Here is a 57,671-nt window from a genome sequence, read left to right on the forward strand (position 1 = left end):
CGGCCGCACCGAGGCCGAGCGCGCCCATCTGACGTACTACCGCGAACTCGCCCGCCGCACCGACCCGTTGCTGCGCGGCCGCGGCCAGGCCGCCGCCGTCGCCCGGCTCGAGTCGGAGTACGAGAACCTGCGCACCGCCCTGCGCCACGCCGTCGCGCTCGGGGACGAGCAGGAGGCGCTGTGCCTGGTGCTGTCCCTGTCCTGGTACTGGCAGCTGCGCGATCTGCGCATCGAGGCGCGGAACCTGTGCCGCGAGGTGATGGCGCTCGGCCCCGACCCGTTCGCCGAGCCGGTCCGCCCGGCCGCGCCGGTGTGGGAGCGCTGCACGGACCTCGCGCCGCCGCTCACCGGCGAACTGCTCGCGGAGGCCCGCCGCGGTCTGCACCTGGCCCATCTCGCCTGCATGGAGACCGAGATGGACACCTGGCAGACCCCCGAGGCGCAGGCCAAGCTGCGCGCGATCACCCAGGTGTACGAGCCGGGCATGCCGCAGACCTGCCGTCCCCCCGGCATGCTCTGGTTCTTCGCCGTGCTGCTGACCGAGGGCATGGACCGGATGCGCGCCATCATCGACGCCTGCGTGGAGACCTCACGCGGCACCCCGGGCTTCGAGTGGGAGCTGGCCGTCACCCTGCAGATGCGCGCCAACATCCTCGCCAACCGCAGCGAGTCGGCGGGCGACGCCACCCGCGACGCCCAGGAGGCGCTGGAGATCTTCCAGCGGCTCGGGGACGACTGGGGCGCCGCCGAGGCGCTCTCCGCACGCGGCGAGTCCCGTGAGCGCAGGGGCGAGTACGCGGCGGCCGCCGCCGACTTCCGGTCGGCCATCGAGCACGCCGAGCGGCTCGGCGCCCGCAACCAGGCCTCCGTGCTCGGCGTCCGCCTGGGCGCGGTGCTGATGGAGACGGACGGCCCGGAGCGCGGCGAGCGGATGCTGCGGGAGATCCTCGCCCGCGAGGACGGCAGCACCAGCGAGGCGATGCCGATGGCCCGTATGTTCCTGTCCGTGTGGCTCTCCCTGACCGGCCGCATACCCGAGGCCCGCGAGCATCTCCGGCTGCTCCGTGCCGACGCCCAGCTCTCCCACTTCGTCGTCTTCGACGCCTTCCTCCTCGGCCAGGAGGCCTGGGTGGAGGCCGTCGACGGCAGTCCCGAGGAGGCCCTGGACAAGATCCGCGGGGCGCTTGGGCAGGCCGCCGCGCCGCTGTCCCAGATCGTCGCCCCGCATCTGGGCCCGCTGTACCTGACCGTCGCGGCGGCGGCGCTGGCCGCGGCCCGGGGCGGCGCGCGGGCCGAGGACGCCGCCCGCTGCCTGGGCGCCGCCGACGCCCAGATGCCCGCCGGCCACCTCCCGGGCATCGCCGAGCGCACGGTGCGCGAGCGTGCCGAGGCGGCGGTGCGGGCCCTGCTCGACGACACCGCCTACGAGACGGCGTACGCGCAGGGCGGCGGCCTCTCCCCCGAGGAGGCCACCGCCCTGATCTGACGCCCGCCGGCACCCGCCGCCCGACGCCCGCGTTCATTCGCCGCGGTGCCGCTGTGGTGCGGCCGCGGTGCGTGCCGTGCGGTCAGCTCTTGGTGCGGAACTTGTGGATCGCGACCGGCGCCATGACCGCGGTGATCGCCACCGACCAGGCGACGGTCACCCACAGGTCGTGCGCGACCGGCCCGCCCGTCATCAGCCCGCGGGCGGCGTCGGCGAGCGTGGACAGCGGGTTGTAGTCGGTGAAGTGCCGCAGCCAGCCGGGCATCGACTCGGTCGGCGCGAAGATCGACGAGCCGAACTGCAGCGGGAACAGCACCAGGAACCCCATCGCCTGCACCGACTGCGCGCTCTTCAGCACCACGCCCAGGGTGAGGAACACCCACATGATGGAGGAGGCGAACAGCGCGGACAGGCCCACGGTCGCGAAGAGCCCGCCCCAGTGGGTGATGTGGAAGCCGACGAGGACCGCGACGACCATCAGCACGGCGGTCGCGAACAGCATCCGCGCCAGCTCCACCGCGACCTTCGCGAACAGCACCGAGCCGCGCCCGATGGGCAGGGACCGGAAGCGGTCCATGACGCCGCTGTTGAAGTCCTGGCTGAAGCCGGTGCCCACCCCCTGCGACAGCGTCATGCTCATCATCGCCAGCATGCCGGGGATGACGTACTGCACATAGCGTTCCTGGCCGCCGCCGAGCGCCTGCCCGATGGAGCCGCCGAAGACGAACACGAAGAGCAGGGTGAAGACGATCGGCATCAGCAGCGCGTCGAACATCGACTCCGGGTCCTGCCGGATCCACAGCAGGTTGCGGCGGATCAGCGCACCGGTGTGCCGCAGGTGGCCGCGCAGGGTGATCCGGGCGTCGGTCTTGACGTCGGAGGCGGGCAGGGTGGCGGCGCTCATACGGCGACCTCCTTGAGGGAGTCGGCGAGGTCGGCGTCCTGCGGGGTACTGGCGCGGTGGCCGGTGAGGGACAGGAACACCTCGTCCAGGCTGGGCAGTTCGGTGGTGATGGCGGTGATCGTGATGCCGCGCGCGGTGACCGCGCCGACCACGGCGGTCAGCTGCTCGTCGCTGAGGACCGGCACCAGCAGGGAGCCGGTCTCGGTGTCCACGGTCGTCGGGGCCAGTCCGGTGATGCCGAGGTCGTCGAGCATCGCCGCCAGCGGGCGCAGCTCCGCCGGATCGGCCGGCCGGACCCGCAGGGTGCGCCCGCCGACCCGCGCCTTGAGCTCCTCGGTGCCGCCCCGCGCGATGACCTTGCCGCGGTCGATGACGGTCAGCTCGGAGGCGAGCTGCTCGGCCTCCTCCATGTACTGGGTGGTCAGCAGCACGGTGACCCCGTCCCCGACCATCGCCTTGACCTCGTCCCACACCTCGTTGCGGGTGCGCGGGTCGAGTCCGGTGGTGGGCTCGTCCAGGTAGAGCACGGCGGGCCGGCCGATCATGGAGGCGGCCAGGTCGAGCCGGCGCCGCATGCCGCCGGAGTAGGTGCTCGCCGGGCGGCGGGCGGCTTCGGTGAGGGAGAAGCGCTCCAGCAGTTCGTCGGCGCGGGCGCGGGCCTCCTTGCGGGGCAGGTCGAGCAGCCGGCCGATCATGTACAGGTTCTCCCAGCCGGGCAGCTTCTCGTCGACGGAGGCGTACTGGCCGGTGAGCCCGATGACCCGGCGCAGCTGCCGGGGCTGGCGTACGACGTCGTGGCCCGCGACCGTCGCGTGGCCGGCGTCGGGGGTGATCAGGGTGGACAGGATGCGTACGAGGGTGGTCTTGCCGGCGCCGTTCGGCCCGAGGACGCCCATCACGGTGCCCTCGCGCACGTCCAGGTCCACGCCGTCCAGCGCCTTGGTCTCGCCGTAGTGCTTGACCAGTCCCCGCACGGTCACGGCGTCGCGTCCGCCGCTGCGGTGGTTGTCGGTTCGCGTCATGGCAGTGACTGTGTCAGCCCCCACTGACAAAGCACCGACAGCCCGCCTGCGGACGCCCGTGAGCACCGACAGGGCACCGACAAGGCGCCGACAAAGGCGCCGACAAAGGCACGACAGAGCGCCGACAGTCCGTCTGCGGACGCCCGCCTGTGCCGGACGGGTCCGCGAAGGGGACCGCCCCGCCGATGGGGGAAGTCGGCGGGGCGGTCCAGGTGGTGCCGCTGTGGTCGGTGTGGTCGTACGGTCCGTGTGGTCGTACGGTCCGTGTCGTCGTACGGTCCGTGTGGTCGTGCGGTCGGTGTGCCGCCGCCGTCAGTGGACGGAGTGCTCCTCGGCCGGGAAGGTCCCGCCCACCACGTCCTCGGCGAACGCCTTGGCCGCGTCGCCCATGACGGTGCGCAGGTCGGCGTACTGCTTGACGAACTTCGGCACCCGCCCGCCGGTCAGCCCGAGCATGTCGGTCCACACCAGGACCTGCGCGTCGGTCTCGGGACCGGCGCCGATGCCGACGGTCGGGATGTGCAGCACGCGGGTGACCTCGGCGGCCAGTTCCGCCGGGACCAGCTCCAGCACCACCGCGAACGCGCCCGCGTCCTGCACGGCCTTGGCGTCGCGCAGCAGCTGGGCCGCCGCCTCCTCGCCGCGGCCCTGGACGCGGTAGCCCATGGCGTGGACGGACTGGGGGGTCAGGCCGATGTGGGCCATGACCGGGATGCCGGACTCCACCAGCAGCCGGATCTGCTCGTGGGAGCGCTCGCCGCCCTCCAGCTTCACCGCGCCGGCGCCCGCCTCCTTCACCAGCCGGGTCGCCGAGCGCAGCGCCTGCACCGGGCCCTCCTGGTAGGAACCGAAGGGGAGGTCGGCGACGATCAGGGCGCGGCTGGTGCCGCGCACCACGGCGGCCGACAGCATCGTCATCTGGTCGAGGGTGACGGGCACGGTCGTGTCGTACCCGAGGTGGCAGTTGCCGGCGGAGTCGCCGACGAGCATCACCGGGATGCCGGCCTCGTCGAAGACGGAGGCGGTCATCGCGTCGTAGGCGGTGAGCATGGGCCACTTCTCGCCGCGTTCCTTGGCGAGGGCGATGTCGCGGACCGTGATGCGGCGAGTGCCCTTGCCCCCGTACAGCGCCTTGCTGCCGTCGGAGGGCTTTGCGTGGGCAGCCGAAAGCTGCGTCATGGCAACGGCTCCTTCAGTCATCTCGAGGCGCCCTGACGGCGTCCCCGGATCGACTCCATGGTGGCACCTCGTGCCAGTCAGGGCCAGAGGGGTCCCCGTATGCGCGTCGTCTCGTATGCGCGTCGTCTCGTTCCCGGACGTAAGATTCGGGTAAAGGATTCCGATACGAGACGGTCTCGTATCGGAATTGGCCCTAGGCTCGGGGCCATGACTACTCCTGCCGCAGCCGCCCGCCGCATTCCGGAGGCGGTGCACCGCCGCCGCTGGGCGATCCTCGGCGTTCTGATGCTGAGCCTGCTGATCGTCGTTCTGGACAACTCGATCCTGAACGTCGCCATCAAGACCATCTCGACCCCCGCCCCCACCGGACTGGGCGCGACGCAGAGCGAGCTGGAGTGGGCGATCAACGCCTACACCCTCGTCTTCGCCGGCCTGCTGTTCACCGCCGGCCTCATCGGCGACCGGATCGGCCGGAAGAAGGTGCTGCTCGCCGGGCTCGTCGTGTTCGGCGCCGGCTCCGCGCTGGCCGCCGAGTCCGGCTCGCCCGCCCAGCTCATCGCCTTCCGGGCGCTGATGGCCCTCGGCGCCGCCTTCGTCATGCCGGCCACCCTGGCCGTCCTCATGAACGTCTTCGAGCGCGAGGAGCAGCCCAAGGCCATCGGCATCTGGGCCGGCGGCGTCGGCCTGGCCATCGCCATCGGACCGATCACCGGCGGTGTGCTGCTGGACCACTTCTGGTGGGGGTCGGTCTTCCTGATCAACGTGCCGATCGTGATCCTCGCCGTGGTGCTGATGGTCTGGCTGGTGCCCGACTCCCGCGACCCGAACCCCGGCCGGGTGGACCCCATCGGCGTGGTGCTGTCCGTCGTCGGCCTGATCCTGCTCGTCTACGGCATCATCAAGGGCGGCGAACTCGCCGACTTCACCGACACCACCGTGCTCGGGACCATCGTCGCCGGTCTGGTCGTCCTCGCCGCCTTCGTCGTCTTCGAGAAGCGCAGCGACCACCCGTCCCTGGACGTCAGCTACTTCAGGAACAAGGTCTTCTCGGCCGCCATGAGCGCCATCGCGCTGGTCTTCTTCGCGCTGATGGGCGTCACCTTCTTCTCGGTCTTCTACACCCAGAGCGTGCGCGGCTACTCGCCGCTGGAGTCCGGTCTGCTGATGCTGCCGCTGGCCGCCGCCCAGATGATCTTCGCGCCGCGGGCCCGGCTGGTCGTCGACCGCTTCGGCAACAAGGCCACCACCACGGCCGGCCTGGTCGTCATCGCCGCCACCCTGGCCTCCTTCGCCACCTTCGAGGCGGACACCCCGATCTGGCTGCTGGAGGTCATCTTCTTCCTGATGGGCGCCGGCATGGCCCACATCATGACGCCGACCAGCGTGGTCATCATGCAGGCCCTGCCCCGCGAGAAGGCCGGCTCCGCCTCGGCGCTGAGCAACACCTTCCGCCAGGTCGGCGGCGCCCTCGGCATCGCCGTCCTCGGCTCGGTGCTCTCCACCGCCTACCGCGACGGCATCGAGGGCAAGCTGGGCGCGGTCCCGGCCGGGCTGCGCGACACGGCCGGGGAGTCCATCGAGGCCACGCTCGGCGTCGCCGGCCGGCTCGGCCCGCGCGGCGAGGCGCTGATCGGCCCGGCCAACGACGCCTTCCTGCACGCCATGCACGTCACCGCGCTGTGCGGGACCGCGGTCGCGGTGCTGGGCGCCGTCGTGGTCGCCGTGTTCCTGCCCGGCAAGCCCCCGGCGGCCGGGGCGGGTGAGGAGGAACAGGAACTGGTGGCCGCGGTGGAGTAGTCACATCCGGACACCCACGGGGTGTGGCCGACGGGGGCGGGCCGACAGGGGGGAGAATCCTCCCGTACGACGAAAGGACGTCCCCAGTGAGCCTTGCCGACAGCCAAGCCGCTCCCGAGATCCCCGCGGCCCCCGGGACCCCCGCCCGGGGACGCCCGCGCAGCGAGGCGGTGGAGCGCGCCATCGTCGAGGGCGTGATGAAACTCCTGGAGGACGGCGTACCGCTCGCCGAGCTCTCCGTGGAGCGCATCGCGCGCACCGCGGGCGTCGGCAAGGCCACCATCTACCGCCGCTGGAGCGGCAAGGAGGAGCTCTTCGTCGACGTCGTGCGCGCCGCCGAGCCCGCCGACCCCGAACTGCCCGGCACCTCCATGCGCGACGACCTCGTGGCGATCCTGGAGCAGCTGCGCCGGCGGGGCCTGGTCAGCCGCTCCTCGGCCATCCTGCACAACGTCTACGCCCAGATGAAGAGCAGCCCGAAGATCTGGTGCGCCTACCACGCCACCGTGATCGAACCCCGGCGCAGGCTCCAGATCGAGATCCTGCGCCGGGGGCAGCGCAACGGCGAACTGCGCGACGACATCGACATCGAGGTGCTCAACGACCTCATCGTCGGGCCCATGCTGGTGCGCAGCGTCATGCGCCCCGAGGCCGACCTGCCCGAGGGGCTGGCGGAGCAGATCGTGGACGCGGTGCTCGACGGGCTACGGCCCGTCAGTTCCCGTGCCTAATGTGCGCGTTTCGTCACAGACCATGATCCAGGCGCGGTAACCGGAACTCACCGCCCCGACTCGCTCGTCCTCGTGCCCGTACGGCCGTCACGGGACGGCGGAACGGAGCCGGTCATCCCCTAGGGTCGTAGGACACGGGGGGCGAACGGTGTGCACGGCAGGCGGTGAGGCGACGGTATGGCGCAGCAGGCGTACAGGACGGAGACGGACGGCGGCGACCCGGGGCCCGAGCGCCCGGGAGCCCGGCCGCGGCGCCTGCTGAACCGCTTCTTCGGCGGCTGGCGCGGCGACCCGCGGATCTGGCGCCGGGGCACCGTCCTGGCCGCGCTCGCGGTCGTCCTCGCCCTGGTGATGCTGCTGCACTCGCACATCCCCAACCGCGTCGGCAACCTAGGCAGCCTCACGGAGACCTTCCTGCCGTGGTTCGGCCTGCTGATCCCGCTCCTGCTGGCCGCCGCCCTGGTGCGCAGGTCGGCGACCGCGCTGATCGCGGTGGTGCTGCCGGCCGTCGTGTGGCTGAACCTCTTCGGCGGGCTGGTCACCGACAAGACGGGCGGCGGCGGGGACCTGACGGTGGCCACGCACAACGTCAACGCCGACAACCCCGACCCGTCCGGCACCGCCCGGGACGTGGCGGCCGCCGGCGCCGACGTGCTGGCCCTGGAGGAGCTGAAGGCGTCCGCGGTGCCGGTCTACGAGAGCGCGCTGGCGCCGGCGTACAAGTACCACTCGGTGCAGGGCACGGTCGGGCTGTGGAGCAAGTACCCGCTGACCGACGTGCGTTCGGTCGGCATCCGGCTGGGCTGGACGCGCGCCCTGCGCGCCACCGTGGCGACCCCCGAGGGCCCCGTCGCGGTGTACGTCGCCCACATGCCCTCGGTACGGGTGAAGATGAACGCCGGGTTCACCGCGGCCCAGCGCGACCAGAGCGCCGACGCGCTCGGCGAGGCCATCGCCGGGGAACGGCTGCCGAGGGTCGTCCTGCTCGGCGATCTGAACGGCACCATGAACGACCGCTCGCTCAACGCCGTCACCTCCCAGATGCGCTCCACCCAGGGCGCGGCCGGCACCGGCTTCGGGTTCAGCTGGCCGGCGTCGTTCCCGATGGCGCGGATCGACCAGATCATGGTCAAGGGCGTCGAGCCGGTCAGCTCCTGGACCCTGCCGCGCACCGGCAGCGACCACCTCCCGGTGGCGGCCCGTGTGAAGATCGACACGTCCTCGTAACCCGCTGGAATACCGGGCCGGGGAGACTTTGTTCCGCAGTTGAACATAAACTGCCGGTACACGCCCCCTCCCCTCGAAAGGCTCAGACCCGCCATGCCTCTGGCCCTGCTCGCCCTAGCCGTCGGCGCCTTCGGCATCGGCACGACCGAGTTCGTGATGATGGGGCTGCTCCCCGACGTCGCGGACGACCTGGACGTCTCCATACCGACCGCCGGGCACCTGGTCTCCGCCTACGCCCTCGGCGTCGTGATCGGCGCACCGCTGCTGGCCGCGCTCACCGCACGGCTGTCCCGGCGGCACGTCCTGATCGGCCTGATGGGCCTGTTCGTCGCCGGCAACGCCCTGTCCGCCCTCGCCCCCGGCCACGAGTGGCTGCTGGCCGCCCGGTTCCTCAGCGGGCTGCCGCACGGCGCGTTCTTCGGGGTGGGCGCCGTCGTCGCGACCACCCTGGTGACGCCCGAGCGCAAGGCCCGCTCGGTGTCCCTGATGTTCCTCGGCCTCACCGTGGCCAACATCGCCGGCGTGCCCGCCGCCACCCTCATGGGCCAGCACCTCGGCTGGCGGGCCACCTTCCTCGGCGTGAGCGCGATCGGCCTGGTGGCCATCGCCTCCCTCGCCCTGCTGATCCCGCACGACCGCGCCCACGCCCCGGCGGGCGGCCTGCGCGGCGAACTCGCCGCCCTGCGCCCGCTGCCCGTGTGGCTGGCCCTGCTGACGACGGTCGCCGGCTTCGGCGCGCTGTTCGCCGCGTACAGCTACGTCACCCCGATGCTCACCGGCGCCGCCGGCTACGCCCCCGGCAGCGTGACCCTGCTGCTCGCCCTGTTCGGCGTGGGCGCCACCGCGGGCAACCTGCTGGGGGGCCGGCTCGCCGACCACTCGATGCGGGGCACGCTGTTCGGCGGCCTCGGGGCGCTGGCCCTGGTGCTGGCGGCCTTCCCCCTGCTGATGCGCGCCGAGTGGAGCGCGGCCCTCGCGGTCGCCCTGCTGGGCACGGCAGCGTTCGTCACGGGCTCCCCGCTCCAGCTGATGGTCATGGAAAAGGCGTCGGCGGCCCCCTCCCTGGCCTCGTCGGCCAACCAGGCCGCCTTCAACCTGGCCAACGCGGGTGGCGCCTGGATCGGCGGACTGGCGCTCGCCGCGGGGTACGGGGCGACGTCCCCGGCGGTCGCGGGCGCGGCGCTGGCGGTGGTGGGACTCGCGGTGGCGGCCCTGGCCGCGGCGGTGGACCGCCGCCGTTCCGCCCCGGCCCCGGCCCCGGCTCCGGCCCCGGGCCGCGAACGCGTCGTCGCCGCGCACGTGCCGGAGCACTCCTCGGCCCTGCACGGCTGAGGACGGCCGCCCGCACGGGGCGGTTCCGGAGGGCGGTTCCGGAGGGCGGTTCCGAAGGGCGGTCCCGGAGCGGACGGCGGTTGCCGCCGGCCGGGGTGTCCCGCTGGACCAGGGGTCCCGGCTGTGTTCGCGGACGCGTCCCTCGCCGCCTGGCCGGTTCCCGAGGGGATGTGCCCAAATGCCTGCATGGGTGCGGTTCCGGCCATCCTTGGCCGGATGACAACCACGTCGGCGCGTCTTTTGAGTCTTTGGGTCTGATGTCCCGTACCAGTCGCGGTGGGCGGCATCGTGTCGTCCGTCCCGCCGTCGGGGAACCGGGGCGCGGGCACGCGCACTGTGCGGGGGTCGCACGGTGTGCGGCGCCGTGCGCGTGCCGAGGCCGCGGCGTGCGGCGAACGCGGTGCCTGGGGGAAAGGGTCGAACGATGTCAGTGGATGCGAGTCGTCCGGTCAGCGGTTCTCATGACCTGGCCGCTCCGGTGGGTCAGGAAGCGACGGCGGGCGGTGCACCGGACCGGCGGCAGCTGGAGGGCCTGGACGGTCTGCGCGGCCTGGCGGCCCTGTACGTGGTCCTGTTCCACTGCTGGCTGTACACCTTCCCGGGATACCCCGACAGCTCGGCACCCCGGTGGCTGGAGGGCCTCATGTTCGGGCGCCTGGCCGTCGTCTTCTTCCTGGTGCTGTCCGGCTTCTCCCTGGCGGTCTCTCCGGCCCGTCACGGCTGGCGGTCGGGTGGCGCCGGCCGGTTTCTGCGCCGTCGCGCCTGGCGCATCCTGCCTCCGTACTGGGCAGCGCTCGCCATGAGCCTGGTCATTTCCCGGCTGGTCGTGCCGGCTTCGCACTCGGGGCCGCCCACCGGCACGTCGGTCCTGGTGTACGGCCTGGTCGCCCAGGACATGTTCACCGCCCCCACACCGAACGGCGCGTTCTGGTCGATCGGAGTGGAAGCGGAACTGTATCTCCTCTTCCCCCTTCTCCTCTTCGTCCGCCGACGCCTGGGCGCGGCGCTCCTCGTCGCGTGCGTGACGATTCCGGTGATCGGGCGCGGCCTGGCGGCGGCGAACGCTTCTCCCGTGGAAGGCGACAACTGGCTCGCTCCGCACCTGGCTCCCGTGTTCGTCGCGGGCCTGGCGGGCGCCGGGATCGTCACCGCCTCCGAGCGAGTCCGGCGCCTGCCGTGGGGGTGGTTCGCCGCCCTGGCCGCCCTGCCGGTCCTGGCGCTCGGCGCCGTACAAGGATCCGTCTGGACGGTGAAGCACTACTTCTGGATCGACCTCGCCGTCGCTCCTGCCATGGCCATGCTGCTCGCCGCGGTCGCCACCGGCCGGCCCGCCCTCCTCGTACGGCTCCTGACCGCGCGCCCCCTTCGCGGTCTCGGCGGCTTCTCGTACAGCCTCTACCTGATCCATCTCCCCGTCGTCATGACGGTGGTGCGCCGCGTGGCACCCCTCTTCGTCCCGCCGGGCCTGCCCGTGTTCTGGTGCGCGCTCGCCGTGGCCGTCCCGGTCTCGGTGCTCGGGGCCTGGCTCTTTTCCCGGGTCTTCGAGACGCCCTTCAAGCGGAACAGGTCATGGAGGTCCCTGATCGCGTCCCTGCCGCCCGGCCGCCGGCGCACCGGGTCCGGACTCCCCGGCTGACGACGGCGGTCGGGGGCGCGGCGCCGGCGGTGGCGGGACTCGCGGTGGCGGCCCCGGCCGCGGCGGTGGACCGCCGCGGAGAGGCCGCCCGTGCGGGCCGGGTCGTCGCCACCCACGTACCCGAGCAGTCCGGCGCCCCGCACCCCTGACCGAAGGGCTGTCCGCACGCCGGCGGGGGTGAACGTCCGCCGATCCGGCCGCCAGGCCGCGCGGCCGTCCTGCACTGCCGGCGTGACCGCTGCCCACGACTACGAGGACATGCACCACCTGGTGGACCGGCTCACCCCGACCCAGGTGCGACGGCTGCGCCTGCTCGTCAACCAGGACGAGGGAACTGTCCCAGGTCGCCCAGTCGCTGCCGGCGGTCGACGCGAACGAGGACGAAGATGCGGTCCCCGCCGGGCTGCTGGCCCTGATCGGCAGTGTGAACGGCCCGGAGGATCTGGCTGAACGGCACGACGACTACATGCGCGAGCGGATGCGCGAGCGTTTCGGCGACTCGGCGTGAGCGCCACGGTCCTCCGGTACGCCGACTTCCCGCTCGGCGGGGTCGACGCCTCGGTCATCGCGGTGGCCGAGCGCTTCGGCGTGGACCGGGTGGCCACCCTCGACCGGCGGCACTTCAGCGTCGTCAAGCCGGCCCATGTCCCCGCGCCGACCCTTGTGCCGTAGGCCGACCAGTGGCCCGACTCCGCGGCCGGCGCTGACGATCGGCGAGTTGCGACCCCGGGCGCCGCCCCCGTCCTCCCGCCGCCCGGGCCCGTCGCCGTCTCACTCAAGGGCTGAACCGAGGCCCCGCCCCCGGGGGGCGAGCCGGGCACGCTCCCGTCAGGACTCCGGGGTGTCGAAGCGGGCCAGGTCCCGCAGCCAGGCGCGGGCGTTGCCGTCGGAGGGCGCCCGCCAGTCGCCGCGGGGGGACAGCGAACCCCCCGCCGAGACCTTCGGGCCGTTCGGCATGGCCGAGCGCTTGAACTGCGCGAACGCGAAGAAGCGCTGGCAGAAGACCTCCAGCCAGTGCCGGATCTCCGGCAGGTCGTACGCCACCCGCTTGGCCTCGGGGAAGTTGGGCGGCCAGGCGCCGGCGTCCGCGTCGTGCCAGGCGTGCCAGGCCAGGAAGGCGATCTTGGAGGGGCGGAAGCCGTACCGCAGCACGTGGAACAGCGTGAAGTCGTGCAGCGCGTACGGACCGATCTTCGACTCCGTGGACTGCATCTCCTCGCCCGGCACCAGCTCCGGGCTGATCTCGGTGTCCAGGATCGCGGCGAGCGTCGCGCCGGTCTCCTCGTCGAACTGCCCGCTGGTGATGACCCAGCGGATCAGGTGCTGGATCAGGGTCTTGGGCACCCCGCTGTTGACGTTGTAGTGGCTCATCTGGTCGCCCACGCCGTACGTGGACCAGCCCAGCGCCAGCTCGGAGAGGTCGCCGGTGCCCAGCACGATGCCGCCGCGCTGGTTGGCCAGCCGGAACAGGTAGTCCGTGCGCAGCCCCGCCTGCACGTTCTCGAAGGTCACGTCGTACACCGGCTCGCCGGACGCGAACGGGTGGCCCAGCTCCCGCAGCATCAGCCGCGCGGTGGGCGTGATGTCCAGCTCGGCCGCGGTGACGCCGAGCGAGTTCATCAGCTTGTGGGCGTTGTCCTTGGTGTGGTCGCTGGTGGCGAAGCCGGGCAGGGTGAAGGCCAGGATGTCGCTGCGCGGCCGGCCCGCCCGGTCCATCGCGCGGGCGGCGACGATCAGCGCGTGCGTGGAGTCCAGGCCGCCGGACACCCCGATGACCACCTTGGGGCCGCCGATCGCCGCGAGCCGCTGCTGAAGGCCCGCGACCTGGATGTTGTACGCCTCGTAGCAGTCCTGGGCGAGCCGGTCGGCGTCGGCGGGCACGAACGGGAAGCGCTCCAGGCGGCGGCGCAGCCCCAGGTCGGTGTGCGGCGGGTCCAGCTCGAAGGAGACCGTGCGGAAGTCGCCGGTCCGCTCGCGGTGGGTGCGGCGGTTCTCGTCGAACGTGCCCATGCGCAGCCGCTCCTGCCGCAGCAGGTCGAGGTCCACGTCGGCCACGGCCCGTGTCTCGCCGAGCGGGAACCGCTCGGTCTCCGCCAGCAGCACGCCGTTCTCGTACACCATGGCCTGGCCGTCCCAGGACAGGTCCGTGGTCGACTCGCCGAGGCCGGCCGCCGCGTAGACGTAGGCGGCCAGACAGCGGGAGGACGCCGAACGGCACAGCAGCTTGCGGTCCTCGGCCCGCCCGACCGTGATCGGGCTGCCCGAGAGGTTGGCGAGGAGCGTCGCACCGGCGAGCGCCGCCTCCGCGCTGGGCGGCACCGGCACCCACATGTCCTCGCAGATCTCCGTGTGCAGCACCAGTCCGGGGACGTCGTCCGCCGCGAACAGCAGGTCCACGCCGAACGGCACGGACGCGCCGCCGACGCGGATCGTCCCGCCGCGCTCGTCGGCGCCGTCGCCGATCTGCCGGCGCTCGTAGAACTCGCGGTAGTTCGGCGGGTACGACTTGGGCACGACACCGAGGATCCGGCCGCGGTGCACGACCACCGCGCAGTTGTAGACGCGGTTGCGGTGCCGCAGCGGGGCGCCGACGACCAGGACGGGCAGCAGGTCCGCCGATCCGGCGACCACCTGGTCCAGCGCCGCCTCCACCTCGTCGAGCAGCGCGTCCTGCAGCAGCAGGTCCTCGATCGAGTAGCCGCACAGCCCCAGCTCCGGGAAGACCGCGACGGCCACCCCCTCCCCGGCGCACCCGCGCGCCTGGCGCAGGACCGCTTCGGCGTTGGCCGCCGGGTCCGCGATGACGGTGTGACCCGTGCAGGCGGCGACGCGGACGAAGCCGTGCTGATACATGGACCAGAAGTTCGACTGAGGCACGCGCCCAGTTTAATCGTCAGAGCGACGCGATGCGGGGGCGCGGGGTGTGCTCCGCCCCACGTGCGCGGCGGCACGGCCGCCGTGTGCGCGCGGCCGGGGGCCCGCCCCCCGCACGGCGAGCGGACCGGCGGCCCGCCCGTGCCGCCGTCCACCCCGCGCCCCGCCCGCCCCGCGCTTTGTGCACCCCGCGCCCCGCGCACGCACGGCGAAGGGGCGTGGGGTGAACCACCCCACGCCCCTCCTGGTGCCGTTGCCGGCGGTGCCTCAGTGGCGGCGGTACGACTGGACGTAGCCGTTCGCGGGCGAGCCCACGCCGGTGACGTCGTCGTAGCCCTTGACCGCCTTCAGCGAGCTGTCCTTGCCGAGGCTGCGGACGGAGACACTCAGGCCGTCGGCGGCGTCGAAGCCGTTGACGAAGTCCACGCGGGCCACCGCGAGGTCCTTGCCGGTCGGCCTGTCCACCACGTCGTGGTAGATCTTCGTGCCGTACTTGCCGTAGATGGCCGGGTTGGCGAAGCCGATCGCCTTGCCGCCCGCGGCCTGCTGGGCGAGGGCCTGGACGGCCGCGATGACCGGCGCGGCCAGCGAGGTGCCGCCGATGCGGTACTCGCTGTAGCGCTGGGTGCCGTCCGGGAAGGTCTGCGTCTGGCCGACCTTGAAACCGGTGTTGGGGTCGGCGATCGCCGCGATGTCGGGCACCACGCGGTTGCCGGCGGCGTTGTTGGCCGTGGCCAGCGCCTTGGGCACCACGTTCCGCTGGTAGAACGGCTGCGGCACGGTCCTGCTGGTGCCGCCGCCCGCGCCCGAGGTGAACGCGCCCGGGAAGCCGGTCCAGCTCTTGCCGTCCGCGGACAGCGTGGCCTTCTCGGTGCCCCAGCCGGTCTCCCACAGGTACGTGTCGCCCTTGCCGACCGCCAGCGAGGTGCCGCCGACGGCGGTCACCCACGCCGAGTTGGCCGGGGTGTCGACCTGCTTCGTGCCGGTGTTGGCGACCTCGTCGCCGTTGTCGCCGGAGGAGAAGTAGAAGCCGATGCCCTCGACCGCGCCGAACTGGAACACCTGGTCGTAGGCGGCCGCGAGGTCCGGCGTCTGGTTGGCCTCGATGTCGCCCCAGGAGTTGGAGACGATGTCGGCGAGGTGGTTGTCGACGATCTTGCTCAGCGAGTCGAGCAGGTCGTCGTCGTAGCAGGAGGCGCCGCCCACGTACGTGACGCTCGCGTCCGGCGCGACCGCGTGCACGGCCTCGACGTCGAGGGTCTCCTCGCCGTACCAGCCGGCGGCCCCGCACTCCTCGGTCCGCGTGTAGTTCTTCGGCAGCACCTGCCGCAGCTGACCGGTCTTCCAGGCCTGGTCGCCGTGCTTCTTGGCGTAGGTCTGCGCGTCGAAGGCGATGGTCGGCGAGGCGTACGCGTCCGTGATGGCGATGCGCACGCCCTTGCCGGTGTAGCCGCCCGCGCCGTAGGCGGCACGCAGCTGCTTGCCGGTGTAGCCCTGGACGGCGTACGGCACCTTGTGGCCGTAGGCGGACGGCAGCGTGCTCGCGATGTTCGAGCCGTGGTACGAGGAGAACGGCCCGGAGTTCCTGAACACCGCGTCCGGCGGCGGCAGTTGATCCTTGTGGCTCGCCTTGTGCGGGGCGTTGTCCAGGCCGGTGACGGTCAGGACGGCGCCCTTGAGGGCCGCCGGCACGGTGGCCGCCTTCGCCGGCGCGCGGTAGGTCCTGGCGCCCTTGGTGAAGTTGTGCAGCTGGGTGCCGAACGCCTTCTCGGCGGCGGCGACGTCACCGCTGACCGCGATGTAGTGCGGGGTGACGGAGGTGACCTTCAGACCGGCCGACTTCAGCCAGGACTTGACGGCGGCCACCTGGGCCTTGGTCGCGCCGAAGCGCCGCTGCGCCTGCTGGGCGCCGAGGAACTTGCCGTACGAGGCCGAGGACGGGTCGGAGACCGCCCTGGCGTACGCGGCGAGGCCGGCGGCGTCGCGGCCGGCCAGGTAGACCCGCGCGTCGACCTTGGCGCTGTCGGAGGTGGCCCCCTTGTCCGCCTTGGCCGTCGCCCACACGGGCTTGGTGCCCGCGAGCGCGTTGCGCCCCGGGGTGTCCGCGGCGTGCGCCGCGGGTATGCCGAGCGCCAGCGCACCGGCGAGCATCGGAAGCGTCGCCGCCATGCTCACTCCGGCGCGCGCGATGGCGCGGTTGGATCTCATAGAACCCCCTGCGATGCGGTTCCGTTCGGAACGCAATGAGTGGTTGGGCCTCGTGTGATCCGCGTAGAGCCGCGGCGGTTCGGCCCGGGAATGGATCACGCGATCGGGGGCCACTCTTCCCGATGAACCGTTCATGCCAGGGGAATGGGCAGGCCAAGAGAAACCCAAGGAACCGTCAGTGACGGTGGGCGGAAGGCGAATTGCCGCTTTCGCGCGCTCGCGGGGGGTGCGTCCGGGTCATGAACGGGGCGCCCGGGTCATGAACGGGGCGCCCGGACCACGCACGGGGCCGCCCGGCTCCCGCACGGGGCACTCGGATCACCCACGGACCGTCCGTATCACGCACGCGGCGCGGCGCCGCGCTCCCGGAGCATGTCGGCCATCAGCCGGATCTCCGACTGCTGGGCGTCCACCATGCCCTGCGCGAGCCGCTTCTCCACGCCCACCGTGCACCTGGCGGCGCAGGCCTCGGCCATGTGGATGCCGCCCTTGTGATGGGCCGTCATCAACCGGAGGTAGAACACCTCCGCCTGCCTGCCGTTGAGTTCGCCGAGCCGCTTGATCTCCGCGTCGGTCGCCATGCCGGGCATCAGGGCCCCGTCCTTGCCGGCCGGCGTCCCGCCCATGCCCATCCAGGCCATCGGCCCGCGCGCCGACACCTTCGGCAGCCCCCACAGATCGAGCCAGCCCAGCAGCATGCCGCGCTGGTTGGCCTGCGTCTGCGCGATGTCGTAGGCCAGACGGCGCACTTCGGCGTCGGTGGTGCGGTCGCGCACGATGTACGACAGCTCGACGGCCTGCTGGTGGTGGACCGCCATGTCCCGCGCGAACCCGGCGTCGGCGGACTCCGCGGCGGGTGTGCGGCCCGCCGGGCCGGTGGAGCCGTCGCGGCCGCCGTGCGCGCCGGCGCCGTCCTCCGCGACCGCGTACGTGATCGCCCCGGTCGCCAGCAGTGCGGTGGCCGCGGCCCCCGCGATCAGCCCGGCGAGCCTCACCGGCCCAGCCCGCCGCTGCAGGTGGCCCCCGGCTCCGGCGTCTGCGCGCCCTGCACGAACCGCGCGAGGAACCTGTCGACGTCCGGGTCGCCGGCGCCCTTCACCGTGCGCTGGTGCCCCCAGGCGCTGAGCATGATCGGGTCCTTCTGGTCCTGGTCCGGACTCATCAGCGTGTACGGCGTGGCGCGCACCTTCGCCGCGAGCGCGGCCACGTCGGCCTTGGGCGCCCTGTCGTTGTACGTCACCCAGACCGCGCCGTGCTCCAGCGCGTGCACGGCGTTCTCGTTGCGGACCGGCTCGGTGTAGACCTTGCCGTCGCAGTTCTGCCAGACCGGGTTGTGGTCGCCGCCGACCGGGGGCTCCATCGGATACGTCACCGGCTTGGCGGTGTGGGTCCGGCCCAGCTCGCCCTTCCAGGTCCGCACGCCGTCCGCGCCGGTGACGAAGTGCCCGGAGCCGCCCTTGGCGCCGCCGCCCGCCCCGCCGCGGGTCCGGCTCCTGCCGTCGCCGCCGGAGCCGTCCATGCCCTTCGCCGAAGGCGGCTTGTCGTCACCGGACCGCGCCTGGACCAGCACCACCCCGCCGACGGCCAGGCCCGCCGCCACCGCCACGCCCGCCGCGATCGCCAGCAGCCGGGTGCGCCGCCGGCGGGCCTGCTGCGAACGGCGCATCTCCTCTATGTGCGCCCTGCGCTGGTCGGTGCCGGTCTGGTGGGCGGAACCCATGGCGGAGTCCTTCGGTGAGCGGGGGACGGACGGGCCCGCTGATCGTAGTGGGACCGGCGGGACGGACGGGAGGGCGCGAGGAAGCGCGCCGATAACTTGAATGCGCGATGCGCATTATTTACCCTGCACGCATGCGGCTCCTGCGCTCCACCGACCTGGCACTGCGCGTCCTGATGAGACTCGCCGTCGCCGGCGGGACGAGCCCCACGACCCGGCAGGTCGCCGAGGACATGGACGTGCCGTACACGCACGCGGCGAAGGTGGTCGCCGAACTCACCCATATGGGCCTGGTCACCGCCCGGCGCGGCCGGGGCGGGGGGCTCACCCTCACCGAGCCCGGGCGCACGGCCTCCGTGGGCGCCGTGGTGCGCGCCTTCGAGGGCGGGGGCGAGGCCGACGTCGTCGACTGCGAGGGCAGCGGCCAGGGCGGCACGCCGTGCCCGCTGCGCTCGGGCTGCCGGCTGCGGGGCACGCTGCGCCGGGCCCGGGAGGCGTTCTTCGCGACGCTGGACCCGGTGACGATCGGCGACCTCGTCGCGGAGCCGACGGGCCCGCTGCTGCTGGAGATCGGCAGGGCGCCGTAGAACCGGGCGGTGCCGGGCCTCTGCCGAGGGCCGCCGCGGTCCGGGCGGTGCCGGGCAGCGGCAGGCTCCCGTGGACCGGGCGGGCCCCGGGCGGGCGGCGCGGCGAGGAACACGACGGACGCAGACGACGGACGACAGGCGACAGACCACAGACGACAGGGCGCCGGACCACAGACGACAGGGCGCCGGACCACAGACGACAGGGCGCCCCCGGGAGAAGACCGCAGCGGTCTTCTCCCGGGGGCGCCCTGTCCCACAACAACACCGCACCGCATCAGGTGCGCCGCCCCGCCCCATGGCCGGCGCGGGGCGGCGGCGGCCTCAGTTGTCCTTGGCCAGCCAGAGGTCCGGGCCGAACACCTCGTAGTGGATGTCGGCCGGGGCGACGCCCTTGCCGATCAGCTGGCTGCGCACGGCCCGCATGAAGGGCAGCGGACCGCACAGGTACGCGTGCGTGCCGGCCGGCACCTCGACGTCCGCGAGGTCGACGAGGCCGGGCCGCCCGGCGTCCTCCTCGCCCTCGCCGAGCTGCTCGTAGAAGAAGACCGTCCGCCCCTCGGGCAGCTTGGCCGCGTAGGCCTGGTGGTCCGTGCGCAGCGCGTGCGCGGCGGGGGAGCGGTCGGCGTGCACCACGGTCACCGGGGCCCGGTGCCCGGTGAGGGCCAGCTGCTCCAGCATGGCGACCATGGGGGTCACGCCGATGCCGGCGGAGGCGAGCAGCAGCGGTGCGCCGGTGTCCTCCAGGACGAGGTCGCCGTAGGGGGCCGACAGCTGCAGGACGTCGCCCACCCGCACCCGCGCGTGCAGGTGGTTGGAGACCTCGCCGTCGGGCGTCGTGGCGTCGCCGCTCACCCGCTTCACGGCGAACTGCCGCACCGGCGAGCCGGGGGCCGCGGTCAGGCTGTACTGGCGGATCTGGCGGGCGCCGTCGGGGAGCGTGACGCCGACCGAGACGTACTGGCCGGCGCGGTAGCCGGGCACCGGGCCGTCGTCGACGGGGCGCAGCCGGAAGGTGGCCACGTCGGCGGTCTCCTCGATCCGCTCGACGACCTTCCACTCGCGCCAGCCGCGCTGCTCGCTCTGCTCGTACAGCCGCTTCTCGATGGCGATGAGGGCGTTGGCCATCAGCCAGTAGACGTCGGTCCAGGCGGCGGCGACCTCGGGGGTGACCGCGTCGCCGAGGATCTCGGCTATGGCGGCGAACAGGTGCTCGTGGACGATCGGGTACTGCTCGGGGGTGACGCCCAGCGAGGCGTGCTTGTGCGCGATGCGGGAGAGCATCAGGTCCGGCCGCTGGTCGGGGTGGTCCACCAGGTGGGTGGCGAAGGCGGCGATGGAACCGGCCAGGGCCTGCTTCTGGGTCCCCGCGGCCTGGTTGCCGCGGTTGAACAGGTCGCGCAGCAGCTCGGGGCGGGCGTCGAACATGCGGGCGTAGAAGCGCTCGGTGATCTCGCCGATGGCCGCACCGACGGCGGGCAGGGTGGCGCGGACGGTGGCTGCTGACTGCTCGGACAGCATCGGGACTCCTCGAGGGTTCGGTCGCTCGGCTGATCAGAACCGTAGGAAAATTGGTATCTCAGATGCAAATTAAGAGGGCGTGGTCTCGGTCACGCCGGGAAGACTCCGGCAGGACTCCGGCCATTACGGATGACGGTGCGAGCAGGCAAGATGGGCGGCAGAGCAGTGCGGCACAGCACCGCGCCCGCCGTACGCCCGGCGTTCCGGCTCCGTACGGCCGGGCGATCGGGGCGCGCAACGCGCGTGAAACGGTGGTGTGGTGTGATGCTCAGGTGCCCGACCGTCTCCCCGTGATACGGGGGCACAGGCGGCCTGACCAGCAAGGATGGGGAAGCGGAAGATGGACAAGCAGCAGGAGTTCGTGCTCCGGACGTTGGAGGAGCGCGACATCCGGTTCGTACGCCTGTGGTTCACGGACGTGCTGGGCTTCCTGAAGTCCGTGGCCGTGGCCCCCGCCGAGCTGGAGCAGGCCTTCGACGAGGGCATCGGCTTCGACGGCTCCGCCATCGAGGGCTTCGCCCGGGTCTACGAGTCCGACATGATCGCCAAACCGGACCCGTCCACCTTCCAGATCCTGCCCTGGCGCGCCGAGGCCCCCGGCACCGCCCGCATGTTCTGCGACATCCTCATGCCGGACGGCTCCCCCTCCTTCGCCGATCCGCGCTACGTCCTCAAGCGCGCCCTCGCCCGCACCTCCGACCTGGGCTTCACCTTCTACACCCACCCGGAGATCGAGTTCTTCCTGCTGAAGAACCGCCCCCTCGACGGCTCGCGCCCGACCCCCGCCGACAACTCCGGCTACTTCGACCACACCCCGCAGGCCATCGGCATGGACTTCCGCCGCCAGGCGATCACCATGCTGGAGTCGATGGGCATCTCGGTGGAGTTCTCCCACCACGAGGGCGCCCCGGGCCAGCAGGAGATCGACCTGCGCTACGCCGACGCGCTCTCCACCGCCGACAACATCATGACCTTCCGGCTGGTCATGAAGCAGGTGGCGCTGGAGCAGGGCCTCCAGGCGACCTTCATGCCCAAGCCCTTCTCGGAGTTCCCCGGCTCGGGCATGCACTCGCACCTGTCCCTCTTCGAGGGCGACCGCAACGCCTTCTACGAGTCCGGCGCGGAGTACCAGCTCTCCAAGGTGGGCCGCTCCTTCATCGCCGGCCTGCTGCGCCACGCCGCCGAGATCTCCGCGGTCACCAACCAGTGGGTCAACTCCTACAAGCGCATCTGGGGCGGCTCCGAGCGCACCGCCGGCGCGGGCGGCGAGGCCCCGAGCTACATCTGCTGGGGCCACAACAACCGCAGCGCCCTGGTCCGCGTCCCGATGTACAAGCCCGGCAAGACCGGCTCCGCCCGCGTGGAGGTCCGCTCCATCGACTCCGGCGCGAACCCCTACCTCGCCTACGCCGTCCTGCTGGCCGCCGGCCTCAAGGGCATCGAGGAGGGCTACGAGCTCCCGCCGGGCGCCGAGGACGACGTCTGGGCCCTGTCCAACGCCGAACGCCGCGCCATGGGCATCGAGCCCCTCCCGCAGAACCTCGGCGAGGCCCTCACCCTCATGGAGGGCAGCGACCTGGTCGCCGAAACCCTCGGCGAACACGTCTTCGACTTCTTCCTCCGCAACAAGAAGCAGGAGTGGGAGGAGTACCGCTCCGAGGTCACGGCGTACGAGCTGCGGAAGCATCTGCCGGTGCTGTAGGGGTGAGGGGCGGCGGCCGGCGGGCCGCTCCGGCGCGCGGGGCGCACGGCCACGGATCGTCGGCCACCGATCGTCGGCCCCGGGTCGTCGGCCACCGATCGTCGGCCCCGGGTCGTCGGCCACCGATCATCGGCCCCGGGTCGTCAGCCCGGCCTGGCCCCGGGTACGGAGACCGGTGCGGGTCGCTTGCTGCGCGCGGATGGGCGGGGACGGCTGTCGCTGGCTAGAGTCGTCCCGTCACACCTGGTTGTGGGGACAGCCAGAGCGTCGTGGGGAGGGGCCTGCACCACATGAGTCGTCGCTCCAGCAGCGTGGCCGGCGTCTGGGCCGAGTTGCAGAGGCAGCAGCAGCGACAGGCCGAGGCGGAGAACCGGCGGCGGAGACAGGAGGCGCAGCAGGCACGTGCCCGTCAGCGTCTCGCCGACCGCAGTCACCGCGAGTACCGCCAGGCGGAGGCGCTGCGCCGTACCGAGGAACTGGACGCACAGGTCGCGTCGCTGCAGGGCCTTCTCGCCTCGGGGTGCCGGGCGCCGGCTTTCGGCGCCGCCTCCCTGATGCGGCCCGAAGAGGTCGCGCCGTTCGCACCCGGGCCACTGGCCCAGCCGGTACCGATGCCGGACTTCGCCCACTACCAGGCGCAGGGCGGGTGGACGGCCGGCCGTCGGGCACAGGCCCAGGCCGAGGCGCGGGCACGCTTCGAGCGGGACTGGTACGCCGCTCAGGCGGCGGAGGCGCAGCGGCAGCAACAGCTGGCGTCGTACCAGCGGGAGTACCAGCGGTGGGCCGACGCCCAGCTCGCGGACGTGCGGCGGCACAACGCCGGAGTCGCCGAGCTGACCGAAGGGGTCAGGCGCCGCGACCCGGACGCCGTGGTCGAGTACTTCTCCGCCGCCCTCTACGCGTCGACCGCCTGGCCGGAGGGCTTTCCGCGGCAGGTGGCGGCGGCCTACGACGCGGCGGCCGGACAGCTGGTGCTGGACTGGGAACTGCCCGCCTACGACGTCGTACCCGGGACCAAGTCCGTCCGGTACATGCCCAGCGTGGACCAGGACAAGGAGACCGCCCGGCCGGTGAGCCAGCGCCGGGCCCTGTACCGGGAGGTTCTCGCCCAGTGCATGCTGCTCGTCCTGCACGAACTCTTCGCCGCGGACGAGCCCGGCGCGCTCGACTCGGTGGCCCTGAACGGGTTCGTGGAGGGGCACGATCCCACGACGGGGCGGCCGGGCCGCATCTGTCTGGCGACCGTCATGGTGCCGCGCTCGACGTTCCGCGAGCTGCACCTGGCACAGGTCGCCCCCCTCAGCTGCCTGGCCGACGCGCTGAAGGGGCAGCTCTCGGCCCGTCCCGACCAGCTCGCGCAGGTGCGGCCGGGCCGCCGGCCCCCGGACGTCGGCAACCGTGTCGTCACGCACGGCAGCGACGAGGAACCCGACCTGTACACCATGGACCCGATCGCCTTCGAGAACCTCGTCGCCGAACTCTTCCGGGCCATGGGGATGCAGGCGGTCACCACCCAGCGCTCGAACGACGGCGGGGTGGACGTCGACGCGCTGGACCCGACCCCGATCCGGGGCGGGAAGATCGTCGTGCAGGTGAAGCGCTACCGCAACACCGTGCCGCCCACAGCCGTGCGCGACCTGTACGGGACGGTGCAGGACGCCGGCGCCAACAAGGGCGTGCTGGTGACGACCTCGGGTTTTGGCCCCGGCTCGCACACGTTCGCCAACGGCAAGCCGCTGGAGCTGATCCCGGGAGCCGAACTCGTCGACCTGCTGCACCGTCACGGCCTCCGCGGACGCCTCGGCGACGGCGGCCGCCGCGACGGCCGCACCGGAGCACCCTCCGCGCCGTCGGTCCCGGAACCCCGGATGCCCGACGACCACAACGTCCTGGGCATGTCGTGGACCGGAGGCGTAGCCCTGGACGTGTGCGCTCTCGTCTGCCGCGGCAGCCGGGTCGTCACCGAGGACCACTTCGTCTTCTACAACAACCGGCGGACACCGGACGGCGCCGTGCGCACCGTCCCCGCCGCCGCGCCCGACAAGGCCGCGATCCAGGTGTCCTTCGACGCGCTGCCGGGTGAGGCCGACCGGTTCGTGCTGGTGGCCGCCGTCGACCCGGAGGCCGACCCGGACGCCGACCTCTCCGGTTTCACAAACGCGTGCATCCGGCTCCTCGATCCCGGCCTGGCCGAACTCGCGCGACTCGACGTCTCCGACGGCCGGCCCGGCGAGACCGCCCTGGTCCTCGGCTCCTTCCGCCGCAGGCCCAACGGCGACTGGCAGTTCGTCCTCGGCGGCAAGGGCTACACCGGCGGTCTGGAGGAGCTCGTCAAGGACTACGGGATCGAGGTGGAGTAGACCCGGAGTGGAGGCGCGGGCCGCCAAGAGGGACGCTTGGGGAATGGAGTCGCTGATGCGGCCGGCTCCGCCGGTGGGAGCAGGTGGCCACCCCGGCCGGGTCCTCTTCACGCTGATGCAGTGCCTGCCCTTCCTGCTCGGGCTGGCCGTGCTGGTCATCGAGCTGACCCCCGCGCACTTCCTCTACACCGGGCCCATGCTCACCGCCATCCCCGCGCTGGCGGCGGTCGCCCTGGGGCCCAGGGGCACCATGGGCGCGGCCGCCTTCGCGGTGGCGATCAGCGCGACCACCGCGACGTACAACGCGGCCTGGGGCAGCCTCCAGGTGTACACCAACTTCCTGGCGCTCGCCCTGGTCGCCGTGGCCGGGTTCATCAGCAGCACCGCCGTGCAGGCACGCCGGCAGAAGATGATCGACGAGCTCGACCAGGTGCGCCGGATCGCCGTGGCGGCGCAGGACGTGGTCCTGCATCCGGTGCCGGCGCGGATGGGGCCGGTCTCGGCGGGCAGCCTGTGCCTGGTGGCCGGGACGGGCGCCCAGGTGGGCGGGGATCTGTACGAGGCGGTGCAGACCCGCTACGGCGTCCGGCTGATCGTGGGGGACGTCCGCGGCAAGGGACTGTCCGCGGTGCGGGCCGTCGCGGCGGCGCTGGGCGCGTTCCGGGAGGCCGTGCACTACGAGGACGACCTGGTCGAGGTCATGAACCGCTGCACCGCCGCGCTGCGGCGCGAAGCCCTGATGCCGGGGGCGTACGAAGCGGAGATCCTGCTGGAGGGGTTCACCACGGCACTGATCGCCCAGGTGCCGGACGAACCCGTGGTGCACCTGGTCAACCGGGGTCATCCACCGCCGATGCTGCTGCACCGGGGGAAGGCCACCCCCCTGATGCCGTCCACGCCCCTGCCGCCGCTCGGCCTGGAGGACCTCGTCACCGGCCTCCCCGGCAAGCCCGAGACCTACCCGTTCCTCCCCGGCGACCGTCTGCTGCTGTACACCGACGGCGTGATCGAGGCCCGCGACCGCGAGGGGGAGTTCTTCGGCCTGCCGGAGACCATGGAGGCGATCGCCGCCGGCACGACCCCGTCCCAGTTCCTCGAGCGACTGCATCACTCCCTGATCCGCCACACCGGCGGCGACCTGGCCGACGACGTGGCGGTGATCCTCGCCGACCGGCACGAGATCTGAGCCCTGCTGGTGCGGAACCTTCCGGCGCCGGGGGGTCCGGCACACGCGTCCGCGCGGTGCCGGACCGCACGGTACGACCGCGGGTGACACAGCAGCCGTACATCCTTGTACAACCTTTTCGTTCCGAGCCCTGTCCTGGTGTGCAGCACAAGGTCGTGTACGGAGGGAAACCGTGAGAGTGCGCGAGGGACGGTGGGCGGCCGGGGTCGCCGGTGGGGTGCTGGCACTGGCCGGCCTGGGGGTCGGTGGGGCGGCCGGGACGGCCGCGGCGGACGGGGCCGGGCTGGAGGTCCGCTCCGACTTCACGCACTACACGCTGGAGGCGACGCCCTACACCGACGTGGGCAGCTCCGGGGACGGCCTCACGCTGCTGAACACCGGCACGAAGACGGTGAAGTCGTACACGATCACGGTCGACTACACCTCCCTCAAGGGGATCGCCGAGGTCACCCTGCCCGGGTGCGGGCAGAAGTCCGAGGGCGTGCTGAGCTGCTCGCCCGCCTATCCGCCCGGCCCGGGCAAGGGGGCGTCGCTGGGCACGCTCAGCGCGCGGACCCTGAAGGGCGCGAAGGCCGGCGCCACCGGCGAGATACGGATCGGCGGTCAGGCGGACGGCGTGGCCATGGCCGAGAAGGTCTGGAAGGTCACCGTCAAGGACGTCGGGCTGGTCGCGGACCGCACGATCGGGACCGTCGCCGGCAAGGTGCAGCCGGGATCCCTGGTGCGGCCGGGCATCGGGTACACCCACTACGGCGCCGCGGCGCTCGACGGCGCGTACTTCCTCATGTACGCCTCGGGCGCCTCGTTCCAGCAGGAGTTCGGCAACTGCACGTACGGCACGATGCCCGTCCGGATGGACGGCGACCCCGACGGTGAACTCACCGACCTGTCCTACCCGGCGGCCCTCTGCCACGTCGAGGACACCATCGAGCCGGGGCAGTCCTACGACCTGTACCCGGGCGAGCTGAAGATCGCCGCCGATGTGCGGGGCGCCAATTGGTCCGTCTCCCGGGCCAGGCCCGAGGATCTGAGGAAGCTCACCGACGTCCACGCCGGGCACGGCCCGAAGCTCGGGCTCGTGCCGCGGCCCGCCGACGCGCCGGAGGGCAGGCCCCGGCTGTCGCTGCGCGACGTCGTCTACACGGTCGACAACACCACCGACATCGCGGCGGTCGGGGCCTCGGTGCGGGGGCGCCCGGGCGGGACCGTCACCGCGGAGATCGGGTTCCGCAACAACGGCCCCGCGCGCACGGCCACCTGGACCGGCAGCAGGCCCATCGAGGACCCCTCGGTGCAGACCACCTTCACCGTCCCGGCCGGCACGACCGTGGTGAAGGTGCCGGAGCGGTGCCACACGACGATCGACGGGAAGTACTCCACCGCGCCCGGCGGCAAGGTCTACGCGTGCGTGCAGAAGACCACGGACTGGGTGATCGAGAACGGCGCACGGCTGGTGTGGTCCTTCGGACTGCGCATCGACAGGCCGTCCGCCCTCGCCCCCGGCAAGGTCACCCTGAAGGTCCTCAGCGAGAGCGACAGCGACCCGGAGAACGACACCGCCGCCGTCACGGTGACGGTGCCGGGCGGGGGCGCGACCACGGGCGGCGGCACCACGGCCGGCGGCGGCGACTCCGGCGGCGACGGGAACGGGGGCACCTCCGGCGGTACCGCCGCGTCGGGCGGTACGACGACCGGTGGCAACGCCCAGGAGTCCTCCGTGACCGGCGGCTCCATGGCCGGCACCGGCGCCGGCACACTCCCCTGGATCGCCGGAACGGCGGGCCTCCTCGCCGTGACCGCGGGAGCCGGCGTCTTCGTCCTGGCCCGCCGCCGCAGGAGCGGCGCCTGACCGGTCCCCGCGAGCGGTCACCCCGGCTTCCCGGTGCTCCCCGACGGCCGTCGGGGAGCACTGCGGTTAGGCTCTGGCCAGGACGAACAGGGCGGGCTCGATCCGACGGGAGGCCGGGATGACGGCGCCGGGGCGCAGGAGCAGTACCTTCACACGGCTGCTGCGGCACGGCTTCACCGATGCCTCGGCCGCCGAACGCCTCCTGGACGGCCCCGAGCTGGCGCCGGTCAGGAACGACCCGGTGCTGCTCGAGGCGCTCGGCGCCACCGCCGACCCGGATCTGGCGCTCGGCGGACTGGTCCGGCTGCTGGAGGCCCAGCCCGGACCCACCGCCCGGCGGGAGCTGCTCGACACGCTGATAGCGGCCAAGCCGCTGCGCGACCGCCTGCTCGGGGTGCTCGGCGCCTCCGCCGCGCTCGGCGACCACCTCGCCCGGCACTCCGGCGACTGGCACGCCCTCGTCACCTACGAGCCCCGCGACCTGCACCCGGGCGTGGAGGAGTTCGAGCGCGGGCTCGCCGGGGCCGACGACCCGGTGTCGCTGCGCGTCGCCTACCGGCGCTGCCTGCTGTCCATCGCCGCCCGCGACGTGTGCGGCACCATCGGCGTCGCCGAGACCGCCGCCGAGCTCGCCGACCTCGCCACCGCCACCCTGCGCGCCGCGCTGCGGCTGGCCCGCGCCGCCGCGCCCGGGGACGACGCGCTGTGCCGGCTCGCGGTCATCGCGATGGGCAAGTGCGGCGGCCACGAACTGAACTACGTCTCCGACGTCGACGTCATCTTCGTCGGCGAGGCCGCCGACGGCGCCGACGAGGCCAAGGCGCTCCGGGCCGCCACCCGGCTGGCCTCGCACATGATGCGGATCTGCTCCGAGACGACCGTCGAGGGGTCGATCTGGCCCGTCGACGCCAATCTGCGGCCCGAGGGCAGGAACGGCCCGCTGGTGCGCACGCTCAGCAGCCATGTCGCCTACTACCAGCGGTGGGCCAAGACCTGGGAGTTCCAGGCCCTGCTCAAGGCCCGCCCGGTGGCCGGCGACCGCGCGCTCGGCGAGGAGTACGCCGCCGCGCTCAGCCCGATGGTGTGGCAGGCCGCCGAACGCGAGAACTTCGTCGCCGACGTGCAGAAGATGCGCCGGCGGGTGGTGGAGAACATCCCCGCCGCCGAGGTCGAGCGCGAGCTCAAGCTCGGGCCCGGCGGCCTGCGGGACGTCGAGTTCGCCGTACAGCTGCTGCAGCTGGTGCACGGGCGGACCGACGCGTCGCTGCGCAGCGGAAGCACGCTGGAGGCGCTCAAGGCGCTCGCGGCGGGCGGCTACGTGGGCCGGGCCGACGCCGTGCAGCTCGACGAGGCCTACCGGTTCCTGCGGGCCATGGAGCACCGCATCCAGCTGTTCCGGCTGCGGCGCACCCACCTGGTCCCCGAGGACGAGGCCGATCTGCGGCGGCTCGGGCGCTCGCTCGGGCTGCGCAGCGACCCGGTCGCCGAGCTGGTCCGGGAGTGGAAGCGGCACACCGGCGCGGTACGCCGGCTGCACGAGAAGCTGTTCTACCGGCCGCTGCTCGACGCCGTCGCCCAGCTCGCGCCCGGCGAGACCCGGCTGAGCGCCGAGGCGGCCCGGGAACGGCTGGTCGCGCTCGGCTACGCCGACCCGGCGGCGGCGCTGCGGCACCTGGAGGCGCTGGCCTCCGGCGTCAGCCGCAAGGCCGCGATCCAGCGCACCCTGCTGCCCGTGCTGCTCGGGTGGTTCGCCGACTCCGCCGACCCGGACGCGGGACTGCTGAACTTCCGCAAGGTGTCCGACGCGCTCGGCAAGACCCCGTGGTACCTGCGGCTGCTGCGCGACGAGGGCGCGGCCGCGGAGAACCTCGCCCGGGTGCTGTCCGCCGGCCGGCTCGCGCCCGACCTGCTGATGCGGGCGCCGGAGGCGGTCGCGCTGCTCGGCGACACGGGCGGCGGCGCGGACGGCGGCGGCGGGCTGGAACCGCGCGGGCGGGCGCAGCTGGAGCAGGAGATGCTGGCCGCCGTGCGGCGCGCGGACAGCGCCGAGCAGGCGGTCACCGCGGCGCGCGGCGTGCGGCGGCGGGAGCTGTTCCGCACGGCCGCGGCGGACATCGTCAGTTCCTACGGCACCGAGGCACAGCCCGCCGAGGCCGACCAGGGGGCGCTGGTGGACCGGGTGGGCGCCGCCGTGTCCGACCTGACGGCGGCCACGCTGGCGGGAACCCTGCGGGCGGTCGTGCGGGAAGGGTGGGGCGACGGCGACGACGCCCTGCCGACCCGGTTCGCGATCATCGGCATGGGGCGGTTCGGCGGGCACGAGCTGGGCTACGGCTCCGACGCGGACGTGCTGTTCGTGCACGAGCCGCGGGACGGTGTGGACGAGCGGGAGGCCGCCCGCGCGGCGAACCGGGTGGTCACCGAGATGCGGCGGCTGCTGCAGGTGCCGAGCGCGGACCCGCCGCTGCTGATCGACGCGGATCTGCGGCCCGAGGGGAAGTCCGGGCCGATGGTGCGCACCCTGACGTCGTACGAGGCGTACTACCGGCGGTGGTCGCTGGTGTGGGAGGCACAGGCGCTGCTGCGGGCGGAGCCGGTGGCGGGGGACGAGGAGCTGGGGCGGCGGTTCGTCGAGCTGATCGACCCGCTGCGGTATCCGCGGGGCGGGCTCGGGGACGACGCGGTGCGCGAGATCCGGCGGCTGAAGGCGCGCATGGAGTCGGAGCGGCTGCCGCGGGGCGCCGATCCCAAGCTGCACACCAAGCTCGGGCCCGGGGGGCTGTCCGACGTGGAGTGGACCGTGCAGCTGCTGCAGATGCGGCATGCGGCGGAGGCGGGTGCGGGGGGTGGCGCCGGGCTGCGGACGACCCGGACCCGGGCGGCGCTGGCCGCGGCGCGGGAGGCGGGGCTGGTGTCGGAGGAGGAGGCGTCCATCCTCGACGAGGCGTGGGTGCTGGCCTCACGGGTGCGCAACGCGGTGATGCTGGTCCGGGGGCGGGCGGGGGACACGTTCCCCACGGAGCCGCGGGAGCTGGCCGCGGTGGGGCGTTATCTGGGGTACGGGCCCGGGCATGTCGGCGACATGCTGGACGCGTACCGGCGGACCGCCCGGCGGGCCCGGGCGGTCGTGGAGGAGCTGTTCTACGGGACGTGAGGTCCGGCGTCCGCGCCCGCGGGCGCGGTGTTCCGGCGTGGCCCGCACCGTCGGGCGGGTGCCGCCTTCGGCGGGGTGCGGGTGCGGTGCTACGCCTCCTCCGGCCGCAGGGCCGGGGAGACCCGGGGCAGGGTGTGGGGGAGGGCGCCGTACCAGGTGCGGGCCAGGGCGCAGCCGAAGGCCAGGCACAGGACGCCGCCCACCGCGTCCAGCCAGAAGTGGTTGGCCGTGGCGACGATGACCAGGAGCGTGGCCGCGGGGTACAGCAGGCCCAGCAGCCGTGCCCAGGGGACGGCGGCCAGGGCGAAGACGGTCAGCCCGCACCACAGGGACCAGCCGATGTGCATCGAGGGCATGGCGGCGTACTGGTTGGACATGTGCTTGAGGTCGCCGGAGGCCATCGAGCCCCAGGTGTGGTGCACCTGGACCGTGTCGACGAAGTGACCGCTCGTCATGAGGCGGGGCGGGGCCAGCGGGTACAGGTAATAGCCGAGCAGGGCCACGCCGGTGGTGGCGAACAGGGCGAGGCGGGCCGCCGCGTAGCGGCCCGGGTGGCTGCGGTAGAGCCACACCAGGACGCCGATCGTGACCACGAAGTGCAAGGTGGCGTAGTAGTAGTTCATGCCGATGATCAGCCAAGTGACCGAGTCGGCGGCATGGTTGACCGAGTGTTCGACGGCGATGCCCAGCCGGTGCTCGGCGAGCCAGACCCAGTCGGCGTTGCGCAGGGCCTGGGCCTTCTGCTCCGGGACCGCGTTGCGGATCAGTGAGTACGTCCAGTAGCTCACCGCGATCAGCAGGATCTCGAACCACAGGCGGGGATGGCGCGGGGTGCGCAGCCGCCGTAGCAGGGCCGGGCGTTCGTCGTCCGTGACAGGGGGCGGAACGGCCTCTTCCGGGCCATTCAGTCGCGTCACGGTCCTGTCACCCATAGGCACAGAGTCTGCCAGAAAAGCCACCGCCCGCCGGTCATCCGCGGGTGCGCCGCAGCGGCGCCCCTCCTCAGGGACGGTTCCGCTCCCCGGGGGCCGAGGCGGTCGAGCCGCGCACCACCAGTTCCGGCATGAAGACGAACTCGCTGTGCGGGGCCGGCGTCCCCCCGATCTCCTCCAGCAGCGTGCGCACCGCCGCCTGGCCCATGGCCGGCACCGGCTTGCGGATCGTCGTCAGCGGCGGGTCGGTGAAGGCGATGAGCGGCGAGTCGTCGAAGCCCACGACCGAGACGTCCCGGGGGACCTCCAGGCCGCGCTGCCGGGCCGCCCGTATCGCGCCCAGCGCCATCATGTCGCTGGCGCAGACGACGGCCGTGCAGCCGCGGTCGACGAGCGCCGTGGCCGCCGCCTGGCCGCCCTCCAGGGTGTACAGCGAGTGCTGCACCAGGCCGGACTCGATGGAGTCCGTGGCCAGGCCCAGCAGGTCCTGCATGGCGCGGACGAAGCCCTCTATCTTGCGCTGGACCGGGACGAAGCGCTTGGGGCCCACGGCCAGGCCGATGCGGGTGTGGCCGAGGGAGGCGAGGTGGGTGACCGCCAGGGTCATCGCCGCGCGGTCGTCCGGGGAGATGAAGGGCGCCTGCACCTTGGGGGAGAAGCCGTCCACCAGCACGTAGGGCACGCCCTGTGCGCGCAGTCGCTCGTAGCGCTCCATGTCGGCCGTGGTGTCCGCGTGCAGACCGGAGACGTAGATGATGCCGGCGACGCCGCGGTCCACCAGCATCTCGGTGAGCTCGTCCTCGGTGGAGCCGCCCGGCGTCTGGGTGGCCAGCACCGGGGTGTAGCCCTGGCGGGTCAGCGCCTGCCCGATGACCTGGGCCAGGGCGGGGAAGATCGGGTTCTCCAGCTCGGGCGTGATCAGGCCGACCAGGCCCTCGCTGCGCTGCCGCAGCCGCACCGGGCGCTCGTAGCCCAGTACGTCGAGGGCGGCCAGCACGGACTGGCGCGTGGTGGCGGCGACGCCCGGCTTGCCGTTGAGGACGCGGCTGACGGTCGCTTCGCTCACCCCCGCCTGGGCGGCGATGTCGGCAAGCCGTGTGGTCACAGGAGTGGACTGTACCGGTCGGGGCGTCATCGCGTTCCTCGTGTTCTGGTCGGCGTACCGGTCCGCAACGGGATGATTCCCCCGTCAGCGCCGTATGGCAAGAGCTTGCAGAGTCTTGCACAAGTGCTCGACGTCGTGCTGAGCGGCGAGGAATCAAGGGTCAGAGAGGCCAAGATCAGGTCACGGGCGGGTAACTCTCGCAGTCTCTTGCACTTTTTTGCTGCAAGGTCTTTCGTCGTGCTTGCAACGCTGTTACGTTCACCGTCGCCCGGCGGCGGCAATGACGCGGCCGGAAAGTCGGCAGGGACGGCGGACGGGACCGTCCCCTGCTACGGGCTTCACCCTCAAGGAGAACTCATGCGGCGTGGCATAGCGGCCAGCGCGCTGGTGGCGTCCCTCGCCCTCGCGGCGACGGCGTGCGGCGGGAGCGACAGCGGAAGCGGCAAGTCGGACGGTCCGGTGACCATCACCTGGTGGGACACGTCCAACGCCACCAACGAGGCACCGACGTACCAGGCCTTGGTCAAGCAGTTCGAAGCGGCCAACAAGAACATCAAGGTCAAGTACGTCAACGTGCCCTTCGACCAGGCGCAGAACAAGTTCGACACGGCCGCCGGCGCCAAGGGCGCCCCGGACATCCTGCGCTCGGAGGTCGGCTGGACCCCCGCCTTCGCCAAGAAGGGCTACTTCCTGCCGCTGGACGGCACCGAGGCCCTCGCCGACAAGGACAAGTTCCAGCCCAGCCTGATCAAGCAGGCCCAGTACGAGGGCAAGACCTACGGCGTGCCGCTGGTCACCGACACCCTCGCCCTCGTGTACAACAAGGCCCTCTTCCAGAAGGCCGGCATCACCGAGCCGCCCAAGACCTGGGAGGAGCTGAAGGCCGACGCCGCCAAGGTCAAGGCCAAGGCCGGCGTCGACGGCTACTGGGGCTCCACCCAGGCGTACTACGCCCAGAACTTCCTGTACGGCGAGGGCACCGACACCGTCGACGCCGCCGCCAAGAAGATCACCGTGAACTCGCCCGCCGCCAAGAAGGCCTACGGCACCTGGCTGAGCCTGTTCTCCGGCAAGGGCCTGCACAAGGCCGACACCACCGCCGACGCCTACGCCCACATCCAGGACGCGTTCGTCAACGGCAAGGTCGCCGCGATCGTCCAGGGCCCCTGGGAGATCACGAACTTCTACAAGGGTGCCGCGTTCAAGGACAAGTCCAACCTCGGCATCGCCACCGTCCCGGCCGGCTCCACCGGCAAGGCGGGCGCCCCGACCGGCGGCCACAACCTCTCGGTCTACGCCGGCTCGGACAAGGCGCACCAGGAGGCGGCGCTGAAGTTCGTGAAGTTCATGACCTCGGCGAAGTCCCAGGAGACCATCGCCCTGAAGAACTCCACGCTGCCCACCCGTGACGACGCCTACACCGCCCAGGTCAAGGCCGACCCCGGCATCGCCGGCTACCAGGGCGTCCTGGCCGCGGCCCAGCCGCGCCCGGCGCTGCCCGAGTACAGCTCCCTGTGGGGCCCGCTCGACACCGAGCTGCCCAAGATCGCCGGTGGCAAGGAGTCCCTGGACAAGGGCCTGAGCAACGCCGAGCTGGCGATCGGCAAGCTGGTGTCCGACTTCAGCAAGTGAGCCCGGGTGGCCGCCGGTCCCCCCGGGGGGAGGGGCCCGGCGGCCACCGGCCCGTGTGCCGTACTCCTGATCCGCAGAACCTCGAGAAGGTTGTCGAACCATGACAGTCGCCATCGACCGCGCGACCGGCAAGCGGCGCGGTGACCGCGGCCCGCGGCCCGGCCTGGGCGCGCGCCTGAAGAACGGCTACCAGAAGCACTGGTACGCCTACGTCATGATCGCCCCGGTGGCGGTCGTGCTCGGTGTCCTCGTGCTGTATCCGCTGGTGTACGGCCTCTACCTCACCCTCACCGACGCCAACAGCCTCAACACCGCGCGCACGATCGGCGTCAACCACATCGACGCCACCTACAAGTTCATCGGGCTCGACAACTACAAGGACATCCTGTTCGGGGCCACGTCGTACGACCGGTTCTGGTCGCACTTCATCTGGACGATCGTCTGGACCGCCGTGTGCGTCGCCCTGCACTACTCCATCGGGCTCGGCCTGGCGCTCCTGCTCAACCAGAAGCTGCGCGGGCGCACCTTCTACCGGCTGGTCCTGATCCTGCCGTGGGCCGTGCCCACCTTCGTCACCGTGTTCGGGTGGCGGTTCATGCTCGCCGACAGCGGCGTCATCAACGCCGCCCTCGACGCGCTGCACCTGCCCACACCCCTGTGGCTGGAGGACACCTTCTGGCAGCGGTTCGCCGCCATCATGGTGAACACCTGGTGCGGTGTGCCGTTCATGATGGTCTCGCTGCTCGGCGGACTGCAGTCCATCGACTCCTCGCTCTACGAGGCCGCCGAGATGGACGGCGCGAACGCCTGGCAGCGCTTCCGCCACGTCACCCTTCCGGGCCTGCGCTCGGTCAGCTCCACCGTCGTGCTCCTCGGCATCATCTGGACCTTCAACCAGTTCGCCGTGATCTTCCTGCTCTTCGGCAACACGGCCCCCGACGCGCAGATCCTTGTCACCTGGGCGTACTACCTGGGCTTCGGACAGCAGCCGCGTGACTTCGCTCAGTCGGCCGCCTACGGCATCCTGCTGCTGGCCATCCTGATCGTCTTCACCTCGTTCTACCGCCGCTGGCTGAACCGCAATGAGCAGCAGCTCGCGATCTGAGGCAGGAGTTCCCATGAGCACGACCACGCCCTCTCCCCTCAAGGGAGACCGCCCGGTGACACCGCAGGTTCTGGCCTCCCTGCCGGGCGACGCCGCCCGCCGGCGCCACAGGCGCGGCCTCGCCGCCGCCCTCGCCTCCCACGGCGTGCTGATCACGGGAAGCGTCGTCGCGCTGTTCCCGGTCGCCTGGCTGGTGTTCCTGTCCCTCGGGCCGGACAAGGACGACTACCTGCACCCCGGCGGCATCTGGCACAAGATGACGCTGGACAACTACGCGTACGTCCTGCAGCACACGAACTTCTTCGACTGGCTGAAGAGCTCGCTGATCGTCTCCCTGGGCACCACGGTGCTGGGCGTCATGGTCGCCGCGACCACCGGCTACGCGGTCTCCCGGATGCGCTTCCCGGGCTACCGCAAGTTCATGTGGGTGCTCCTGCTCACCCAGATGTTCCCGGTGGCCGTGCTGATGGTGCCGATGTACCAGATCCTCGCCGACCTGGAACTGATCGACACCTACCTCGGCCTGATCCTCGTCTACTGCTCCACCGCGGTGCCGTACTGCGCCTGGCTGCTCAAGGGCTACTTCGACACCATCCCCTTCGAGATAGACGAGGCCGGACGCGTCGACGGGCTCACCCCCTTCGGCACCTTCGCCCGGCTGATCCTGCCGCTCGCCAAGCCGGGGCTCGCGGTGGCCGCCTTCTACAGCTTCATCACCGCGTTCGGCGAGGTCGCCTTCGCGACGACGTTCATGCTGGACGACCAGAAGTACACGCTCGCCGTCGGCCTGCAGAGCTTCATCAGCGAGCACGACGCCCAGCGCAACCTGATGGCGGCGACCGCGGTACTGATCGCCATACCGGTCTCGGCCTTCTTCTACCTGGTCCAGAAGAACCTGGTCGCCGGCCTGACCGCGGGCGGCACGAAGGGCTGACCACCCCCGGCGGCAGGACTCCCGCGCGCCCGGGCGCGCGCGGGTGGGCGGCCGCGGTGCCCACCCCCGGCTCCTGCAGCGGGGGGTGCCCCCCTGACCCCGCCGGCACCGCGGCCGCATCGGCGGGCGGCGGCCCCTGACCGGCCGCCGCCCCCGACCGACGGCGCCTTCGCGGCCCGTCCCACGCCCGCCACGCCCGCTCGTCCCACGTCCGCTCGTCCCACGTCCGCTCGTCCCCCGCCCACCGGCCACTCGACCCGCCGGCCGTCGCCCCCCACCCCTGACCGAAACTCGCCTCGTATCAAGGACGCCATGAGCCAGCAGCACTTTCCGGCCGAATCCCCCCAGACCGAAGCGGCTGTCGCCACCGTCGCCGCCCCGCGCCGCGACTGGTGGCGGGACGCGGTGATCTACCAGGTCTATCCGCGCAGCTTCGCCGACGGCAACGGCGACGGCATGGGCGACCTGGAGGGCGTACGCTCCCGGCTGCCCTACCTGCGCGACCTCGGTGTGGACGCCGTGTGGCTCAGCCCCTTCTACGCCTCGCCGCAGGCCGACGCCGGCTACGACGTCGCCGACTACCGCGCCGTCGACCCCATGTTCGGCACCCTGCTCGACGCAGACGCGCTGATCCGCGACGCCCACGGGCTGGGCCTGCGCATCATCGTCGACCTGGTGCCCAACCACTCCTCCGACCAGCACGAGTGGTTCCGGCGCGCGGTCGCCGAGGGACCCGGCTCCCCGCTGCGCGACCGCTACCACTTCCGCCCCGGCAAGGGGAAGAACGGCGAACTGCCGCCCAACGACTGGGAGTCCATCTTCGGCGGCCCGGCCTGGACCCGGGTCACCGAACCGGACGGCACCCCCGGCGAGTGGTACCTGCACCTGTTCGCCCCCGAGCAGCCCGACTTCAACTGGGACCACCCGGCCGTCGGCGACGAGTTCCGCTCCATCCTGCGGTTCTGGCTCGACATGGGCGTGGACGGCTTCCGCATCGACGTGGCCCACGGCCTGGTCAAGGCCGAGGGCCTGCCCGACCTCGGCAGCCACGACCAGCTGAAGCTGCTGGGCAACGATGTCATGCCGTTCTTCGACCAGGACGGCGTCCACGCCGTCTACCGGCAGTGGCGCCACATCCTCGACGAGTACTCCGGGGAGCGCATCTTCGTCGCCGAGGCCTGGACGCCGACCGTCGAGCGCACCGCTCTGTACGTCCGCCCCGACGAGCTGCACCAGGCGTTCAACTTCCAGTACCTGGGCACCGACTGGGACGCCGAGGAGCTGCGCACGGTCATCGACCGCACCCTGGAGGCCATGCGCCCGGTCGGCGCCCCGGCCACCTGGGTGCTGTCCAACCACGACGTCACCCGGCACGCCACGCGCTTCGCCAACCCGCCCGGCCTCGGCACCCAGATCCGCACCGCCGGCGACCGCGAGCTCGGACTGCGCCGCGCCCGCGCGGCCACCCTGCTGATGCTGGCCCTGCCCGGCTCGGCCTACGTCTACCAGGGCGAGGAACTCGGCCTGCCGGACGTGGTGGACCTGCCCGACGAGGTGCGCCAGGACCCCGCGTACTTCCGCGGCGCGGGCCAGGACGGCTTCCGCGACGGCTGCCGGGTGCCGATCCCCTGGACCCGCACCGGCTCCTCCTACGGCTTCGGCGACGGCGGCAGCTGGCTTCCGCAGCCGGCCTCCTGGGGCGAGCTGAGCGTCGAGGCCCAGCAGGGCGTGCCCGGCTCCACCCTCGAGCTGTACCGCGAGGCGCTGGCCGCCCGCCGCGCCCACCCGGACCTCGGCGCGGGCGAGGCGGTGCAGTGGCTGCGCGCCCCCGAGGGCGTGCTGGCCTTCCGCCGCGGCGAGTTCGTGTGCGTGGCCAACACCAGCGGCGAGTCCGTCACGACCCCCGCCTACGGCCGCGTCCTGCTCAGCAGCGGCGAGATCACCGAGGCGGACGGCGAGGCCAAGCTCCCCTCCGACACCACGGTGTGGTGGACCACGGCCTGAGCCGGCCGCCGGCCCCGCCACGCGGCCGCCGGCACCCCCACGCGGGCCCGCGGTCCCTCTCGGGACGGCGGGCCCGCGTCGCTTCCGGGGCGGTGGGCCCGCGTGGGGCCCGTGTCGCTTCCGGGACGGCGGGCCCGCGTGGGGCCCGTGTCGCTTCCGGGGTGGCGCCCCGCGCCGGTTCCGGGGCGGCGGTCCCACGTCGGTTCCCGGGCGCGGTCCCACGTCGGTTTCGCAAGTCGTTTCGTCCGTTTTCAGGGCCCGCCGTCCGTCCGGGGCGGCGGGCCCCGGTGCGCCCGGGACGGACACGGACCAGGTCAACTGGGGCCAGTCGGGCCTTATTTCGCGTAGATGACAGGAGCATGTCCGGGGTATTGACCGCCGGGGTCGGGGCTCGTACGGTCTGCTGCACCGCGAGTGGTTGAAAACTTGCAGAAACTCCCTTCAAGGATCGGGGCCTCCCCAGGGCCTTGCAGCAGACCTTTTGAGTCCTTCAACGGAGAAGGAAACCCCCACATGGCCAACAGAGCCCTCTCCGGCGCCCTCGCCATAGCGGCGGCGGCGTCGGCCGTACTCGCCGTCCCCGCCGGGACCGCGTACGCCTCTCCGCCCGGCACCAAGGACGTCACCGCCGTCCTCTTCGAATGGAAGTACGCCTCCGTCGCCAAGGAGTGCACCGGCACCCTCGGCCCGGCCGGCTACGGATACGTCCAGGTCTCCCCGCCCGCCGAGCACGTCCAGGGCCCGCAGTGGTGGACCTCCTACCAGCCCGTCAGCTACCGGATCGCCGGCCGGCTCGGCGACCGGGCGGCGTTCCAGAACATGGTGAACACCTGCCACTCGGCGGGCGTGAAGGTCGTCGTCGACACGGTGATCAACCACATGTCGGCGGGCAGCGGCACCGGAACGGGAGGGTCGTCGTACACCAAGTACGACTACCCGGGCCTGTACTCGGTGTACGACTTCGACGACTGCACCTCCCAGATCAGCAACTACCAGGACCGCTGGAACGTCCAGCACTGCGAACTGGTGGGCCTCGCCGACCTGGACACCGGCGAGGACTACGTCCGCAGGACCATCGCGGGCTACATGAACGACCTGCTCTCCCTCGGCGTCGACGGCTTCCGCGTCGACGCCGCCAAGCACATCCCCTCCGCCGACCTGGCGAACATCAAGTCCCGCCTCACCAACCCGAACGCCTACTGGAAGCAGGAGGTCATCTACGGGTCCGGCGAGGCCGTGCAGCCCACCGAGTACACCGGCAACGGCGACGTGCAGGAGTTCCGCTACGCCTACGACCTCAAGCGCGTCTTCAACAACGAGAACCTCGCCTACCTGAAGAACTACGGCGAGGGCTGGGGATACCTGAGCGGCTCGGTGGCCGGAGTCTTCGTCGACAACCACGACACCGAGCGCAACGGCTCCACCCTCAACTACAAGGACGGCGCCAACTACACCCTGGCCAACGTCTTCATGCTGGCCTGGCCCTACGGCGCCCCCGACGTCAACTCCGGCTACGAGTGGTCCGACGCCGACGCCGGACCGCCCAACGGCGGGCAGGTCGACGCCTGCTGGCAGGACGGCTGGAAGTGCCAGCACAAATGGCCGGAGATCAAGTCCATGGTCGCCTTCCGCAACGCCACCCGCGGCCAGGCGGTGACCAACTGGTGGGACGACGGCAACGACGCCATCGCCTTCGGCCGGGGCAACAAGGGGTTCGTGGCCATCAACCACGAGTCGTACAGCGTGAGTCGCACCTACCAGACCTCGCTGCCCGCGGGCACCTACTGCAACGTGCAGAACAACACGACCGTCAGCGTGAACGGTTCCGGCCAGCTCACCGCGACGCTCGGCGCCAACACCGCCCTCGCGGTGTACGCGGGCAAGTCCAGCTGCTGACCAACCGGCCGCTTTGACCTGCGAGTTCGCAGGGGCCGCCCGGTGCCGCGGGCACGCGGACCGGGCGGCTCTGAAACATCTTTCCGTTACTTTCAAGCCTCTTGCTGCAACCCTTTCGCGGGCGATACGGTCGCGCGGGCGCCCAAGCGCCGGGCCGCAGGGCCACGGCCGAGGCGTGGGGTCGGACCGACTGAGCCGCGATCGCGAGGAGTTCACACCTGTGATACCGAGATGGCCGGCGCCCTCGAGGCGCCGCACCCCGTACCGGAGGAGGGCCGCGGCCGTCACCGTCGCCGCCCTCGCCGCCTCCCTCGTCCAGCCCGTCGCCGCCGGGGCCGCCACCCCGCCCGCGCCGCCCTCGGACGCGCGGCTCGCCGCCGCTCCCGCACGGCACGACGACACGCGCGAGCAGTTCTACTTCGTCATGCCGGACCGTTTCGCCAACGGCGACGCCGCCAACGACCGGGGCGGCCTGACCGGCTCGCGCCTGGCCACCGGCTACGACCCCACCGACAAGGGCTTCTACCAGGGCGGTGACCTCAAGGGCCTGACCAAGCGGCTCGACTACATCAAGGGCCTGGGCACCACCGCCATCTGGCTGGCGCCGATCTTCAAGAACCAGCCCGTGCAAGGCAGCGGCAAGGACGCCTCCGCCGGCTACCACGGCTACTGGATCACCGACTTCACCAAGGTCGACCCGCACTTCGGCACCAACGCCGACCTGTCCGCCCTCATCTCCAAGGCGCACGCCAAGGGCATGAAGGTCTTCTTCGACGTCATCACCAACCACACCGCCGACGTCGTCGACTACGAGGGCGCCTCCCACGAGTACCTGTCCAAGGGCGCCTTCCCGTACCTCACCAAGGACGGCCGCCCCTTCGACGACGCCGACTACGCGGACGGGAGGAGGAAGTTCCCCGCCGTCGGCAGGAACTCCTTCCCGTACACCCCGACGGTCCCGGCCGCCAAGAAGAACCTCAAGGTTCCCTCCTGGCTCAACGACCCGTCGATGTACCACAACCGCGGCGACTCCACCTACGCCGGCGAGAACGCCACCTACGGCGACTTCTCCGGCCTCGACGACCTGTGGACCGAGCGTCCCGAGGTCGTCGGCGGCATGGAGAGGATCTACCAGCGCTGGGTGAAGGACTTCGGCGTCGACGGCTTCCGCATCGACACCGTCAAGCACGTCAACATGGAGTTCTGGACCCAGTGGGCCACCGCGCTCGACGCGTACGCCGCGCGGCAGGGACGCAGGAACTTCTTCATGTTCGGCGAGGTCTACTCCGCCGACACCTCCGTGACCTCCCCCTACGTCACCCAGGGCCGGCTCGACGCCACGCTCGACTTCCCCTTCCAGGACGCGGCCCGCGCCTACGCCTCCCAGGGCGGCAGCGCCAAGCGCCTGGCCTCGGTCTTCGGCGACGACTACAAGTACACGACCGACAAGGCCAACGCCTACGAGCAGGTCACCTTCCTCGGCAACCACGACATGGGCCGCATCGGGTACTTCCTGAAGCAGGACGACCCGAAGGCCACGGACGCCGAGCTGCTGCGCAAGGACCGGCTCGCCAACGAGCTGATGTTCCTCAGCCGCGGCAACCCGGTCGTCTACTACGGCGACGAGCAGGGCTTCACCGGCTCCGGCGGTGACAAGGACGCCCGCCAGACCATGTTCGCCTCCAAGGTCGCCGACTACCTCGACGACGACGAGATCGGCACCGGCCGCACCCACGCGAGCGACTCCTACGACACCACCGCCCCGCTCTACCGGCAGATCGCCGCGCTCGCCAAGCTGCGCAGGGACAACCCGGCCCTCACGGACGGCGTCCAGACCGAGCGCTACGCGGCCGACGGCGCCGGCGTCTACGCCTTCACCCGCACCGACCCGCGCACCGGAGCCGAGTACGTCGTCGCCCTGAACAACGCCGGCGAGGCGCGGACCGCGAGCTTCCACACCGGCTCGGCCCGCATGACCTACCGCGGCATCTACGGCACCACCGCCTCCGTGGCCTCCGACGCCGACCGCGGGGTCACCCTGACCGTGCCCGCCGGTTCGGCCGTCGTCCTCAAGGCCGCGGGCCGGCTCCAGGCCCCCGCCGCCAAGCCGACGATCACCCTGACGGCCCCCGCCGCCGGAGCCACCGGCACCGTCGGGATCGGCGCCGACACCGGCGGCGGACAGCTGAACCGGGTGGTCTTCGCCGCCCAGGTCGGCAACGGCCCCTGGAAGGTGCTCGGCTCCGCCGACCACGCCCCCTACAAGGTCACCCAGACCCTCGCCAGGACCGTCCCGCCCGGCACCGCCCTGCGCTACAAGGCGGTCGTCACCGACTCCGCCGGCCGCACCGCGAGCGCCACCGCCGCCTCCACCACCGGCACCCCGCCCGCCCCGGAGACCCCCACCGCCTCCTCCCGCGAGTACGCGGTCGTCCACTACAAGCGCACCGACGGCGACTACGCGAACTGGGGCCTGTACGCCTGGGGCGACCTCGCCGACGGCGAGTCCACCACCTGGCCCGACAGCCACCCCTTCACCGGACGCGACGCCTACGGCGCCTTCGCCTACGTCAGGCTCAAGCCCGGCGCCTCCACCGTCGGTTTCCTGGTCATCGACAAGGACGGCGACAAGGACGTCTCCGCCGACCGGTCCATCGACGTCACCAGGACGGGCGAGGTCTGGATCGAGCAGGGCGAGCAGGACGTGCGGGCCGAGCGGCCCACGGCCGACTACCCGCCGCAGGACACCACCAAAGCCGTGCTCCACTACCACCGCGCCGACGGGAACTACGACGGCTGGGGCCTGCACGTGTGGACCGGCGCCGCGAACCCCACCGACTGGTCGAAGCCGCTCACACCGGTGAAGACTGACTCCTATGGCGCGGTCTACGAGGTGCCGCTCACCGAGGGTGCCACCAGCCTCAGCTACATCATCCACAAGGGCGACGAGAAGGACCTGCCCGCCGACCAGTCCCTGGACCTCAAGGCGGCCAACGGCCACGAGGTGTGGCTGGTGAGCGGCCACGAAGGGCCCCTGCTGCCGCAGCCCACGGGCGGCTCGGCCGCCCTGGACCTCACCACGTCCAAGGCCGTCTGGATCGACCGGGACACGGTCGCGTGGAACGGCGCGGACGGTGCCGCCTCCACCCAGCTGGTCTACTCCCACGACGGGTCGATCGAGGTCGAGGACGGCGCGCTGACCGGTGACGACGAACGCCTGCTGCGGCTGGCGAAGACCACGCTCACCGACGCCCAGAAGGCGAGGTTCCCGCACCTGAAGGACTACACCGCCTGGTCCGTCGACCCGCGCGACCGCGACCGGGTCCGCGAGGCCCTGCGCGGCCAGGTCGTCGCCGCCCAGCGCGCCGCGAACGGCGCCGTGCTCGCGGCCACCGGCGTCCAGCTCGCCGGCGTCCTCGACGACGTCTACGGCACCGCGGCGGCCCGGACCCGGCTCGGCCCCGTCTTCCACGGCGGCCGGCCCACCCTGAGCGTGTGGGCGCCGACCGCGCAGAGCGTGGCCCTGGAGCTGGACGGCAGGACCGTCGCCATGCACCGCGACGGCACCACCGGCGTCTGGTCCGTGACCGGACCCGCCTCCTGGAAGGGCAAGCCGTACCGGTACGCGGTGAAGGTGTGGGCGCCCTCCGTGCGCCGGATCGTCACCAACAAGGTCACCGACCCCTACTCGGTGGCGCTGACCGCGAACAGCGAGCGCAGCCTCGTCGTCGACCTGCACGACGCCGCGCTCGCCCCCAGCGGCTGGTCGAAGACGGCCAAGCCGAAGGCCGTGCCGCTGCGGGACGCGCAGATCCAGGAACTGCACATCCGCGACTTCTCCGTCGCCGACAGCACCGTCCCGGCCAAGGACCGCGGCACCTACCTGGCCTTCACCGACAAGAACAGCGCCGGCTCCCGGCATCTGCGGGAGCTGGCCAGGGCCGGCACGTCCTACGTGCACCTGCTGCCCGCCTTCGACATCGCCACCATCCCCGAGAAGAAGGCCGACCAGGCGAGCCCCGGCTGCGACCTGGCCTCCTACCCGGCCGACTCCGAGCAGCAGCAGGCGTGCGTGGCGCGGACCGCCGCCAAGGACGCCTACAACTGGGGCTACGACCCGTACCACTACACGGTCCCCGAGGGCTCGTACGCCACCGACCCCGACGGCACCGCCCGCACGGTCCAGTTCCGCAGGATGGTCCAGGCGCTCAACCAGGACGGCCTGCGCGTCGTCATGGACGTCGTCTACAACCACACCGCGGCCGCCGGGCAGGCGGACACCTCCGTGCTCGACAAGGTGGTGCCCGGCTACTACCAGCGGCTGCTCGCCGACGGCTCGGTGGCCAACAGCACCTGCTGCGCCAACACCGCGACCGAGAACACCATGATGGGCAAGCTGGTCGTCGACTCCATCGTCACCTGGGCCAAGGAGTACAAGGTCGACGGTTTCCGCTTCGACCTCATGGGCCACCACCCCAAGGCCAACATCCTCGCCGTCCGCAAGGCCCTCGACGCGCTCACGCCGCAGAAGGACGGCGTGGACGGCAAGAAGATCATCCTGTACGGGGAGGGCTGGAACTTCGGCGAGGTCGCCGACGACGCGCGCTTCGTGCAGGCCACCCAGAAGAACATGGCCGGCACCGGCGTCGCCACCTTCTCCGACCGGGCCCGGGACGCGGTCCGCGGCGGCGGCCCCTTCGACTCCGACCCCGGCGTCCAGGGCTTCGCCTCCGGCCTCTACACCGACCCCAACGCCTCCACCGCCAACGGCACCGAGGCCGAGCAGAAGGCCCGGCTGCTGCACTACCAGGACCTGATCAAGGTCGGCCTGAGCGGCAACCTGGCCAAGTACCGCTTCACCGACACCGACGGCAAGGAGGTCAGCGGCGCGGAGGTCGACTACAACGGCGCCCCCGCCGGATACGCGGCCGCGCCGGGCGACGCCCTCGCCTACGCCGACGCGCACGACAACGAGTCGCTGTTCGACGCGCTCACCTACAAGCTCCCCGCGAAGACCCCGGCGGCCGACCGGGCCCGCATGCAGGTGCTGGCCATGGCGACGGCGGCGCTCTCGCAGGGACCGGCGCTCTCCCAGGCCGGCACCGACCTGCTGCGCTCCAAGTCGCTGGACCGCAACTCCTTCGACAGCGGCGACTGGTTCAACGCCATCCACTGGAACTGCGCCGACGGCAACGGCTTCGGCCGGGGGTTGCCCATGGCCGCCGACAACCAGTCCAAGTGGCCGTACGCCAAGCCGCTGCTGACCTCCGTGAAGGTCGGCTGCCCGCAGATCCAGGGCGCCTCCGCGGCGTACCGGGACCTGCTGCGGATCCGTACGACGGAGAAGGCGTTCTCCCTCGCCACGGCCGCGCGGGTGCAGTCGCAGCTGTCCTTCCCGCTGTCGGGCAGGGACGAGACCCCCGGCGTGATCACCATGCGGCTCGGTGATCTGGTCGTGGTCTTCAACGCGACGCCCGAGCGGCAGGAGCAGCGGGTCGCCTCGCTCGCCGGCGCCCACTACCGGCTGCACCCGGTGCAGGCCGCGGGTGCCGACGCGGTGGTGAAGACCTCGGCGTACCAGGCGGCGACCGGCACGTTCACGGTGCCGGCCCGGACGGTGGCGGTGTTCAGGAACTAGGCTGAAGCGCAGGTCGCCGTAGCAGCCGCCATGGAAACAGGAGTGCTCATGCCGCAGATCACCGTCGACTACTCCGCGGAGCTGGCGGACGCCTTCGACCGGCGCGCCTTCGCCGCCCGGGTGCACGCCGACACGGTCGGGATCGCCGCGGCCAGGCCTGCGGCCTGCAAGACGCAGTTCCGCCGGACCGAGGACACCGTCGTCGGTCCGGACACCTCCGGGCACGCGATCGTGCACGTCACCATCGGCCTGCTGGCCGGGCGCACCGAGGAGACGAAGGCGCGCCTGGCCGAGGCGGTGCTCGAGGCGGTGCGGGCGCACGTGAAGCCGGTGGAGGGGCTGGCGCTGCACGCGTCGGCCGAGGTCCGCGACCTCGACCCGTCCTACCGGAAGTACGACGCCTAGGCGCGGCCCTGTCGCCGCGGTACGCCGCGGTACGCCGCGGTACTAGGAGGCGAGAGCGACGAGCCGGCCGACCAGGTTCCCGAAGGGGCCCTCGGCCGGCTCCGCCTCGAACGCCCGGCGCAGCAGTGTGCCCGTCTCCTCGTCGTGGGCGGCGGCGACGGCCGCGAGCGCGGCGAAGTCGTGCACCAGCTGCACCTCCAGCTCGGCGCGCGGGATGCGCCGGCCATCCAGCCAGAGCAGCGCGGTCGACTCCGCGAGGGAGATCCAGGACCGTACGACGAGTTCCAGCCGCGCGGGCGGCCGCGCTATCCCCAGATGCGCCAGCATCTGGTCGTAGGCGGCCTGCCGTACCGAGTCGATGAGCGCGTTGGTCGTCGAGGAGCCGACCGCGGGGCCGCCGCGCATCAGGGCCGAGAAGCCCGGCCCGTGCTCGTCCACGAAGTCGAAGAAGCGGCGCATCACCCGCAGCAGCCGGGCGCCCAGCGGCCCCTCCTGCGGCTCCACGAACCGGTCCGCCAGGTCCTCCGAGGCACGCTTCAACGCGGCCTCGTACAGGCTGAGTTTGCCGGGGAAGTAGTGATAGACCAGCGGGCGCGAGATGCCCGCCGCCGACGCTATCTCGTCGATGGAGACCTCGTCCGGCGAGCGGCGGGCGAACAGTTCGAGGGCGACGCCGATCAACTGCTGCCGCCGCTCCTCCACTCCCATTCTGCGGCGAACCCCGGTAGTCATGCGCACACCTTACCGATCGAATCCGGCCGCGAACCGGCTGGATCCGTGCCGGTGTTCACCCCGGTCCGCCACTCCTCGCGCACGAGTCGCCCACCGGCCCACCGGTCCCCGTCAGTGCAGCATCTCCAGGGAGCCGCCGTCCGACAGCTTCCCCTTCAGGTCGGCCTGTGCGCCCCGCTCGGCCCGCACGGCCAGCAGCCGGCCCTCGGACACCGCCCGGATCCCGCCGGTCGCCTTGATCGACGAGGTGTCCGCGCTGCCCGCCGCGAGCAGGTACCAGGCGCCCGTCTGCGCCTTCCACAGCACACCGGCCAGCACATGCGGATCGCGGGCGCCGCACGCGGGCACGTCCTCCGCGCGGGCCGCGACCGCGCCGTACTTCCCGCCGGGCGTGCGGAACTGGGCCAGCACCCGGGGCTCGCCGCCGCGCCAGGTCTCGGCCCGGGTGCACGTCCACGCGGCCGTGCCGCTCTCGTCGGGCAGCGGTTGGTCGGCGTACCGCCAGGCGTTGACCGACCGCACGCCCTGGGAGCGCATGGCCACCAGCGAGCAGGCGTACGGCGCCCAGGTGCGCAGCCCGGAGGCGCCGGTCACCTCGTGGGGCGCCCGGGGGCGGCCCGTGGTGAGCCGGGCGGGCACCAGCTCGCCCAGGTCGCTCAGCACATGGGTGCCGGAGGCGTCGGTCAGCTGCAGCACGTGCCAGGAGGTGCAGGCGCCGGACCGCTCGCCCGGGGCGGCCAGCGGCCCGGCGACACCGTCGCGCAGGCCGAGGTCCAGCGGCGCGGACGCCGGCCGGAACAGGTCCCGCTGGGCCGCCGCGGTGACCCATGGCGCCGTCAGATAGCGCACGTTGCCGTCGGAGCGGTCCAGGACCACGGCCCCGGCGGCGGTGCCCGTGGCGCCGTCGACGCGGGCGAGGTCCAGCGCGGCCCCGGCCGTGGAGGTCCTCGGCTCGGCGTAGCGGACGATGCGCAGGCCGTCGTAGAGGATCACCACGTGCGCCTTGTCCACGGTGCCGGCGTAGAGCAGCTGGGGCGGGCCGGCGGGCCCGCCCGAGGCGGTGCCGGGGGTGGCCGAGACCCGTACCGACTCGCCCGGGCGGGCCCAGACCGCGAGGGCGCGGCGCAGCAGGGCGGTGTCACCCGTGCGGTCGCCGCGGGCGGGCCAGACCGAGAAGTCCAGCCGGGCGGAGGTCCGCCAGGCGGTGGGCGCGGCCCGGACCAGCCTGCCCGGGTCCAGGGCGGCCTCGGCGGAGGGGTTGCGCGCGTAGGCGGGCGCGGCGGCGCCGTCGGGTCCCCAGCCGCCGTCGGGCAGCGCCACCAGCGCCCCGCACACGGCGAGGGCCGCCGCGCCGGCGAGCGCGGCCCTGGCGTACCGGCGGCGGCGCCTGAGGTCGGTGGGCCGGGCCTGCAGGGAGCAGGGGTCGAACTCGGCGGAGCCGAGCAGCGCGTACCGCGCGGGCACCAGGCCGGCCTCGGTCAGCGCGGCGCCCGGGTCGGCCACGTCCGCGGCGGCCAGCACCTCGCGCACGGCGGCGTCCGTGAGTCCGTCCAGCCCGCGCAGGACGTAGGCGGCGCGGGCCGGGGCGGACAGGGAGCCGAGCCGCTGGTCGAGGGCGAGTTCGTCGGCGCCGCCCGAGCGCGGGAACAGCCGCAGCCCCCACACCTGGGGCAGCAGCGGCGGCAGCAGGGCCCGGTGGAGCCGGCCGCGCCCGGCCCGCCGGCCGGCCTCCAGCGCGGCCTTCACCACCTGGAGGCGGAGGTAGGCGTAGCCGGGGTCGGGGTCGGGGTCCGTGGTGGTGGTGCTGTCCGGGTGGGTGCCGGTGCCGGCGTCGGTGCCGGCGTCCGGGGCGGTGGTGGTGTCCGCGTCGGTACCGGTACCGCTGTCGGCGCCGTTGTCGGGGGAGGCGCTGCTGTCCGGTCCGGGGCCGTTGGCCGTGGGGGTGTCCGGGGCGGTGTCCGGGGCGAGGGGCTGGGGCGGGACGGCGGGCGCCGCGGGCCGGCCGCGGGGCAGCGCGCGCTGCGCGAGGGCGTGCGCCGTCAGGACGCGGCGGCCCAGGCCGAGGTCCGGCGGCAGCACCAGGTAGGCGAGCCGGGCCAGCCGCGGGTAGTGCTCGACGAGCGCGGCCTCGGCCTGCTCGGCGCCGGCGAGCGGTACGGCGGCGGAGTCCGGGGAGGCCGCGGAGGAGGACGGGGGGCGTGGGGCGACTTCCTGTGGCTGCACGTTCAGCGAAACGAGCGAACACGCGCTTGGTCACCGTCGCCCGAACGAGTCGGTCCGGGCCCCGCGCGCCCTACGGCTCGACCAGCGCCCGGGCGTAGCGGGCCATGGACCGCCGGTAGCGCGGCAGATGGGGTGCGAGCGCGCCGAGCACCAGGGACAGGCCCTCGCGGTCCCGGCCGAGACTGGACAGGCACAGGGCGAGACAGGCCCGTACGGCGTCGTCCAGTTCGTCGGACGGGGCGTCCAGCTCGGGTGTGAGCAGTTCGACGCCCTTGCGCGCCTGCCCGGTGTTCCGCAGCGAACTGGCCAGCTGGATCCTGGCCCGGCGGCCCCGGTAGCCGCTCAGCCCGCGGGCCAGGGCCTCCCGGTACAGCGGCACCGCCCGGTCGGAGTGGCCGGTGGAGTCCCAGGCGCAGGCCCGCTCGAACGGGCCGAGCGGGCTGCCGTCCGGCAACTCGGCGGCCAGGGCGTCGATCTCGGCGCGGAACGCCGGCGCGTGCCGTTCCGCCTCGTCGTCGGGGCGGTCCTCGAAGCGGGCCCAGGCGGCGGCCACACGGTTGTCCCAGTCCTTGTCCACCGGCACACTCTCGCACGAGTGTGCGCGCCGGGCCACGGGATTGAGCACCGTGCGCACGGAAGCCGTATGGGTGGGAGGGGTCCCTCGGCGGGGCTCTCCGCGGCATGCTCGAAGGACCGGAGGAACTGATGAGGGTGACCCGACCGATGCTCGCGCTGGCCGGCGCCGTGGCGACGGTGGCGCTGGCCGGCTGCGGCGCCGGCGCCGACCCGGCCGCGAAGGTGCCGCCGACGGCGACCGGCAGCCTGGAGAGCCTGGCCGCCGAAGTGAAGTGCAAGCCGGACATCCAGACCGACGCCGACACGATCCGCCAGGCGATCTGCACCAACGCCGCCGGGAAGTTCATCCTCGCCACCTTCTCCACCGACCGCGGCCAGCGCGAGTGGATCAACGAGGCCAAGGACTACGGCGGGTTCTACCTGGTCGGCCGCAAGTGGGTCGCGGTGGGGGACGACGGCGTGGTCCGCGAGCTGCGTGGCACCCTCGGCGGGGACGTCGAGGTCGGCACCGACCACCACGCGCACACCGGCGGCTCCGGCCACACCGGCCACAGCGGCTGAGCCACTCCCCGTGCGGCATTCCCGTGCGGCACTCCCCGTGCCGCACGCCGGAGGCCGGCGGCGGGTTTCCCCGCCGCCGGCCTCCTTCAGTGGGTCACCGGCCGGGCGCGGCCTGCGTGCCGCACCCGTACCGCGTCACTGGCACCGCTGGCCGCGGTTGATGCAGTTGGCGATCTTGTTGGCCAGGCCGCCGGTGGTGACGCTGATGAAGTCGTCGTGGTCGGTGGCCGGCTTGTGCAACTGCTCCGGGAAGCCGTCCACCGCGTAGGCGTTCTTCACCACGCCGTTCTCGATGGTCGGCGGGTCGATCTGGTAGACCAGCCGCATCGTCAGCTGCGGGATCGCCTTGAAGCCGTTCTGGCAGTTGCCGTTGGCGTCGGCGAAGGCGACGTGCGTGCGGTGGTTGGCGCTGTCGGCGTTCTGCCCGTCCCAGCAGCTCTGGAAGGCGAACGTGCGCACCACGTTGCTGCCCTGCGGGCAGATCGGGTACTGCGTCGTCAGCTGGACCTTGTTCTCGAAGCCGGTGCAGCTCCAGTGCGCGTTGGCGTTGGCCAGACCGTTGGTGGTGGTCTTGGCGTCACCGGTGATGATGCGCAGGAACTGCGGCATCGCGACGACCTTGCTCTTCGGGCTGCCGACGTACTTGATCTGCGCCTGGACCGGCGTCAGGATCTTGCCGACGTTGCCCTCCTTGCCGCCGCCGTCCGCGTTCTGGTCGAAGTCCTGCGTGCCGTCCTGGACCCGGACCACCGGCCAGTAGTACGACGACAGGTCGTTCTTGTTCTGGCAGCTGGTGCCGCCCTGCAGGAACGTGTCGTTGCTGGAGAACGCGTTGACCTTCTGGTTGCCGACGTAGTCGTGCAGGTGGTGCGCGCCGTTGGTCACGCCGGGCGCCACGATCACGTTGTCGGTGTTGAAGTTCTTGTTGGCGTTCACACCGCAGTTGGTGGTGAAGGAGCCGGTGGAGGCGTTGCGGTTCTGGCGCGGCTTTGCGGGGACGTTCCGCTGGACCTTCGTGATGTCGACGAAGTCGGCCGCCACGGGGCCGTTGCCGGCCTGTCCGCCGTTGCCCTGCTGCTGACCGCCGTTGCCCTGCTGGCCACCGTTCTGCTGCTGGTCGCCGCCCTGCTGCTGGCCACCGTTCTGCTGCTGGTCGCCGCCCTGCTGCTGGCCACCGTTCTGCTGCTGGTCGCCGCCCTGCTGCTGACCGCCGTTCTGCTGCTGGTCACCACCCTGCTGGCCGCCGGCGTTGGTCTGGTTGGCGGGGGTGCCGGTGCAGCCGGCGAGGGCGTCCATGCTGTTGGGCGCGGTGCCGCCGGCCCGGCTGATCTCCAGCCTGATCCGGTCGAGGATCACCTTACGGCGTTCCTTCAGCGGCTGGAGAATGGAGTTCTGGACGAAACTCGCGTCTCTGGCCTGTGCGTCCCGGGTGGTCATCAGGCGCTGGTAGGCGTCCGTGATCTGGCGGTCCAGATTGGCCAGCTCACCGTCGACCTCGGTGCGCGCCTGCCTCGGCACGCTGGTGAGCTTCTGCCCGACGTCCGGGCACGAGATCGTCGCGACCTGCGCGTTGGTGGCCTTGGTGCGGTTGCCCCAGGCGTTGTTGTTCGACTCGTGCGCGGATGCGTAGAAGTTCGCCCAGATCAGCCCGCCCCCACCGAGCGCTAGGGCCGCCGATGCGGCAATGGCCTTGGTGGCCAGCGGCGTGCGGCGTTTTCGTGTGTTGCGTCCCATGGAACTCCTCTGACTTCCTTGCGGGGCAGCATCGAGGCGCCCGACAGGAGTGAAGCGGCTCCCTTCCATACGCACGGCGCGCCCCGGGTGTTCAGCCGTCACAGGAATCGATGCCAGATTCGTGCGCACGCCGGGTTTCAACTGCCCCAGTTGCACGAGGAGTTGTCGTCGGCTCACAGGCGGTTGCCGTGGCTCACGCCCCGAGCAGCTCCGCCTCCGCGGCCGGGTCCAGGCCCACCGGGGGCCGGCCGGGGCGCAGCGGTGCGGTGCCGCCGGCCGCCCGCAGCCACCGCCAGGTGTCCCCGACCGTCTCGGCGACGGGACGGCAGCGCAGCCCCGTCGCGACGGCCCGGGAGACGTCCGCGGAGTGCAGGGCGTCGTGCAGGTCGCTGCCCGGGGGAACCCACACCGGCAGCTGGGTCCACGGCTGGACGCCGGCGGCCAGGACGGCGTCCGGGTCGGTCCAGCGCGGTTCGGCGTCCGCGCCCGTGACCCGCACACAGGTGTCGAGCAGTTCGCCCATGGTGGTGTGCCCCTGCGGGCTCATCAGGTTGTACGGCCCGCTCAGCTCCCGCTCCACCGCGCCGAGGATCCACTCGGCGAGGTCGCGTACGTCGACGTACTGCAGCGGCAGGTCCCGCGGGCCGGGGGCCAGGAACGGGCCGCCCCGGGCGATCCGGTTCAGCCACCACGGCAGCCGCCCGACGTTCTCGTACGGCCCGAGCAGCAGCCCGCAGCGCACCAGAAGCGAGCGGTCCGGGCCGAAGGAGCCGACCGCGGCCAGTTCCCCGCCCCGCTTGTCGCGGGCGTAGTCGGTCGTGTCCGCGTCCGCCGAGGCGCCCTCGACCAGGGGAGCGAGCTCGGTGTATCCGGGCGGCGGGGCCCAGGCGTACACCGAACAGGTGGAGACGTACACATAGCGCCCGGCGCGCTCGCGCAGCAGCCGCGCGGCGTCCCGCACGGCGCGGGGCGCGGCCGACCAGGTGTCGACGACCGCGTCCCACGCGCCGTCCGCGAGGGCGTCGAGCCCGCCGGGCGCGGTGCGGTCGCCGCGCAGCGACCGCACCCCGGGGACGGGAGCGTGCCTGCCCCGGTTCAGGACCGTCACGTCCCAGCCGCGTCCGGCCGCCGCCTCGGCGACGGCCCGACCCGCGAACTCCGAACCACCCAGCACCAGAAGTCTCATGCGGGTGATCGTGCCCGCGACGGCCGCCGGGGTGAACGGGGTTCTGCCGTCGGCAGAGGAGGCCGTGCCGGGGTCGGGCGGGTTCCGCCCGTCCGCCCTCTCCGTCAGCGGCCGGTCGGGGGCGTGTACTTGTACCCCACGCGCCGCACCGTCTGGATCGACGCGCGGTGCTCGGCGCCCAGCTTGCGGCGCAGCCGCGCGATGTGCACGTCGACGGTGCGGCCGTCGCCCACGTGGCCGTAGCCCCACACCGTGGTGACCAACTGGTCGCGGGTGTGCACCCGGTGCGGGTGCGCGACCAGGTGCGCGAGCAGTTCGAACTCCAGGTAGGTCAGGTCGAGCCGGCGTCCGTCCACCTCGGCGGTGCGCCGCGCGGTGTCGATCCGGACGAGCGGCTCGCCGGCCTCGGCGGTCGCGGTCGCGGCCGGTGCCGGTGCCGGTGCCGGGTGTCCGGCGGAGGCGGCCGGTGCGGCGCCGGATACGGAGGCGTGCGCGGCGCCGGGTACGGAGGCGTGCTCCGGCCCGTCCTGGGCGGGATCCGGCACCGCCACCGGGAGGAACGGCGGCTGCTGGTCGGCCGGGACGAGCACCAGGTAGCCCACCATCGGGGGCCGGCCGGGCAGGGCGGGCAGGGTGTGCGGCGGGGCCGGCAGCCAGGTGGCGCCGGGCGGCAGGAAGTCCGCCACGTCCACGACCTCGTCCCGGTCGACGGCCCGCAGCCGGTGCCGTGCGGGGGCGGGGGAGGACGGCCGTGCCGGGGCGGGCGCGGGAAGGGCGGCGCTGGTCAGGGAACGAGTGGTCGCCATGAGAGGTCAGCTCTTTCGCGCGAGAGTTCGTCGGGGAGAGCGGCGGCCGCGAGTTCGTGGTCGGGCGCGCCGAGGACGTACGTCGTCCGCGCTGGCCGAAGGCCGGGGTGTACGGCTTTAGAGGGCCCGCGCGTTCACCGCGCGGCAACACACCCGGTCGAAGTCGTGGTGCTGACGGGAAGGCCAGAAGGGCTCGAGGTCGTCGCGACCCGTCGCGGTGCACTTCTGGAAGCCGGCCATGCTCCCATTGAAGCAGACGGCGCGCCCGGGCAGGACCCTCCTCTCACTGGTTGGACTCCTTTCCGGCCGCTTGCCGGGCGCCCCCGGACGGCCCCCGGGCACGCCCGGGAGCGCCTGGGAACGCCCGGACACGCACGGACACGCGCAGGGGGCGCCCACCGGATGGCGGGCGCCCCCTGCGCGTGCGGAAGGGAAGGGAGCGGACGGGCGCGGGTCAGACCTGGCCGGCCTTCTCCAGGGCGGTGCAGCAGGTGTCGACGAGCAGCCGGGTGACCACGTACGGGTCGACGTTGGCGTTCGGGCGGCGGTCCTCGATGTAGCCCTTGCCGTCCTTCTCGACCTGCCACGGGATGCGCACCGAGGCGCCGCGGTCGGAGACGCCGTAGGAGTACTCGTTCCACGGGGCGGTCTCGTGCAGGCCGGTGAGGCGGTCGTCGATGCCGGCGCCGTAGTTCTTGACGTGGTCCAGCGGCTTGGAGCCCTCGCCGAGCGCCTCGCACGCGGTGATGATCGCGTCGTAGCGCTCGCGCATGGCCTTGGTGGAGAAGTTGGTGTGCGCGCCGGCGCCGTTCCAGTCGCCCTTGACCGGCTTGGGGTCGAGGGTGGCGGAAACACCGAAGTCCTCGGCGGTGCGGTAGAGCAGCCAGCGGGCCACCCACAGCTGGTCGGCGACCTCGAGCGGGGCAAGCGGTCCGACCTGGAACTCCCACTGGCCCGGCATGACCTCGGCGTTGATGCCGGAGATGCCCAGGCCGGCCTTGAGGCAGTTCTCCAGGTGGGCCTCGACGATGTCCCGGCCGAAGATCTCGTCGGCGCCGACACCGCAGTAGTAGCCGCCCTGCGGGGCGGGGAAGCCGCCCTCGGGGAAGCCCAGCGGGCGGGAGCCGTCGAAGAAGGTGTACTCCTGCTCGATGCCGAACACGGGCTCCTGCGCGGCGAACCGCTCGGCGACCTCGGCCAGCGCGGCGCGGGTGTTGGACGGGTGCGGGGTGAGGTCGGTGTCGAGGACCTCGCACAGGACCAGGAGGTCGTCGCCGCCGCGGATCGGGTCCGGGCAGGAGAAGACGGGCTTGAGCACGCAGTCCGAGGAGTGCCCCTCGGCCTGGTTGGTGGAGGACCCGTCGAAGCCCCACACGGGAAGCTCGGCGCCCTTGGCGTCGTCGGCGAGGATCTTCGTCTTCGAGCGCAGCTTGGCCGTCGGCTCGGTACCGTCGATCCAGATGTACTCAGCCTTGAAGCTCACGGGGCCACATCCTTCGGGTGTCACTGGGCGCACTTGCGGGTGCTGCGGATCCTGCGGCGCTGCGGCACCGGGGCGCCGTGCGGTGGATGGCGGCAGCCTGTCAACAGGCGATTTCCCGTCGGTTGCCCGGTTGTGAACCCCGTGTTACCCGGTGCCGGCGCGACCCCGCGTCCCGCGCAGCGCCCTGCGTCCGGTGTGGTCCGGCCAGTGGCGCGGTGGCCGCCGCGCACGGCGCGGGGGCGGCCGCCGGCTTCCCCTCCGCGCAAGCCGGTGACCACCCCCTGCGTGCGGCCCGCCTCCGGCCGTCCGCGCACGGCGCCGAAGGCGCCGCGGGACGGGACGTGCCGGTCCCGCCGCTCCCGTGAAGGCGGCAGGACCGGCACGCCGGTGTCCCACCCGTCACCCGTGTCCCGTCGGGTGGAGCGGGCCGGGCCTCAGCCCACCTTCTCGATCACGGCACGCCGGATCAGGAACTTGCCCGGCTCCCGCACCTGCTCGAAGGCGGCGTTGTTGAGCAGGACGCAGCTGCCCGAGACCGACGTCACCTTCACCGTCGTGGACTTGTTGTTGTCCAGGTTGGTGACCTTGAGCGTGGTCCCCGCGGGGAACTGGTTGCTGGACGCCGCCGGAGCGCCGCCCTCCCCGGAGAGCGTGACGGTGGATCCCTTGCACACCTGCTCGCCCGAGGCCGCCGCGCCGCCGGCGTCGCCCGCGCCGCCGGTCTGCGAGGGGGCCGCGCTCTGCTCGGCCCCTCCGGCCTGCTGGCCGGCGCCCTGCTGGCCGGCCGCCTGCCCGCCTGCCTGCTGTCCCGCCTGCTGGCCGTTCTGGCCCGCCTGGGAGCCCTGAGCCGACTCCCCAACGGTGCAACCCGCGGCCTTCTGCTGGACCTTGATCTGCTCGATGACCGCCTCGCGGTTGGCGATGCGGGCCGCCGACTGGGCGTCCGGTTTCGCCTTCTGGTCGGCGATGAAGCGCTCGTTGTTGCCGAGGGCCGTGGCCAGCCCCTGGCAGACCGTCGAGTCGGCGGCGGACAGCGTGCGCGGGGTCGAGGGCTGGGCGGCGTTCGAGGTGGCCGCCATGGCGAAGGCCCCGCCTCCCGCCACCGCCGCGGCGCTGACCAGCAGCGCGACCTTCTTTTTCGTGCTGAGAGTTCGCCTACGCGACATGCGCGCCTCCTGAAGAGGTAGGGGAGCGTACGCCGCTATGTACGAGATACCGAACGTTGTTACTCAGCGGTTGCGGGAGGAGTTGAAGTAACCTGCGTCACAGGTGCGGTGACGGGTCGTCAGGCGGTCATCAGGTGACGTACGTACCGGAGAGGGCCGGGAGTGCTCAGTCCGCGTGCCGGGACAGGGCGTCCCGTACCGCCTCCTCGCTGCGCCCCACCACCGCGGTGCCGTCGTCGGCCGTGATGATCGGACGCTGGATCAGCTTGGGGTGCTCGGCCAGGGCCCTGATCCAGCGGTCCCGGGCACCGGCGTCCCGCGGCCAGTCCTTGACTCCGAGCTCCTTCGCCGCCGCCTCCTGGGTGCGTGTGATGTCCCAGGGTTCGAGCCCGAGCCGGCCGAGCACCTCGCGGATCTCGTCCTCGGTCGGCACGTCCTCCAGATAGCGGCGGACGGTGTATTCGGCACCCTCGGCGTCGAGCAGGCCGATCGCGCTGCGGCACTTGGAACAGGCCGGGTTGATCCAGATCTCCATGCCCCCACGGTACGCGAAAACTCGTCTCCCCCGCGTGTCCCATGAGCCCCGAAAGCCCTTGTGGCCAGGGGCTTTTGTCAGTGGGGGGACGTAGAATAGAAGCAGTGTTCGAGAGCATCGCCGACGTCCCGCGGCGGTGCTCCCACGCGACAGGAGGATGCCTGTGCCCGCTGCCGCACTGAAGCCGAAGCCGTTGCCGACCCAGTCCACCGCGAGGCGGCCCGTGCTGCTCGACCTGCCCTACGAGCCCGTGACGAAGCGCCCGCTGCCGCCGGGACGGCCGCGGGAGTGGTACGTCACGCACAACCGCCGTCTGAAGGCGATGCGGCTCGCCATCGCCCTGCTCGACTCCGGTGTCTACCTGCCGAACCAGGCCCGCAACGAGACGATACGGAGCGCCGCGGAGCTCATCGGCGTCCACCCGCCGTCCGACACCACGTGCCACATGGTGCGGGCACTGATGCGGTACTCCCGCTAGCCGGCCGCGGGCCCCTGGACCCCTCGGGCGCCCGGCCCGGACCTGAGCGGCCCGGACCGGGGCGGCCCGGG

The 57,671-nt window shown here is 72.5% G+C and carries 41 protein-coding genes (1 of these 41 only partly in view); 22 read left to right on the forward strand and 19 right to left on the reverse strand.

What is annotated here, in order from left to right; genetic code table 11:
• Positions 1-1,486: the final stretch of a BTAD domain-containing putative transcriptional regulator gene (locus ACI2LW_RS14580; protein ID WP_404731525.1), read on the forward strand. The gene continues 2,321 nt to the left of window position 1, outside the view; 1,486 of the gene's 3,807 nt are visible here — the last part of the coding sequence; the start codon falls outside the window, past its left edge; its stop codon occupies positions 1,484-1,486.
• A gap of 82 nt (positions 1,487-1,568) precedes the next feature.
• Here the strand turns inward: ACI2LW_RS14580 and ACI2LW_RS14585 are convergent, their stop codons facing one another.
• The 3 genes from ACI2LW_RS14585 to panB all read right to left on the reverse strand — a co-directional run bounded on the left by ACI2LW_RS14585 (position 1,569) and on the right by panB (position 4,591).
• Positions 1,569-2,390: an ABC transporter permease gene (locus ACI2LW_RS14585; protein ID WP_404731526.1), complete on the reverse strand. Its 822-nt coding sequence runs from the start codon at positions 2,388-2,390 to the stop codon at positions 1,569-1,571.
• Positions 2,387-3,412 (reverse strand): ATP-binding cassette domain-containing protein, encoded by a 1,026-nt coding sequence (locus tag ACI2LW_RS14590; protein ID WP_404731527.1) that lies wholly within the window; start codon positions 3,410-3,412, stop codon positions 2,387-2,389. Before ACI2LW_RS14590 ends, ACI2LW_RS14585 begins: the two co-directional genes overlap by 4 nt.
• Before the next feature lie 312 nt (positions 3,413-3,724).
• A complete protein-coding gene (gene panB / locus ACI2LW_RS14595; protein ID WP_404731528.1) occupies positions 3,725-4,591 on the reverse strand; it encodes a 3-methyl-2-oxobutanoate hydroxymethyltransferase in 867 nt (288 codons plus the stop codon).
• A 207-nt stretch (positions 4,592-4,798) separates the two neighbouring features.
• Here panB and ACI2LW_RS14600 point away from each other — a divergent pair, with 207 nt between their 5' ends.
• The 6 genes from ACI2LW_RS14600 to ACI2LW_RS14625 all read left to right on the forward strand — a co-directional run bounded on the left by ACI2LW_RS14600 (position 4,799) and on the right by ACI2LW_RS14625 (position 11,986).
• Positions 4,799-6,388, forward strand: coding sequence for an MFS transporter (locus tag ACI2LW_RS14600; RefSeq protein WP_404731529.1), 1,590 nt, complete (start codon positions 4,799-4,801; stop codon positions 6,386-6,388).
• 86 nt (positions 6,389-6,474) lie between these two features.
• A complete protein-coding gene (locus ACI2LW_RS14605) occupies positions 6,475-7,119 on the forward strand; it encodes a TetR/AcrR family transcriptional regulator (protein WP_404731530.1) in 645 nt (214 codons plus the stop codon).
• A 177-nt stretch (positions 7,120-7,296) separates the two neighbouring features.
• Positions 7,297-8,346 (forward strand): endonuclease/exonuclease/phosphatase family protein, encoded by a 1,050-nt coding sequence (locus tag ACI2LW_RS14610; RefSeq protein ID WP_404731531.1) that lies wholly within the window; start codon positions 7,297-7,299, stop codon positions 8,344-8,346.
• 93 nt (positions 8,347-8,439) lie between these two features.
• Positions 8,440-9,678 (forward strand): MFS transporter, encoded by a 1,239-nt coding sequence (locus ACI2LW_RS14615; RefSeq protein ID WP_404731532.1) that lies wholly within the window; start codon positions 8,440-8,442, stop codon positions 9,676-9,678.
• Between the two features lie 478 nt (positions 9,679-10,156).
• On the forward strand, positions 10,157-11,314 hold the full coding sequence (locus ACI2LW_RS14620; protein WP_404731533.1) for an acyltransferase family protein: 1,158 nt from the start codon (positions 10,157-10,159) through the stop codon (positions 11,312-11,314).
• 504 nt (positions 11,315-11,818) lie between these two features.
• Positions 11,819-11,986: a hypothetical protein gene (locus ACI2LW_RS14625; RefSeq protein WP_404731534.1), complete on the forward strand. Its 168-nt coding sequence runs from the start codon at positions 11,819-11,821 to the stop codon at positions 11,984-11,986.
• A 156-nt stretch (positions 11,987-12,142) separates the two neighbouring features.
• Here ACI2LW_RS14625 and ACI2LW_RS14630 read toward each other — a convergent pair whose 3' ends face one another.
• The 4 genes from ACI2LW_RS14630 to ACI2LW_RS14645 all read right to left on the reverse strand — a co-directional run bounded on the left by ACI2LW_RS14630 (position 12,143) and on the right by ACI2LW_RS14645 (position 18,116).
• On the reverse strand, positions 12,143-14,167 hold the full coding sequence (locus ACI2LW_RS14630) for an NAD(+) synthase (protein WP_404731631.1): 2,025 nt from the start codon (positions 14,165-14,167) through the stop codon (positions 12,143-12,145).
• A 288-nt stretch (positions 14,168-14,455) separates the two neighbouring features.
• A complete protein-coding gene (locus ACI2LW_RS14635) occupies positions 14,456-16,396 on the reverse strand; it encodes a protease pro-enzyme activation domain-containing protein (protein ID WP_404731535.1) in 1,941 nt (646 codons plus the stop codon).
• 338 nt (positions 16,397-16,734) lie between these two features.
• On the reverse strand, positions 16,735-17,391 hold the full coding sequence (locus ACI2LW_RS14640; RefSeq protein WP_404731536.1) for a DUF305 domain-containing protein: 657 nt from the start codon (positions 17,389-17,391) through the stop codon (positions 16,735-16,737).
• The gene (locus ACI2LW_RS14645; protein ID WP_404731537.1) at positions 17,388-18,116 is read right to left on the reverse strand and encodes a DUF3105 domain-containing protein; all 729 of its coding nucleotides are present in this window, start codon (positions 18,114-18,116) and stop codon (positions 17,388-17,390) included. The genes ACI2LW_RS14640 and ACI2LW_RS14645 overlap by 4 nt, the downstream gene beginning before the upstream one ends.
• Positions 18,117-18,247: 131 nt before the next feature.
• Between ACI2LW_RS14645 and ACI2LW_RS14650 the strand changes: the two genes are divergently transcribed.
• Positions 18,248-18,700, forward strand: coding sequence for an RrF2 family transcriptional regulator (locus ACI2LW_RS14650; protein ID WP_404731538.1), 453 nt, complete (start codon positions 18,248-18,250; stop codon positions 18,698-18,700).
• 321 nt (positions 18,701-19,021) lie between these two features.
• Here the strand turns inward: ACI2LW_RS14650 and ACI2LW_RS14655 are convergent, their stop codons facing one another.
• The gene (locus ACI2LW_RS14655) at positions 19,022-20,218 is read right to left on the reverse strand and encodes a globin domain-containing protein (protein ID WP_404731539.1); all 1,197 of its coding nucleotides are present in this window, start codon (positions 20,216-20,218) and stop codon (positions 19,022-19,024) included.
• 340 nt (positions 20,219-20,558) lie between these two features.
• Between ACI2LW_RS14655 and ACI2LW_RS14660 the strand changes: the two genes are divergently transcribed.
• The 5 genes from ACI2LW_RS14660 (at position 20,559) to ACI2LW_RS14680 (ending at position 30,469) form a co-directional block, all read left to right on the forward strand.
• Positions 20,559-21,920 carry a glutamine synthetase family protein gene (locus ACI2LW_RS14660; protein WP_404731540.1) on the forward strand — a complete coding sequence of 454 codons (1,362 nt, stop codon included), beginning with the start codon at positions 20,559-20,561 and terminating at the stop codon, positions 21,918-21,920.
• 290 nt (positions 21,921-22,210) lie between these two features.
• Complete coding sequence (locus ACI2LW_RS14665) at positions 22,211-24,280, forward strand: restriction endonuclease (RefSeq protein ID WP_404731541.1); 2,070 nt, start codon at positions 22,211-22,213, stop codon at positions 24,278-24,280.
• A gap of 43 nt (positions 24,281-24,323) precedes the next feature.
• Positions 24,324-25,466, forward strand: coding sequence for a PP2C family protein-serine/threonine phosphatase (locus ACI2LW_RS14670; protein ID WP_404731542.1), 1,143 nt, complete (start codon positions 24,324-24,326; stop codon positions 25,464-25,466).
• Between the two features lie 172 nt (positions 25,467-25,638).
• Positions 25,639-27,315 carry a hypothetical protein gene (locus ACI2LW_RS14675; protein ID WP_404731543.1) on the forward strand — a complete coding sequence of 559 codons (1,677 nt, stop codon included), beginning with the start codon at positions 25,639-25,641 and terminating at the stop codon, positions 27,313-27,315.
• A gap of 118 nt (positions 27,316-27,433) precedes the next feature.
• Positions 27,434-30,469 carry a bifunctional [glutamine synthetase] adenylyltransferase/[glutamine synthetase]-adenylyl-L-tyrosine phosphorylase gene (locus ACI2LW_RS14680; RefSeq protein ID WP_404731544.1) on the forward strand — a complete coding sequence of 1,012 codons (3,036 nt, stop codon included), beginning with the start codon at positions 27,434-27,436 and terminating at the stop codon, positions 30,467-30,469.
• An 89-nt stretch (positions 30,470-30,558) separates the two neighbouring features.
• On the opposite strand, the gene ACI2LW_RS14685 is transcribed toward ACI2LW_RS14680, so the two are convergent.
• Together ACI2LW_RS14685 and ACI2LW_RS14690 are read right to left on the reverse strand one after the other, a co-directional pair.
• Entirely contained in the window at positions 30,559-31,401 is an 843-nt protein-coding gene (locus ACI2LW_RS14685) for a phosphatase PAP2 family protein (RefSeq protein ID WP_404731545.1), read from the reverse strand.
• A gap of 70 nt (positions 31,402-31,471) precedes the next feature.
• Entirely contained in the window at positions 31,472-32,506 is a 1,035-nt protein-coding gene (locus tag ACI2LW_RS14690; protein WP_404731546.1) for a LacI family DNA-binding transcriptional regulator, read from the reverse strand.
• Positions 32,507-32,863: 357 nt separating this feature from the next.
• Between ACI2LW_RS14690 and ACI2LW_RS14695 the strand changes: the two genes are divergently transcribed.
• From ACI2LW_RS14695 to ACI2LW_RS14725, 7 genes are all read left to right on the forward strand, one after another.
• Positions 32,864-34,138, forward strand: coding sequence for an extracellular solute-binding protein (locus ACI2LW_RS14695; protein WP_404731547.1), 1,275 nt, complete (start codon positions 32,864-32,866; stop codon positions 34,136-34,138).
• 100 nt (positions 34,139-34,238) lie between these two features.
• Positions 34,239-35,243, forward strand: coding sequence for a carbohydrate ABC transporter permease (locus tag ACI2LW_RS14700; protein ID WP_404731548.1), 1,005 nt, complete (start codon positions 34,239-34,241; stop codon positions 35,241-35,243).
• A gap of 13 nt (positions 35,244-35,256) precedes the next feature.
• Positions 35,257-36,177, forward strand: coding sequence for a sugar ABC transporter permease (locus ACI2LW_RS14705; RefSeq protein ID WP_404731549.1), 921 nt, complete (start codon positions 35,257-35,259; stop codon positions 36,175-36,177).
• A 312-nt stretch (positions 36,178-36,489) separates the two neighbouring features.
• Positions 36,490-38,181: a glycoside hydrolase family 13 protein gene (locus tag ACI2LW_RS14710; protein ID WP_404731550.1), complete on the forward strand. Its 1,692-nt coding sequence runs from the start codon at positions 36,490-36,492 to the stop codon at positions 38,179-38,181.
• 513 nt (positions 38,182-38,694) lie between these two features.
• A complete protein-coding gene (locus ACI2LW_RS14715; RefSeq protein ID WP_404731551.1) occupies positions 38,695-40,077 on the forward strand; it encodes an alpha-amylase family protein in 1,383 nt (460 codons plus the stop codon).
• Positions 40,078-40,297: 220 nt separating this feature from the next.
• A complete protein-coding gene (gene pulA / locus ACI2LW_RS14720) occupies positions 40,298-45,715 on the forward strand; it encodes a pullulanase-type alpha-1,6-glucosidase (protein WP_404731552.1) in 5,418 nt (1,805 codons plus the stop codon).
• Positions 45,716-45,763: 48 nt separating this feature from the next.
• Entirely contained in the window at positions 45,764-46,120 is a 357-nt protein-coding gene (locus ACI2LW_RS14725; protein WP_404731553.1) for a 5-carboxymethyl-2-hydroxymuconate Delta-isomerase, read from the forward strand.
• Between the two features lie 42 nt (positions 46,121-46,162).
• Here the strand turns inward: ACI2LW_RS14725 and ACI2LW_RS14730 are convergent, their stop codons facing one another.
• From ACI2LW_RS14730 to ACI2LW_RS14740, 3 genes are all read right to left on the reverse strand, one after another.
• On the reverse strand, positions 46,163-46,852 hold the full coding sequence (locus tag ACI2LW_RS14730; RefSeq protein ID WP_404731554.1) for a TetR/AcrR family transcriptional regulator: 690 nt from the start codon (positions 46,850-46,852) through the stop codon (positions 46,163-46,165).
• 111 nt (positions 46,853-46,963) lie between these two features.
• Positions 46,964-49,075, reverse strand: a complete 2,112-nt coding sequence (locus ACI2LW_RS14735) for a hypothetical protein (RefSeq protein WP_404731555.1) — start codon at positions 49,073-49,075, stop codon at positions 46,964-46,966.
• A 70-nt stretch (positions 49,076-49,145) separates the two neighbouring features.
• Complete coding sequence (locus tag ACI2LW_RS14740) at positions 49,146-49,652, reverse strand: tetratricopeptide repeat protein (RefSeq protein WP_404731556.1); 507 nt, start codon at positions 49,650-49,652, stop codon at positions 49,146-49,148.
• Positions 49,653-49,780: 128 nt separating this feature from the next.
• Here ACI2LW_RS14740 and ACI2LW_RS14745 point away from each other — a divergent pair, with 128 nt between their 5' ends.
• A complete protein-coding gene (locus ACI2LW_RS14745) occupies positions 49,781-50,212 on the forward strand; it encodes a hypothetical protein (protein WP_404731557.1) in 432 nt (143 codons plus the stop codon).
• 135 nt (positions 50,213-50,347) lie between these two features.
• On the opposite strand, the gene ACI2LW_RS14750 is transcribed toward ACI2LW_RS14745, so the two are convergent.
• From ACI2LW_RS14750 to ACI2LW_RS14775, 6 genes are all read right to left on the reverse strand, one after another.
• The gene (locus ACI2LW_RS14750; RefSeq protein WP_404731558.1) at positions 50,348-51,946 is read right to left on the reverse strand and encodes a DUF1996 domain-containing protein; all 1,599 of its coding nucleotides are present in this window, start codon (positions 51,944-51,946) and stop codon (positions 50,348-50,350) included.
• A 193-nt stretch (positions 51,947-52,139) separates the two neighbouring features.
• A complete protein-coding gene (locus ACI2LW_RS14755) occupies positions 52,140-53,132 on the reverse strand; it encodes an NAD-dependent epimerase/dehydratase family protein (protein ID WP_404731559.1) in 993 nt (330 codons plus the stop codon).
• A gap of 104 nt (positions 53,133-53,236) precedes the next feature.
• The gene (locus tag ACI2LW_RS14760) at positions 53,237-53,938 is read right to left on the reverse strand and encodes a winged helix-turn-helix domain-containing protein (protein ID WP_404731560.1); all 702 of its coding nucleotides are present in this window, start codon (positions 53,936-53,938) and stop codon (positions 53,237-53,239) included.
• Positions 53,939-54,392: 454 nt separating this feature from the next.
• Positions 54,393-55,421 carry a glutamine synthetase gene (glnII, locus tag ACI2LW_RS14765; RefSeq protein ID WP_404731561.1) on the reverse strand — a complete coding sequence of 343 codons (1,029 nt, stop codon included), beginning with the start codon at positions 55,419-55,421 and terminating at the stop codon, positions 54,393-54,395.
• A 434-nt stretch (positions 55,422-55,855) separates the two neighbouring features.
• Entirely contained in the window at positions 55,856-56,587 is a 732-nt protein-coding gene (locus tag ACI2LW_RS14770) for a hypothetical protein (RefSeq protein ID WP_404731562.1), read from the reverse strand.
• A gap of 166 nt (positions 56,588-56,753) precedes the next feature.
• A complete protein-coding gene (locus ACI2LW_RS14775; protein ID WP_404731563.1) occupies positions 56,754-57,122 on the reverse strand; it encodes an arsenate reductase family protein in 369 nt (122 codons plus the stop codon).
• A gap of 163 nt (positions 57,123-57,285) precedes the next feature.
• On the opposite strand from ACI2LW_RS14775, the gene ACI2LW_RS14780 reads away from it, so the two are divergent.
• Positions 57,286-57,600 (forward strand): hypothetical protein, encoded by a 315-nt coding sequence (locus ACI2LW_RS14780; RefSeq protein WP_404731564.1) that lies wholly within the window; start codon positions 57,286-57,288, stop codon positions 57,598-57,600.
• The last annotated feature ends 71 nt before the right edge of the window (positions 57,601-57,671 follow it).

The organism is Streptomyces sp. NPDC004065 (assembly GCF_044903565.1).
Lineage (GTDB): Bacteria > Actinomycetota > Actinomycetes > Streptomycetales > Streptomycetaceae > Streptomyces.

Bases quoted from the DNA above. Each gene is read 5' to 3' on its own strand.
- ACI2LW_RS14615 (WP_404731532.1), top strand. From the start codon at position 8,440: ATGCCTCTGGCCCTGCTCGCCCTAGCCGTCGGCGCCTTCGGCATCGGC.
- ACI2LW_RS14760 (WP_404731560.1), bottom strand. From the start codon at position 53,938: ATGGCGACCACTCGTTCCCTGACCAGCGCCGCCCTTCCCGCGCCCGCC.
- ACI2LW_RS14610 (WP_404731531.1), top strand. From the start codon at position 7,297: ATGGCGCAGCAGGCGTACAGGACGGAGACGGACGGCGGCGACCCGGGG.
- ACI2LW_RS14680 (WP_404731544.1), top strand. From the start codon at position 27,434: ATGACGGCGCCGGGGCGCAGGAGCAGTACCTTCACACGGCTGCTGCGG.
- ACI2LW_RS14710 (WP_404731550.1), top strand. From the start codon at position 36,490: ATGAGCCAGCAGCACTTTCCGGCCGAATCCCCCCAGACCGAAGCGGCT.
- ACI2LW_RS14590 (WP_404731527.1), bottom strand. From the start codon at position 3,412: ATGACGCGAACCGACAACCACCGCAGCGGCGGACGCGACGCCGTGACC.
- ACI2LW_RS14745 (WP_404731557.1), top strand. From the start codon at position 49,781: ATGAGGGTGACCCGACCGATGCTCGCGCTGGCCGGCGCCGTGGCGACG.
- ACI2LW_RS14660 (WP_404731540.1), top strand. From the start codon at position 20,559: ATGGACAAGCAGCAGGAGTTCGTGCTCCGGACGTTGGAGGAGCGCGAC.
- ACI2LW_RS14585 (WP_404731526.1), bottom strand. From the start codon at position 2,390: ATGAGCGCCGCCACCCTGCCCGCCTCCGACGTCAAGACCGACGCCCGG.
- ACI2LW_RS14775 (WP_404731563.1), bottom strand. From the start codon at position 57,122: ATGGAGATCTGGATCAACCCGGCCTGTTCCAAGTGCCGCAGCGCGATC.
- ACI2LW_RS14650 (WP_404731538.1), top strand. From the start codon at position 18,248: ATGCGGCTCCTGCGCTCCACCGACCTGGCACTGCGCGTCCTGATGAGA.
- ACI2LW_RS14685 (WP_404731545.1), bottom strand. From the start codon at position 31,401: ATGGGTGACAGGACCGTGACGCGACTGAATGGCCCGGAAGAGGCCGTT.
- ACI2LW_RS14600 (WP_404731529.1), top strand. From the start codon at position 4,799: ATGACTACTCCTGCCGCAGCCGCCCGCCGCATTCCGGAGGCGGTGCAC.
- ACI2LW_RS14705 (WP_404731549.1), top strand. From the start codon at position 35,257: ATGAGCACGACCACGCCCTCTCCCCTCAAGGGAGACCGCCCGGTGACA.
- ACI2LW_RS14755 (WP_404731559.1), bottom strand. From the start codon at position 53,132: ATGAGACTTCTGGTGCTGGGTGGTTCGGAGTTCGCGGGTCGGGCCGTC.
- ACI2LW_RS14635 (WP_404731535.1), bottom strand. From the start codon at position 16,396: ATGAGATCCAACCGCGCCATCGCGCGCGCCGGAGTGAGCATGGCGGCG.
- ACI2LW_RS14770 (WP_404731562.1), bottom strand. From the start codon at position 56,587: ATGTCGCGTAGGCGAACTCTCAGCACGAAAAAGAAGGTCGCGCTGCTG.
- ACI2LW_RS14730 (WP_404731554.1), bottom strand. From the start codon at position 46,852: ATGACTACCGGGGTTCGCCGCAGAATGGGAGTGGAGGAGCGGCGGCAG.
- ACI2LW_RS14655 (WP_404731539.1), bottom strand. From the start codon at position 20,218: ATGCTGTCCGAGCAGTCAGCAGCCACCGTCCGCGCCACCCTGCCCGCC.
- ACI2LW_RS14670 (WP_404731542.1), top strand. From the start codon at position 24,324: ATGGAGTCGCTGATGCGGCCGGCTCCGCCGGTGGGAGCAGGTGGCCAC.
- ACI2LW_RS14630 (WP_404731631.1), bottom strand. From the start codon at position 14,167: ATGTATCAGCACGGCTTCGTCCGCGTCGCCGCCTGCACGGGTCACACC.
- ACI2LW_RS14695 (WP_404731547.1), top strand. From the start codon at position 32,864: ATGCGGCGTGGCATAGCGGCCAGCGCGCTGGTGGCGTCCCTCGCCCTC.
- ACI2LW_RS14725 (WP_404731553.1), top strand. From the start codon at position 45,764: ATGCCGCAGATCACCGTCGACTACTCCGCGGAGCTGGCGGACGCCTTC.
- ACI2LW_RS14715 (WP_404731551.1), top strand. From the start codon at position 38,695: ATGGCCAACAGAGCCCTCTCCGGCGCCCTCGCCATAGCGGCGGCGGCG.
- ACI2LW_RS14700 (WP_404731548.1), top strand. From the start codon at position 34,239: ATGACAGTCGCCATCGACCGCGCGACCGGCAAGCGGCGCGGTGACCGC.
- ACI2LW_RS14665 (WP_404731541.1), top strand. From the start codon at position 22,211: ATGAGTCGTCGCTCCAGCAGCGTGGCCGGCGTCTGGGCCGAGTTGCAG.
- ACI2LW_RS14750 (WP_404731558.1), bottom strand. From the start codon at position 51,946: ATGGGACGCAACACACGAAAACGCCGCACGCCGCTGGCCACCAAGGCC.
- panB (WP_404731528.1), bottom strand. From the start codon at position 4,591: ATGACGCAGCTTTCGGCTGCCCACGCAAAGCCCTCCGACGGCAGCAAG.
- ACI2LW_RS14645 (WP_404731537.1), bottom strand. From the start codon at position 18,116: ATGGGTTCCGCCCACCAGACCGGCACCGACCAGCGCAGGGCGCACATA.